The sequence below is a fragment of the Mesorhizobium sp. CNPSo 4688 genome (genome assembly GCF_057784295.1).
In genome coordinates, this window is record NZ_JBWLUY010000001.1 from 447,058 (window position 1) to 501,951 (window position 54,894).

Annotated in this window: 57 protein-coding genes and 2 tRNA genes (2 of these 59 cut by a window edge); 28 read left to right on the top strand and 31 right to left on the bottom strand. The window is 63.2% G+C overall.

All coding sequences use genetic code 11. The features are described from left to right. On the bottom strand, positions 1-198 hold the 5' portion of the coding sequence (gene rpsD, locus AC04SH_RS02320; protein WP_013895883.1) for a 30S ribosomal protein S4. 420 nt of this gene lie to the left of the window's left edge; 198 of the gene's 618 nt are visible here — the first part of the coding sequence; the start codon lies at positions 196-198; the stop codon falls past the left edge of the window. 381 nt (positions 199-579) lie between these two features. Between rpsD and AC04SH_RS02325 the strand changes: the two genes are divergently transcribed. After that, entirely contained in the window at positions 580-789 is a 210-nt protein-coding gene (locus AC04SH_RS02325; RefSeq protein WP_477232759.1) for a hypothetical protein, read from the top strand. A 77-nt stretch (positions 790-866) separates the two neighbouring features. Here the strand turns inward: AC04SH_RS02325 and AC04SH_RS02330 are convergent, their stop codons facing one another. After that, complete coding sequence (locus tag AC04SH_RS02330; protein WP_488573787.1) at positions 867-1,055, bottom strand: DUF3008 family protein; 189 nt, start codon at positions 1,053-1,055, stop codon at positions 867-869. 161 nt (positions 1,056-1,216) lie between these two features. On the opposite strand from AC04SH_RS02330, the gene AC04SH_RS02335 reads away from it, so the two are divergent. Beyond that, positions 1,217-2,599, top strand: coding sequence for an RNB domain-containing ribonuclease (locus AC04SH_RS02335; protein WP_488573788.1), 1,383 nt, complete (start codon positions 1,217-1,219; stop codon positions 2,597-2,599). On the opposite strand, the gene murI is transcribed toward AC04SH_RS02335, so the two are convergent. The 3 genes from murI to AC04SH_RS02350 form a co-directional block, all read right to left on the bottom strand. After that, positions 2,596-3,396, bottom strand: a complete 801-nt coding sequence (gene murI, locus AC04SH_RS02340; RefSeq protein ID WP_488573789.1) for a glutamate racemase — start codon at positions 3,394-3,396, stop codon at positions 2,596-2,598. The genes AC04SH_RS02335 and murI overlap by 4 nt on opposite strands. Positions 3,397-3,543: 147 nt before the next feature. Beyond that, positions 3,544-4,146 (bottom strand): DUF805 domain-containing protein, encoded by a 603-nt coding sequence (locus AC04SH_RS02345; protein WP_488573790.1) that lies wholly within the window; start codon positions 4,144-4,146, stop codon positions 3,544-3,546. A 79-nt stretch (positions 4,147-4,225) separates the two neighbouring features. Further along, positions 4,226-5,074, bottom strand: a complete 849-nt coding sequence (locus AC04SH_RS02350) for an RNA methyltransferase (protein ID WP_352559777.1) — start codon at positions 5,072-5,074, stop codon at positions 4,226-4,228. A 221-nt stretch (positions 5,075-5,295) separates the two neighbouring features. Between AC04SH_RS02350 and AC04SH_RS02355 the strand changes: the two genes are divergently transcribed. Genes AC04SH_RS02355 through AC04SH_RS02365 form a run of 3 tightly spaced genes read left to right on the top strand, consistent with a single transcriptional unit; the run spans position 5,296 to position 7,734 of the window. Then, positions 5,296-6,507 carry an NADP-dependent isocitrate dehydrogenase gene (locus AC04SH_RS02355; protein ID WP_488573791.1) on the top strand — a complete coding sequence of 404 codons (1,212 nt, stop codon included), beginning with the start codon at positions 5,296-5,298 and terminating at the stop codon, positions 6,505-6,507. Positions 6,508-6,517: 10 nt separating this feature from the next. Beyond that, entirely contained in the window at positions 6,518-7,132 is a 615-nt protein-coding gene (locus AC04SH_RS02360; RefSeq protein ID WP_488573792.1) for a glutathione S-transferase family protein, read from the top strand. Positions 7,133-7,152: 20 nt separating this feature from the next. Then, positions 7,153-7,734: a demethoxyubiquinone hydroxylase family protein gene (locus AC04SH_RS02365; protein WP_488573793.1), complete on the top strand. Its 582-nt coding sequence runs from the start codon at positions 7,153-7,155 to the stop codon at positions 7,732-7,734. A 4-nt stretch (positions 7,735-7,738) separates the two neighbouring features. Here AC04SH_RS02365 and AC04SH_RS02370 read toward each other — a convergent pair whose 3' ends face one another. The 5 genes from AC04SH_RS02370 to AC04SH_RS02390 all read right to left on the bottom strand — a co-directional run bounded on the left by AC04SH_RS02370 (position 7,739) and on the right by AC04SH_RS02390 (position 13,949). After that, positions 7,739-8,218, bottom strand: a complete 480-nt coding sequence (locus tag AC04SH_RS02370; RefSeq protein WP_488573794.1) for a DUF2269 family protein — start codon at positions 8,216-8,218, stop codon at positions 7,739-7,741. Continuing rightward, on the bottom strand, positions 8,215-9,528 hold the full coding sequence (locus tag AC04SH_RS02375; protein ID WP_488573795.1) for an SDR family oxidoreductase: 1,314 nt from the start codon (positions 9,526-9,528) through the stop codon (positions 8,215-8,217). The genes AC04SH_RS02370 and AC04SH_RS02375 overlap by 4 nt, the downstream gene beginning before the upstream one ends. Before the next feature lie 10 nt (positions 9,529-9,538). After that, positions 9,539-12,205, bottom strand: coding sequence for an alanine--tRNA ligase (alaS, locus tag AC04SH_RS02380; RefSeq protein WP_488573796.1), 2,667 nt, complete (start codon positions 12,203-12,205; stop codon positions 9,539-9,541). A 271-nt stretch (positions 12,206-12,476) separates the two neighbouring features. Next, positions 12,477-13,577 carry a recombinase RecA gene (recA, locus tag AC04SH_RS02385; protein ID WP_112561417.1) on the bottom strand — a complete coding sequence of 367 codons (1,101 nt, stop codon included), beginning with the start codon at positions 13,575-13,577 and terminating at the stop codon, positions 12,477-12,479. Positions 13,578-13,583: 6 nt separating this feature from the next. Further along, entirely contained in the window at positions 13,584-13,949 is a 366-nt protein-coding gene (locus tag AC04SH_RS02390) for a hypothetical protein (protein WP_488573797.1), read from the bottom strand. 9 nt (positions 13,950-13,958) lie between these two features. Here AC04SH_RS02390 and AC04SH_RS02395 point away from each other — a divergent pair, with 9 nt between their 5' ends. Both AC04SH_RS02395 and AC04SH_RS02400 read left to right on the top strand, forming a co-directional pair. Continuing rightward, a complete protein-coding gene (locus tag AC04SH_RS02395; protein ID WP_488573798.1) occupies positions 13,959-14,903 on the top strand; it encodes a carbohydrate kinase family protein in 945 nt (314 codons plus the stop codon). Positions 14,904-14,973: 70 nt separating this feature from the next. Continuing rightward, complete coding sequence (locus tag AC04SH_RS02400; protein WP_488573799.1) at positions 14,974-15,891, top strand: pseudouridine-5'-phosphate glycosidase; 918 nt, start codon at positions 14,974-14,976, stop codon at positions 15,889-15,891. 238 nt (positions 15,892-16,129) lie between these two features. Here the strand turns inward: AC04SH_RS02400 and AC04SH_RS02405 are convergent, their stop codons facing one another. Next, entirely contained in the window at positions 16,130-16,453 is a 324-nt protein-coding gene (locus tag AC04SH_RS02405) for a TfoX/Sxy family protein (protein ID WP_488573800.1), read from the bottom strand. Positions 16,454-16,542: 89 nt separating this feature from the next. Between AC04SH_RS02405 and AC04SH_RS02410 the strand changes: the two genes are divergently transcribed. Then, complete coding sequence (locus tag AC04SH_RS02410) at positions 16,543-17,040, top strand: GFA family protein (RefSeq protein ID WP_488573801.1); 498 nt, start codon at positions 16,543-16,545, stop codon at positions 17,038-17,040. A gap of 139 nt (positions 17,041-17,179) precedes the next feature. On the opposite strand, the gene sufA is transcribed toward AC04SH_RS02410, so the two are convergent. From sufA to AC04SH_RS02445, 7 genes are all read right to left on the bottom strand, one after another. Beyond that, positions 17,180-17,560, bottom strand: a complete 381-nt coding sequence (gene sufA / locus AC04SH_RS02415; protein ID WP_023694115.1) for a Fe-S cluster assembly scaffold SufA — start codon at positions 17,558-17,560, stop codon at positions 17,180-17,182. Between the two features lie 105 nt (positions 17,561-17,665). Beyond that, complete coding sequence (locus AC04SH_RS02420; protein WP_477232774.1) at positions 17,666-18,061, bottom strand: SUF system Fe-S cluster assembly protein; 396 nt, start codon at positions 18,059-18,061, stop codon at positions 17,666-17,668. 5 nt (positions 18,062-18,066) lie between these two features. Further along, positions 18,067-19,308, bottom strand: coding sequence for a cysteine desulfurase (locus AC04SH_RS02425; RefSeq protein ID WP_488573802.1), 1,242 nt, complete (start codon positions 19,306-19,308; stop codon positions 18,067-18,069). Positions 19,309-19,415: 107 nt separating this feature from the next. Then, positions 19,416-20,684, bottom strand: a complete 1,269-nt coding sequence (gene sufD, locus AC04SH_RS02430; RefSeq protein WP_488573803.1) for a Fe-S cluster assembly protein SufD — start codon at positions 20,682-20,684, stop codon at positions 19,416-19,418. Between the two features lie 19 nt (positions 20,685-20,703). Then, complete coding sequence (sufC, locus tag AC04SH_RS02435; protein ID WP_023694111.1) at positions 20,704-21,459, bottom strand: Fe-S cluster assembly ATPase SufC; 756 nt, start codon at positions 21,457-21,459, stop codon at positions 20,704-20,706. A gap of 31 nt (positions 21,460-21,490) precedes the next feature. Continuing rightward, positions 21,491-23,008, bottom strand: coding sequence for a Fe-S cluster assembly protein SufB (gene sufB / locus AC04SH_RS02440; protein ID WP_023700863.1), 1,518 nt, complete (start codon positions 23,006-23,008; stop codon positions 21,491-21,493). Between the two features lie 244 nt (positions 23,009-23,252). Next, positions 23,253-24,416 carry a cysteine desulfurase family protein gene (locus tag AC04SH_RS02445; protein ID WP_488573804.1) on the bottom strand — a complete coding sequence of 388 codons (1,164 nt, stop codon included), beginning with the start codon at positions 24,414-24,416 and terminating at the stop codon, positions 23,253-23,255. Between the two features lie 239 nt (positions 24,417-24,655). On the opposite strand from AC04SH_RS02445, the gene AC04SH_RS02450 reads away from it, so the two are divergent. Together AC04SH_RS02450 and AC04SH_RS02455 are read left to right on the top strand one after the other, a co-directional pair. Continuing rightward, a complete protein-coding gene (locus tag AC04SH_RS02450; RefSeq protein ID WP_013532163.1) occupies positions 24,656-25,330 on the top strand; it encodes an alpha/beta hydrolase in 675 nt (224 codons plus the stop codon). Positions 25,331-25,499: 169 nt separating this feature from the next. After that, complete coding sequence (locus AC04SH_RS02455) at positions 25,500-26,150, top strand: FMN-binding negative transcriptional regulator (protein ID WP_477232779.1); 651 nt, start codon at positions 25,500-25,502, stop codon at positions 26,148-26,150. A gap of 40 nt (positions 26,151-26,190) precedes the next feature. Here the strand turns inward: AC04SH_RS02455 and AC04SH_RS02460 are convergent, their stop codons facing one another. The 4 genes from AC04SH_RS02460 to AC04SH_RS02475 are packed head-to-tail and all read right to left on the bottom strand — an operon-like array spanning position 26,191 to position 29,793. Continuing rightward, entirely contained in the window at positions 26,191-27,060 is an 870-nt protein-coding gene (locus AC04SH_RS02460; RefSeq protein ID WP_488573805.1) for a phosphatase PAP2 family protein, read from the bottom strand. Then, positions 27,057-28,700 (bottom strand): ArnT family glycosyltransferase, encoded by a 1,644-nt coding sequence (locus tag AC04SH_RS02465; protein WP_488573806.1) that lies wholly within the window; start codon positions 28,698-28,700, stop codon positions 27,057-27,059. The genes AC04SH_RS02460 and AC04SH_RS02465 overlap by 4 nt, the downstream gene beginning before the upstream one ends. Positions 28,701-28,733: 33 nt before the next feature. Beyond that, a complete protein-coding gene (locus AC04SH_RS02470; protein WP_488573807.1) occupies positions 28,734-29,066 on the bottom strand; it encodes a lipid-A-disaccharide synthase N-terminal domain-containing protein in 333 nt (110 codons plus the stop codon). Next, the gene (locus AC04SH_RS02475) at positions 29,059-29,793 is read right to left on the bottom strand and encodes a glycosyltransferase family 2 protein (protein WP_477340405.1); all 735 of its coding nucleotides are present in this window, start codon (positions 29,791-29,793) and stop codon (positions 29,059-29,061) included. Before AC04SH_RS02475 ends, AC04SH_RS02470 begins: the two co-directional genes overlap by 8 nt. 267 nt (positions 29,794-30,060) lie before the next feature. Here AC04SH_RS02475 and tyrS point away from each other — a divergent pair, with 267 nt between their 5' ends. After that, complete coding sequence (gene tyrS, locus AC04SH_RS02480) at positions 30,061-31,314, top strand: tyrosine--tRNA ligase (RefSeq protein WP_488573808.1); 1,254 nt, start codon at positions 30,061-30,063, stop codon at positions 31,312-31,314. A gap of 115 nt (positions 31,315-31,429) precedes the next feature. Further along, positions 31,430-31,966 carry a GNAT family N-acetyltransferase gene (locus AC04SH_RS02485; RefSeq protein WP_488573809.1) on the top strand — a complete coding sequence of 179 codons (537 nt, stop codon included), beginning with the start codon at positions 31,430-31,432 and terminating at the stop codon, positions 31,964-31,966. 36 nt (positions 31,967-32,002) lie between these two features. Here the strand turns inward: AC04SH_RS02485 and AC04SH_RS02490 are convergent, their stop codons facing one another. Beyond that, complete coding sequence (locus AC04SH_RS02490; RefSeq protein ID WP_488573810.1) at positions 32,003-35,386, bottom strand: hypothetical protein; 3,384 nt, start codon at positions 35,384-35,386, stop codon at positions 32,003-32,005. A gap of 95 nt (positions 35,387-35,481) precedes the next feature. Here AC04SH_RS02490 and AC04SH_RS02495 point away from each other — a divergent pair, with 95 nt between their 5' ends. The 8 genes from AC04SH_RS02495 (at position 35,482) to AC04SH_RS02530 (ending at position 42,969) form a co-directional block, all read left to right on the top strand. Beyond that, positions 35,482-35,949, top strand: coding sequence for a peroxiredoxin (locus tag AC04SH_RS02495; RefSeq protein ID WP_192253484.1), 468 nt, complete (start codon positions 35,482-35,484; stop codon positions 35,947-35,949). Between the two features lie 144 nt (positions 35,950-36,093). Next, the gene (locus tag AC04SH_RS02500) at positions 36,094-37,377 is read left to right on the top strand and encodes a M23 family metallopeptidase (RefSeq protein WP_488573811.1); all 1,284 of its coding nucleotides are present in this window, start codon (positions 36,094-36,096) and stop codon (positions 37,375-37,377) included. Positions 37,378-37,621: 244 nt separating this feature from the next. Continuing rightward, positions 37,622-39,058 carry an FAD-binding oxidoreductase gene (locus AC04SH_RS02505; protein WP_488573812.1) on the top strand — a complete coding sequence of 479 codons (1,437 nt, stop codon included), beginning with the start codon at positions 37,622-37,624 and terminating at the stop codon, positions 39,056-39,058. Next, complete coding sequence (locus tag AC04SH_RS02510) at positions 39,055-39,792, top strand: FadR/GntR family transcriptional regulator (RefSeq protein WP_488573813.1); 738 nt, start codon at positions 39,055-39,057, stop codon at positions 39,790-39,792. The genes AC04SH_RS02505 and AC04SH_RS02510 overlap by 4 nt, the downstream gene beginning before the upstream one ends. A 2-nt stretch (positions 39,793-39,794) precedes the next feature. Continuing rightward, positions 39,795-40,232, top strand: a complete 438-nt coding sequence (locus AC04SH_RS02515) for a VOC family protein (RefSeq protein ID WP_488573814.1) — start codon at positions 39,795-39,797, stop codon at positions 40,230-40,232. Between the two features lie 87 nt (positions 40,233-40,319). After that, positions 40,320-41,348, top strand: coding sequence for an ABC transporter substrate-binding protein (locus AC04SH_RS02520; protein ID WP_112561396.1), 1,029 nt, complete (start codon positions 40,320-40,322; stop codon positions 41,346-41,348). Between the two features lie 68 nt (positions 41,349-41,416). Next, entirely contained in the window at positions 41,417-42,217 is an 801-nt protein-coding gene (locus AC04SH_RS02525; protein ID WP_488573815.1) for an ABC transporter ATP-binding protein, read from the top strand. Next, the gene (locus AC04SH_RS02530; protein WP_488573816.1) at positions 42,214-42,969 is read left to right on the top strand and encodes an ABC transporter permease; all 756 of its coding nucleotides are present in this window, start codon (positions 42,214-42,216) and stop codon (positions 42,967-42,969) included. Before AC04SH_RS02525 ends, AC04SH_RS02530 begins: the two co-directional genes overlap by 4 nt. A gap of 41 nt (positions 42,970-43,010) precedes the next feature. Here AC04SH_RS02530 and AC04SH_RS02535 read toward each other — a convergent pair whose 3' ends face one another. Beyond that, a complete protein-coding gene (locus AC04SH_RS02535; RefSeq protein ID WP_488573817.1) occupies positions 43,011-44,192 on the bottom strand; it encodes a M24 family metallopeptidase in 1,182 nt (393 codons plus the stop codon). 209 nt (positions 44,193-44,401) lie between these two features. Between AC04SH_RS02535 and AC04SH_RS02540 the strand changes: the two genes are divergently transcribed. The 6 genes from AC04SH_RS02540 to AC04SH_RS02565 all read left to right on the top strand — a co-directional run bounded on the left by AC04SH_RS02540 (position 44,402) and on the right by AC04SH_RS02565 (position 49,744). After that, on the top strand, positions 44,402-45,568 hold the full coding sequence (locus tag AC04SH_RS02540) for an ROK family transcriptional regulator (protein ID WP_488573818.1): 1,167 nt from the start codon (positions 44,402-44,404) through the stop codon (positions 45,566-45,568). After that, entirely contained in the window at positions 45,565-46,329 is a 765-nt protein-coding gene (locus tag AC04SH_RS02545; protein WP_488573819.1) for an ATP-binding cassette domain-containing protein, read from the top strand. Before AC04SH_RS02540 ends, AC04SH_RS02545 begins: the two co-directional genes overlap by 4 nt. A gap of 41 nt (positions 46,330-46,370) precedes the next feature. Next, positions 46,371-47,411 carry a sugar ABC transporter substrate-binding protein gene (locus AC04SH_RS02550; protein ID WP_488573820.1) on the top strand — a complete coding sequence of 347 codons (1,041 nt, stop codon included), beginning with the start codon at positions 46,371-46,373 and terminating at the stop codon, positions 47,409-47,411. A gap of 151 nt (positions 47,412-47,562) precedes the next feature. Further along, on the top strand, positions 47,563-48,558 hold the full coding sequence (locus AC04SH_RS02555; RefSeq protein ID WP_488573821.1) for an ABC transporter permease: 996 nt from the start codon (positions 47,563-47,565) through the stop codon (positions 48,556-48,558). Between the two features lie 13 nt (positions 48,559-48,571). Further along, positions 48,572-49,342: an SDR family oxidoreductase gene (locus AC04SH_RS02560; protein WP_488573822.1), complete on the top strand. Its 771-nt coding sequence runs from the start codon at positions 48,572-48,574 to the stop codon at positions 49,340-49,342. A 171-nt stretch (positions 49,343-49,513) separates the two neighbouring features. Further along, a complete protein-coding gene (locus AC04SH_RS02565) occupies positions 49,514-49,744 on the top strand; it encodes a hypothetical protein (protein WP_488573823.1) in 231 nt (76 codons plus the stop codon). Between the two features lie 68 nt (positions 49,745-49,812). On the opposite strand, the gene AC04SH_RS02570 is transcribed toward AC04SH_RS02565, so the two are convergent. Continuing rightward, complete coding sequence (locus AC04SH_RS02570) at positions 49,813-50,634, bottom strand: M15 family metallopeptidase (protein ID WP_488573824.1); 822 nt, start codon at positions 50,632-50,634, stop codon at positions 49,813-49,815. Positions 50,635-50,819: 185 nt separating this feature from the next. On the opposite strand from AC04SH_RS02570, the gene AC04SH_RS02575 reads away from it, so the two are divergent. Further along, a complete protein-coding gene (locus tag AC04SH_RS02575) occupies positions 50,820-51,365 on the top strand; it encodes a hypothetical protein (RefSeq protein WP_477232799.1) in 546 nt (181 codons plus the stop codon). 113 nt (positions 51,366-51,478) lie between these two features. Here AC04SH_RS02575 and AC04SH_RS02580 read toward each other — a convergent pair. Continuing rightward, positions 51,479-51,554: transfer RNA gene (locus AC04SH_RS02580), tRNA-Val, on the bottom strand. Between the two features lie 218 nt (positions 51,555-51,772). Between AC04SH_RS02580 and AC04SH_RS02585 the strand changes: the two genes are divergently transcribed. After that, positions 51,773-51,849, top strand: a tRNA-Asp gene (locus AC04SH_RS02585). 126 nt (positions 51,850-51,975) lie between these two features. Here AC04SH_RS02585 and AC04SH_RS02590 read toward each other — a convergent pair. From AC04SH_RS02590 to AC04SH_RS02610, 5 genes are all read right to left on the bottom strand, one after another. Beyond that, the gene (locus AC04SH_RS02590) at positions 51,976-52,224 is read right to left on the bottom strand and encodes an exopolysaccharide production repressor protein (RefSeq protein ID WP_477232800.1); all 249 of its coding nucleotides are present in this window, start codon (positions 52,222-52,224) and stop codon (positions 51,976-51,978) included. Positions 52,225-52,566: 342 nt separating this feature from the next. After that, entirely contained in the window at positions 52,567-53,013 is a 447-nt protein-coding gene (locus AC04SH_RS02595) for a hypothetical protein (protein ID WP_488573825.1), read from the bottom strand. 26 nt (positions 53,014-53,039) lie between these two features. Beyond that, positions 53,040-53,969 carry a ribokinase gene (gene rbsK, locus AC04SH_RS02600; RefSeq protein WP_488573826.1) on the bottom strand — a complete coding sequence of 310 codons (930 nt, stop codon included), beginning with the start codon at positions 53,967-53,969 and terminating at the stop codon, positions 53,040-53,042. A 4-nt stretch (positions 53,970-53,973) separates the two neighbouring features. Beyond that, positions 53,974-54,426, bottom strand: coding sequence for an RbsD/FucU family protein (locus AC04SH_RS02605; RefSeq protein WP_488573827.1), 453 nt, complete (start codon positions 54,424-54,426; stop codon positions 53,974-53,976). 44 nt (positions 54,427-54,470) lie between these two features. Further along, positions 54,471-54,894, bottom strand: partial view of an ABC transporter ATP-binding protein gene (locus AC04SH_RS02610; RefSeq protein WP_488573828.1) — the final stretch only. 629 nt of this gene lie beyond the right edge of the window; 424 of the gene's 1,053 nt are visible here — the last part of the coding sequence; the start codon falls outside the window, past its right edge; the stop codon is at positions 54,471-54,473.

The following is a 54,894-nucleotide window of genomic DNA, read 5'->3' on the forward strand; positions in this document are numbered from 1 at the left end:
CGAAACGTCGCCATAGTGACCCTTCAGCTTCTGCTTGGCGCGCAGCTGCAGGCCGAAGTCGGAAAGCTTGCCCTTGCGGCGCTGGCCGTGCTGGCCGGGGCCGTATTCACGCTTGTTGACCGGAGACTTCGGGCGGCCCCATATGTTTTCGCCGAGACGGCGGTCGATCTTGTACTTCGCGGATTCGCGCTTGCTCATCGCATTCCCTTTCAAAACAAACCACCCGGAACCTCATGGTCCGGGTGAAGGAAACGCGCCCTCCTCTGGCCTCCGTTTTCGAGACCTGACAGGGTTTTCCACGCAATGCGATGGAAAACCCACGGGACACGTCAGTTTAACAAGACCAAGGAAACGATAAACCTGTTTTCCCTGGGTTCTTGCCATGCAAAAGAAACCACCGGGCATTGCGGCCCGGTGTTGGTGGGCTCGTTAAACGGAGATTTAACCTGTGTCAAGCTCGCTGCTGGCGGCGGCTGCGGCAACCCTATAGCTTTTCTGGTGTTAAGTGCGGTGCCGGATGTGGCGGGTGGTTGCCAACGGCATTAGGAAGGGACTGGAGCTAGAGGAGCCAGAAGTCGTATGAAAAAATTCTTCCTTTCGTTGGTAAGTGCAGCCGTCCTGGCAGGATCGATGTCGATTGCCGTCCCCGAGCCGGCGATGGCCAGGCATTGGCACGGTCACAGACATTATCAGGTCTGCCGCATCGTGGTGAAGAAGAAGGTCGTCTGGCGGCACGGCCACAAGAAGGTCATCCGCTACAAGGTGAAGCGCTGCTGGTGGCGCTGGTAGTTTCGGCTCCGGCCTGAAGTGAAGAGCCCGCGGTCTCGGCCGCGGGCCTTTGTTTTTGACGGCACAGTATCCGGGCCTCAGTCCGCCGATTTCTTCTTGGGCAGCCCCTTGCGCTTGGTCTCGGCGAATTCCTCAAGCTGCTTTTCGCTCATCGATTCATACATTTCGCGTGCAGCGCCTATGAGTTCGCCTTTCTTGGTTTCGCCGCGTTTGGCCGAAAGCGCGGCGCCCGCGGCCTTTTGCTGGGCTTGTGATTTTGCAGGCATATCGGTTCCTCCTTTGCTGCCAGAAGAAGAAACGTTGCGCTTCGGCGAGAGTTCCAGCTCTGGCGGCCAACTCCCGGTCCGCGCTCGTTTCTCCCCATGGCCGGCCCGCCTGCCGGCAAATCGGCCTTCCCGTGTCCGAAACGCCAGTGTAGGACGGCGCCATGAAATCGTTGACCGATCCCTCGCAGGCTCTCGCTAACGGCCTGTCAAAAATCCGCACCGAGTTCCATGTGCCGGACGGGTTTCCGCCCAACGTGATGGCCCTGGCACAGAGGGCGGCCAAACGGGTGCCCGGCCAGCATGTCGACCGAACGGCGATGCCTTTCGTGACACTCGATCCGGCGACTTCCACCGATCTCGATCAGGCCTTTTCGATCGAGGCGAGCGGCAGCGACCTTCTGTTGCACTATGCCATTGCCGACGTGGCCTGGTTCGTCGAGGACGGCGACGCGGTGGATGTCGAAGCCTGGGCGCGGGGCGAGACCCTGTATTTGCCGGACGGCAAGGCCGGGCTTTATCCCCCGGTGATCGCCGAGGGTGCGGCGAGCCTGTTGCCCAGCGGGCCGCGTCCGGCTGTTGTCTTCACGGTTCGGATCGCCGGGGACGGTGCGGTAAAGCTGGACGGCGCGGAGCGCGCAATCATTCAGAGCCGCGCCAAACTCGCCTATGACACCGTGCGAGCCTCCGACGTTCCGGCAGGCTTTGCCGAAATTTCCCGGCGCATGGCGGCAAACGAAGAGCGTCGTGGTGCTTCCCGCGTCGACCCGCCCGAGCAGGAGGTGGAACAGCTTGCCAATGGTACATTCCAGCTTGCGTTCAGACCGCTGCTGCAATCCGAGCAAGACAACGCCGCGCTTTCGCTGGCTGCCAACATGGCGATTGCCGACGCCATGCTGGCACACCGGACCGGGCTGTTCCGGGTGATGGCGCCGCCGGATGCTGCCAAGGTGAAAAAACTGCGTTGCGCGGCACAGGCTCTCGGCCTGTCCTGGCCGGCTTCGACCAGTCTGCGCGACTATCAGCGAACCCTTGATCCGGGCGACAGGCAACAGGCGGCGCTGATGCTGGAAATCCGCCGTGCCGGTTCCGGTGCGTCCTACCAACCCTATGAGGAAGGCGTTGTGCCGTGGCACGAGGCCATGACTGCGACCTATGCCCACGCCACCGCGCCGCTGAGGCGGCTTGCAGACCGCTACGTCGTGCGCTGCGCGCTGGCAATCGCCAACGGCCAGCCGGTGCCGCAGGCCGTCACCGAGGCGTTTGCCAGACTGCCCACGGTGATGGGGCGCGCGGATGCCGGCGCCTCGCAGATCAACCACACGGCCATCGACCTTGCCGAGGCGGTGATGCTGAAGGGACGCCAGGGTGAAATGTTCAAGGCCGTCGTCACCGACGTCGCCGACCAGCGTATGCGCGTACAGCTCTCGAACATGCCTGTCGTTGCGAATGTGAAGGCCTCCGGGTTCAGGCAGGGCGACGGCCTGACGCTAAGGCTTGTTTCGGCCGATCCGGATCAACGCAGCATTGTCTTCCAACCTGCCTAGCGTGCGCTCAATCCAAAACCCTGCATCAGCCGGCTGATGGCGAAATCCGGCTTTCCCGAGGTAAAGACGGCGATGTCGGGCTCACCTTGCGGCAACGCCCCGTCGACTGTCGGAAGCAGCGACAAGGCACGGCGGGCAATCGCCTCGGCCGGGTCTATCCAGTCGACCGGCCAGGGTGCTGTCTTGCGCATGCGGTTGGCCAGGAACGGGTAGTGCGTGCAGGCGAGCACGACGATATCGGTGCGCAAATCGTCATGCTGGACGAAGCACGGTGCGATCTCGGCGCGCACGGCCTCTTCGTCGACAAAGCCCTCGCGCATGTAGGCCTCGGCCAGTCCGGCCAGATTGTTGCTGCCGACCAGGCGGACATGGCATTTCTGCGCCCATTTGCCGATCAGGTCGCGCGTGTACTGGCGCTTCACCGTGCCCGGCGTCGCCAGCACCGAGACCAGCCCGGAGCGGGTGCGCTCGGCTGCCGGCTTGATTGCCGGCACGGTGCCGACAAAGGGATGGCCGGGGAATGTTTCGCGCAACGCATCGATCACCAGCGTCGAGGCGGTGTTGCAGGCGATGACCGAAATCGCCGGCTGAAAACGGTCGAGCAGCTTGGCGAAGAGATCGAGTATGTGAGCCTGCAGCGCCGGCTCTTCCCAGGCGCCATATGGAAAGGCCTTGTCATCGGCGACGTAGACGAAGCGGCGGTCGGGCATCAGCACGCGGGCTTCGCGCAGCACGGTCAATCCGCCAACGCCGGAATCGAACATCAGGATCGGGCGGTGGCTTGATCGATCGCTCATTGATGTCGGACCATGGAAAGGGGCTGGAGATCAGAAGGGCTGGCCGGTGATGTGGCCGATGCCGTTCTATCCGCAACGATCATGGTCTTGAAGTGGCGAATTCACCCAAGTTTTGTGCAACCCGGCGAAGACCGCTTTCCGATTGCTCTACAGCCCACGCTTGCCGAAGCCGGCGGGCTTTGGCCGGCCCGTCAGTTGGACAGACGGCACCGAGCGTGTGGCCGGTGCGGCGGCGCGCGCAGTGGATGGCGCAGTGCTGGTGGCCATCCGGCCGCTGGCCGACGGAACAGCGCCCTCGAAATCGAAAACCGATGTCAGCTCATCGATATTGCTGCCCGCCACCGGCTTCGCCACCAGGATCGTGCACCAAAGGCCAAAGATCGACAGCGCAAGCAGGTTCAAACCACTGGGCGTGCTTTCCGGATCGTTGAAATCGATGACCAGCAGTGTGCCTGCCTGCAGAAAGGCGTAGATGGCGCAGAACACGATATAGGACCACAAGATCCAGCCTTTGCCGTTGGCGTCGCGGCTGCGCCGCCAGGCAATATTGCCACGCATGACCACAGCCAGCAGCGAAACGATGAGGACCGCGCCGGCCATTCCTTGCCGCGACGGACCAGGCGCGGAGTTGATGAAGCCCTCAAAGCCGATCGTGCCTACAATGCACACCAGAGCAGCCATGGCTTCGAGGAAAGCCACCCCGAGGGAGTAGAAGAAGAAGCGCATGCGGCCGATATTGGAGGTGAACATGTGCAACCCACCGTTTTCACAACAATAGATCAGCACCAGATAATATTCGGTTACGCCGGACGTTCGAAGCTTACTGATCTTAACCTTCTTGGTCTGTCTTCCGGTTTCGCGCGGCGGCCGGAAGCCGTCTCGGATCGTCTCCCGGCGAGCCGTCGCCGCGCGGCATCGCCGGCGAAAACCGATCCAGCGACGAAATGATGCCGCGCAGCACCTTCAGTTCCGGCTCGGCAAACCCGGCGCGCGTCAGGACAGCGCGCAGGTTGTCGACCATCTTCGGCTTCTTCGGCGCCGGGCGGAAATAGCCGCGCGCTTCGAGCGCGCCTTCGAGATAGGCAAACAGGCCGTGCAACTCTTCCTTGCTCGCCGGCTTCATTTCGGGACTGGAGAAATTGGTCGTCGTCTCGTCCTCCAGACCCGATTTCATCCACTCATAGGACATCAACAGCACGGCCTGGGCGATGTTCAGCGACGAAAAGCCGGGATCGACTGGGAAGGTGACGATCTCGTCGGCGAGCCCGACCTCATCATTGTAGAGGCCGAAGCGTTCTCGTCCGAACAGGATGCCGGTGCGCTGGCCAGCTATCTGACGAGCCCTCAGCGCCCTGCCCGCCTCGACCGGTCCGCGCACCGGCTTGAAGCCGTCGCGCTCGCGCGCCGTGGTGGCGAAGACGAAATTGAGATCCGCGACGGCGGACGCCAGATCGCCAAACACGGTGACGGCATCAATAACATGGTCGGCGCGGCTGGCGGCAGCGCGCGCCTTCTCGCTCGGCCAGCCATCACGCGGGTTGACGAGCCTGAGTTCGGACAGACCGAAATTGGCCATGGCGCGCGCGACCATGCCGATATTCTCGCCGAGTTGCGGCTCGACGAGGATGATCGCCGGACCGGCGGCGGAGACGTTTTCAGGAGGTTGCGCGGCGGACATGATCTCAATGAACTGCTGTTTGCGGCATTTTCAGCGTTCCCTGCCACATCCACCCGCCAAAATGAAGCGTTTGCAAAAACACCAGCTCGCCGCACAGACCACCCATTCAACGCCGATCGGCGTTTGCGCGGCCAAATAGGCTTTGATATACGCTCCGCATCCCCGGCCGAAAGCCATGCGGGCAAGGCCGTTTTGTTCCCCAAAAGCGAGGCATTCTTTCCATGGCGAAGATCAAGGTGGCGAACCCGGTCGTCGAACTCGACGGCGACGAGATGACCCGCATCATCTGGCAGTTCATCAAGGACAAGCTGATCCACCCTTATCTCGACCTCAAGCTTGAATATTACGACCTCGGCATCGAGCACCGCGACGCCACCAACGACCAGGTGACCATCGATTCGGCCAACGCCATCAAGAAATGGGGCGTCGGCGTCAAATGCGCGACGATCACCCCCGACGAGCAGCGCGTCGAGGAATTCAAGCTGAAGAAGATGTGGAAGTCGCCGAACGGCACCATCCGCAACATCCTCGGCGGCACCATTTTCCGCGAGCCGATCATCATGAAGAACGTGCCGCGGCTGGTGCCGGGCTGGACCAAGCCGATCATCGTCGGCCGTCACGCCTTCGGCGACCAGTACCGCGCCACCGATTTCCGCTTCCCCGGTAAGGGCAAGCTGACCATCAAGTTCGTCGGCGAGGACGGCAACGTGATCGAGCATGATGTGTTCGACGCGCCCGGCGCCGGTGTCGCGATGGCCATGTACAATCTCGACGACTCGATCCGCGAATTCGCCCGCGCCTCGCTGAATTACGGCTTGCTGCGCAACTATCCGGTCTATCTCTCGACCAAGAACACCATCCTCAAAGCCTATGACGGCCGCTTCAAGGACATTTTCCAGGAAGTCTACGAGGCCGAATTCGAAGCCGAGTTCAAGGCGAAGAAGCTTTGGTACGAGCACCGCCTGATCGACGACATGGTCGCGTCGAGCCTGAAATGGTCGGGCGGTTATGTCTGGGCCTGCAAGAACTATGATGGCGACGTCCAATCCGACACGGTGGCGCAAGGCTTTGGTTCGCTCGGCCTGATGACCTCGGTGCTGATGACGCCGGACGGCAAGACGGTGGAAGCGGAAGCCGCGCACGGCACCGTGACGCGCCACTATCGCCAGCACCAGAAGGGCGAGGAAACCTCGACCAATTCGATCGCCTCGATCTTCGCCTGGACGCGCGGGCTCGCCCACCGGGCCAAGCTCGACGACAATGCCGAACTGAAGCGCTTTGCCGAGACGCTGGAAAAGGTTTGTATCCAGACGGTCGAGAGCGGCTTCATGACCAAGGATCTGTCGCTGTTGATCGGACCCGACCAGCCCTGGCTGTCGACCACCGGCTTCCTCGACAAGATCGACGAGAATCTGCAGAAGGCGATGGCGTAAGCCGGGAGCCATGGCCAAGCCCATCGTCTACGGGGCGGACTACAGCGTCTATGTGCGCATCGTCCGCCTCGTGCTGGCGGAAAAGGGCATCGACTACGAGCTTGTGCCGGTCGATGTCTTCGCTGCGGAGGGCACTCCCACCTGGTATTTCGAGCATCACCCGTTCGGCCGCATCCCAGCCTTCGAGCATGACGGCTTTCGACTGTTCGAAACCAGCGCAATCGCCCGTTATGTCGACGAGGCGTTCGACGGCCCCGCGCTGCAGCCGAAAGACCCGCACGGCCGCGCGCGGATGAACCAGATCATCGGCATGCTCGACGCTTATGGGTACAGGTCGATGGTTTGGGACGTCGCCGTCGAGCGGCTGGAGAAGGAAGCGCCCGACGAGGCGCTGATCGCCAACGGACTGCGCCAGGCCGAAACGGTGCTCAGGGTGCTTACCTCCCTCAAAGCGCCCGGGCCGTGGCTGCTCGGCGATCAGCTGACGCTGGCCGACCTGCATGCGGCATCCATCATCGCCTATTTCCTCAAGGTCCCCGAGGGGCAAAGGCTGCTTGCCGCGTTCGCCGACATCCACGTCTGGTGGGACGGAATTGCAAAACGTCCGAGCCTGGCGGCGGGCTGACATGAGGTTAGGGCGCGCGCATGGCTCACCTTTCTCGCCAGGACGCGCTCACCATTGCCAGAATAGTCAGGGTCAACCACGCCGGTGAGTTCGGTGCGATCAGGATCTATTCGGCCCAGATTCTGGTCGCCAAACGCTTCTGGCCGGGTTGCGTGCCATCCTTGTCGGAGATGCTCGGGCACGAGCGCACGCATTGCGCAGCGTTCCGCTCCACCATGCCGCAGCGGCAGTCGCGACCGTGCCGGGTGATGCAATTCTGGAACTGGGGCGGCTGGCTGCTGGGCTTTGTGACCGCCCTGCTCGGCCCGCAAGGCATCTGGGCTTGCACGGCAGCTGTCGAAGCGACGGTACATCGCCATCTCGACGACCAGCTTTTCTTTCTGGCCAACCGCGACCCGGACTTGCACGGCATCATCCTGGCCATCCGCGAGGAAGAGCTTGCCCACCTCCATCATGCCGAAGAGCAGTTGAAATCGCCCGGTCCGGCTATGAACCTTCTGCGGTCGCTGATTTCAGTCGCCACCGACGTGCTGATCTGGCTGTCCACCTGGGGCGACTCCAGCAGAATGACGCGCGCGCTGAAGGCGGCGAAGCAGAGCTAAGGTTTTAAAGGCCGATTGCCGGCCTTGTGATCATCAGCCAGAGAATGCCGAGCACGGCGGCGAAGGCCGCAAAGCCGCAGGCAAACCAGATGCGAAACAGGCGCTTTTCCTCAGGCGGCAGCGGCGCGTTTTCGCTGGCCGCCCGCCGCGCCAGGTTGCGGATGCGGATCTGGATCCAGACCACCGGCAGCCAGAACAGGCCGGTCACGACGTAAAGCAGCAGGGACGCCACGATCCAGCCTTCCGACAGCGGCCAGCCCACGGCCTGCGCCAGCAGCACGCCAGTGATCGGCTGGACGATGACGGCCGTCGCCGTGAAGATGGTGTCGGCGATGACGACGGTGTCCGCGACATGGGCGACGAGTTCGGCGCGGCCGGTGCGCTGCGCCATCAGCATGAAGAAGGCGATGCCAGCGCCGGTGCCGAACAACACCGTGGCGCCGATGATATGCGCCCAGCGCAGAAGGTCGACCCAGAGGCTCATCGCTCGTCCAAAATCGCCAGCGCCACCAGGGCGAGGCAAAGTGCTGGAACAGCCTTGACCATTGCTCCCAAAGGATCGAGCCACAGATCGGGCGCAAGCGCGGTTGCGGCGCCAAGATAAGCCAAGGTGATGGCAATCATCCCCATCAGGGCGAGCCGCGCGAAGGACCGCACAAGAACCGCGGCGCCGACGAGAATGTCGGCAACGCTTCCCGCAAGAACCATTCCGAGCGCAAGCGTTGGCGACAGGCCATGCGAGACCAGAATGCCGGCAGCCGCATCGTGCCTGATAAAGCCGACAATGCCGGACACCAACCAGAACAGCGAGAGGACGCCGAACACCAGCGGTTTCAGCAGCCAAAGGCGGGCGAACCAGCGCTCCTGGACATGCGTCGGCATAGCCGCCAGCGTTACTTCCAGCGGCTGCAGCTTGTGATCCGAAATCTCGTTCCAGGATTTGGCATTGCCCGTCACGCCGCGCGCCAGCGCGGTCAGGGCTGCGCTGCGCAGAGGTGATCGCCAGCCGAGCAGGCCGAGGCCATCGGCAACAACAGCCGCGATCCCACCGAGAAAGGCCGGCATCGGCACAAGGCGGGCCGGCGGCAGGCCAAGCCATGCCCGGAAGGCAACCAGCACGTCGGCCAGCGAGCGGGCCTCGGCTTCGACGAGATCGACGGAAAGACGCGGCGGCAGGGATCCGGCAACCGCGCGCGACACCGACTCAGTGACGTCCATGACCGCCACGGTCTGGATGGGCTGGCGCGCCATCACGGCAGGGATGAAACCGGGAAAGGCGGCAAGCGCGCGCAAAAGTGCCGTCCCGCCATAGGCGGCGGGTGCGATCACCAGGCCCGGGCGCAGGATAGTCCATTCCAGCGAAGAACCTGCGACGGCCTTGTCGCCTTCACCTTTGGTGCTGAAGAAAACATCTGAGGAGGCGGGATCGGCACCTATGGCGGAGATCTGCACGAAGCGGGGCACCCCGGCCCGTTCGCAGGCGGCGACCAGCGCCACGACCGCGCCGCGATGGATGGCGTCGAGGCGGTCGCGTGGGCCGTCCTGCAAGGCGCCTGCCGCATTGACCACTGCATCCATCCCGTCGACCAGCAGCAGCCAGTCTTCAGCGGCAAGCAGCCGCGCCATGTCGGCCGCGATCCAGCGCACCGCCGGCCAGCGCCGCGCGGCTTCCCTGATGTCGCGGCCGAGGCCGACCACCTGATGCCCGTCGCCAACCAGGCGGCCGACGACAGCTTCGCCGATCAGTCCGTAGCCGCCGAGGACGAGCACCTTGATGCCAGGGCTATCGGGCATAGGATGGCTTTCAGGCTGCCTCCAGCGCCGCCTTGACCGCGGCGATCGCATCATTTGCCTTCGAGGCATCCGGGCCGCCGGCTTGCGCCATGTCGGGCCGGCCGCCGCCGCCCTGCCCGCCCAAGGCGGCCGAGGCGACGCGCACCAGATCGACGGCGCTGAAGCGGCCGACAAGGTCGTCGGTGACGGCGACGACGACGCTTGCCTTGTTGTCTTCGCCGGCGCCGACAAAGACCACGACGCCGGAGCCGAGCGAGGTCTTGCCGGCATCGGCCAGCGGCTTCAGATCCTTCGGCGAGACACCCGATACCGCCTTGCCGAGGAAGCCGACACCGGCGACGGTCTCGTTCTCTGAGGGCGCGCCGGCCGCGGCGCCGCCGCCCAGCGCCAGCTTCTTGCGCGCTTCGCTCAGCTCCTTCTCGAGCTTCTTGCGCTCTTCAAGCAGCGTCTCGACACGCGCCGGCACGTCGGCCGGTGAGATCTTCAATGTCGAGGCGACGGCCTTCAACCGCCTGTCCTGCTCGTCGAGATGTTTGCGCGCGGCTTCGCCGGTCAGCGCCTCGATGCGGCGCACGCCGGCGGCGACCGCGCTGTCGGAGACGACGCGGACAAGACCGATATCGCCGGTCGCCCGCACGTGGGTACCACCGCACAGCTCGACCGAATAAGGTCGGTTGGCCTTGGCGCCGTGCAGGCCGGTGCCCATCGACACGACGCGCACCTCGTCACCATATTTCTCACCGAACAACGCCATGGCGCCTTCGGCGATAGCGTCGTCGACCGACATCAAGCGGGTCGTCACCGGGCTGTTCTGGACGACGATTTCGTTGGCCATGCGCTCGACCTCTTCGAGCTCCTCAGCCGAGATCGGCTTGTTGTGCGAGATGTCGAAACGCAGCCGCTCGGGCGCGACCAGCGAGCCTTTCTGCGCGACATGGGTGCCCAGCACCTCGCGCAAAGCCTCGTGGATCAGGTGCGTCGCGGAGTGGTTGGCGCGCAGCCTGGTGCGGCGCGCATGATCAACCTTCAGCTCGACGGCGGCACCCGTTTTGACGGTGCCGCTTGCCACCTTGCCCAGATGCACGAACAGACCGTCGGCCTTCTTTTGCGTGTCCGAAACCTCGATCGAGAAACCCTCGCCCGAGATGACGCCGGTGTCGCCCATCTGGCCGCCGGACTCGCCGTAGAACGGCGTCTGGTTGACAACGACCGCCACGGCATCGCCCTTGCCGGCGCTGTCGACGGTCTTGCCGTCCTTGACCAGTGCCTGGATGAGGCCTTCCGCAGCTTCAGTTTCGTAGCCGAGGAATTCGGTGGCGCCGGTCTGTTCGCGCACCGAAAACCACACGGTTTCGGTGGCGGCCTCGCCGGAGCCGGTCCAATGCTTGCGCGCTTCGGCCTTCTGCTGCTCCATCGCATGGGTGAAACCGGCAAGGTCGACTGAGATGCTCCGCTGGCGCAGCGCGTCCTGCGTCAAATCGAGCGGGAAGCCATAGGTGTCATAGAGCTTGAATGCGGTCTCGCCATCCAGCATGTCGCCGGCGTGCAGCGTATCCGTCGCTTCCGAAAGCAGGCCGAGGCCGCGCACCAGCGTCTTGCGGAAGCGCGTCTCCTCGAGCTTCAACGTCTCGGTGATCAGCTGTTCGCCGCGCAGCAGTTCGGGATAGGCCTGGCCCATCTCGCGCACCAGCGCCGGCACCAGCTTCCACATCAGCGGCTCCTTGGCGCCGAGCAGCTGCGCATGGCGCATGGCGCGGCGCATGATGCGGCGCAGCACATAGCCGCGGCCCTCGTTCGACGGCAGCACGCCATCGGCGACCAGGAAGGAGGACGAGCGCAGATGATCGGCGATGACGCGGAAGGAGGCGACCGTCTCTTTGTCAGGCCCCTGTCCGAGCGCGGACGACGCCGCATCGATCAGATGACGGAACAGATCGGTTTCAAAGACGCTTTCCACACCTTGCAGGATCGAGGCCATGCGTTCCAGGCCCATGCCGGTGTCGATCGATGGCCGCGGCAGGTCAATGCGCTCTTCCTTGGTGACCTGCTCATACTGCATGAACACCAGGTTCCAGAATTCGAGGAAGCGGTCGCCATCCTCTTCCGGGCTGCCGGGAGGGCCGCCCCAGATGTGCTCGCCGCGGTCGATGAAGATTTCCGAGCACGGTCCGCACGGTCCCGTGTCACCCATCGCCCAGAAATTGTCCGAGGTCGGGATTCGAATGATGCGGTCGTCAGAAAAACCGGCGATCTTCTTCCAGAAACCAGCCGCCTCATCATCGGTGTGATAGACGGTGACCAGCAGCTTGTCCTTGTTCAGCCCGAACTCCTTGGTGATCAGGTTCCAGGCCAGCTCGATGGCACGCTCCTTGAAATAGTCGCCGAAGGAGAAGTTGCCGAGCATTTCGAAGAAGGTCAAATGGCGCGCGGTGTAGCCGACATTGTCGAGGTCGTTGTGCTTGCCGCCGGCGCGCACGCTCTTCTGCGCGGTGGTGGCGCGCGAATAGGGCCGCTTCTCCAGGCCGGTGAAGACGTTCTTGAACTGCACCATGCCGGCATTGGTGAACATCAATGTCGGGTCGTTGCGTGGCACCAGCGGGCTCGAGGCCACGACCTCGTGGCCCTCCTTGCGGAAATAGTCGAGAAATGTCGACCGGATCTCGTTCACGCCACTCATGACTGCTGCCTTTTCGCGAAAACCGCCGGCACGGCCGGCGGAAACTGGTCTCTGCTTTTAGAAGATCGACTTGGCCTTTTAGCGGGCACGCCCCACCCTGTCCAGAAACACGGAATTGGGCCAATCGAGCAGCTACCAGGCTGGCTCCACGCTTGCCCAAAAACGAAAACCGCCGGCGCAAAGGCCGGCGGTTTGGAACGCGATACTAAAGAACTCAGTACTTAAGCATTGGATAATAGACTGGATTTATGGCCGAACTCTGACCATTGCCCTACATGGCGCCGGATTCTTCCTCGAAACCGTCGTCTTCGCCGCGCTCAGGGCCGCCATTTTCGAGGAACTTTTCGGCGATCAGCCCGGCATTCTGCCTGAGCGCCAGTTCGATCTCGCGCGCCGTGTCGGGATTGTCGCGCAGGAACAGTTTGGCGTTCTCGCGGCCTTGGCCGAGGCGCTGCGAATTGTAGGAGAACCAGGCGCCTGACTTCTCGACCACGCCAGCCTTGACGCCGAGGTCGACCAGTTCGCCGGTCTTGGACACGCCCTCGCCATACATGATGTCGAACTCGACCACCTTGAAGGGCGGCGCCAGCTTGTTCTTGACCACCTTGACGCGGGTCTGGTTGCCGACGACCTCGTCGCGGTCCTTGACCGAACCGATACGGCGGATGTCGAGGCGCACCGAAGCGTAGAATTTCAGCGCATTGCCGCCGGTGGTGGTTTCGGGCGAGCCGAACATGACGCCGATCTTCATGCGGATCTGGTTGATGAAGATGACCATGGTGTTGGAGCGCGAGATCGAGGCGGTCAGCTTGCGCAGCGCCTGGCTCATCAAGCGAGCCTGGAGACCGGGCAGCGAATCGCCCATTTCGCCCTCGATTTCAGCGCGCGGTGTCAGTGCCGCCACCGAATCGACGACCAGGACGTCGATGGCGCCGGAACGCACCAGCGTGTCGCAGATTTCCAGCGCCTGCTCACCGGTGTCGGGCTGCGAGATCAGCAGGTTTTCCAGGTCGACGCCGAGCTTGCGGGCATAGACCGGGTCAAGCGCGTGCTCGGCATCGACGAAGGCGCAGATGCCGCCCTTCTTCTGGGCTTCGGCCACCGTGTGCAGCGCCAGCGTCGTCTTGCCCGAGCTTTCCGGCCCGTAGATCTCGACGATGCGGCCGCGCGGCAGGCCGCCGACGCCAAGCGCGATGTCGAGGCCAAGCGATCCCGTCGGCACGGTTTCGATCTCGACGACCTGCTCATTGGCGCCCAGCCGCATGATCGAGCCCTTGCCGAAGGCGCGCTCGATTTGCGACAGCGCCGCGTCCAGAGCCTTTGATTTGTCCACCGCTTTGTCCTCTACAAGCCGCAAAGAATTCTGAGCCATGATACATCACCCCTTGGTCGTCAATGAAGGCCGGACAATCCGTAATCCCTGCCCAGTTTGTACCTTTTTTGTTCTCGTTTGGCAAGTGGGGTCAAACATCTGAAAATCAATCTTTATCCGGATTTGTTCTTTTTTTGTCTCACGCTTTCGTTTCTGGGCGCATTTCGCATTGGGCCAAGCGGCGGGCTGTTTGGCTCCGCCCGAATCGCTGGCCTGCCTGCGAAGCTCCGCCGCACAGCCTAGAGCAGTTCGCTGTTTCATGGAAACAGCGAATTGCTCTATCTCCTTCTGACGCAATTCCGGACAGAAAACCGTTTCACACTTTTCTTGGAATTGCTCTGGCGCTTGTGCGCCTGGAATAACAAAGGTCATATCGCCGGCATGGTGAAATCTGCAAAAATCCTGGCGGTGGGCGGCGCCCATATCGACCGGCGCGGCCAGGTTTCCGGTGCGTACGTGCCGGCGGCGTCCAACCCCGGCACGATGCGCGAGGATGTCGGCGGCGGCGTCTTCAACGCCCTGCGCAGCCTCGCGCGGCTTGGTGTTTCGGCCGCGCTGATGTCGATGCGCGGCGGCGATGCAGCGGGCGAGACGGTCGCGCGCGCCATCGCTGAAGCCGGCATCGCCGATTTGTCCGCCGTGTTCCTCGACCGCACGACGCCAAGCTACACGGCGCTGATCGACCGCGACGGAGAGCTGATCACCGGCTTTGCCGACATGGCGCTCTACGATCTGGCGTTCCCCAAGCAGATCCGCCGCTCCAAGGTGCGCGAGGTGGTCGCCGCGGCCGATGCGGTACTGTGCGACGCCAATCTGCCGTCTTCAGCACTCGAGCGCCTGATGGGCCTTGCCGCCGGCAAGCCGGTTTATGCCATCGCCATTTCGCCGGCCAAGGTGATGCGGCTGACACCGGTGCTGAAGGAGCTCGCGCAGGTCTTCATGAACCGGCGCGAGGCCATGGTGCTGGCCGGCGTCGGTACTAATGCCACCGGGCGCGAGACCGTCGACGGTTTGCGCTGCAACGGCCTCAGGAGTGGCGTGGTGACGGCGGGCGATGGCCCGGTGCTCGGTTTCGACGAAGCCGGCGCCTTTTCGATCCTGCCGCCAGCGCCCAGGAAGGTTGCCGACGTCACCGGTGCCGGCGACGCGCTGGCCGGTGCTACCATCGCTGCCCTGCTGCGCGGCCTCGCATTGCGGCAGGCCCTGCGTGAAGGCGTTGCCGCGGCGACGCTCGCCATCGAAAGTGCGAATGCCGTGCCGGCCTTCACCGCCGCGACCTTTGCCGAGGCACTGGCTCTTGTGCCGGAGGCGCAGGAAATGGCATGAGGGCGGCCAATTGCCATTGCCGGAGCGCGCCGTCCAAGGGGACGCGCAGCACTTCGGACCGGAGACCGTCATGACCCCGCAAAGCGCTCGCCCCTTCATCGACATCCACCCGCCAGTGGCCGAAGCGCTTACCGCCGGCCGGCCGGTGGTGGCGCTGGAAAGCACCATCATCACCCATGGCATGCCCTACCCCGACAATGGCGCCATGGCCGCCAATGTCGAGAAGATCATTCTGGATAATGGCACGGTGCCGGCGACGATCGCCGTGGTCGCCGGCCGCATCAAGATCGGGCTGTCGGACGGCGAGCGCGAGTCGCTGGCCATGACCGGCGACGCCATGAAGCTGTCGCGCGCCGACCTCGGCTTTGCGGTTGCTGAGGGACGCACCGGGGGCACCACCGTCGCCGCCACCATGATCGCGGCCAATATGGTCGGCATCAAGGTGTTCGCCACCGGCGGCATTGGCGGCGTGCACAAGGGCGCGGAAAAGAGCTTCGACATCTCGGCCGATCTCGACGAATTGGCGCGCACGCCGGTCATCGTCGTTTCGGCCGGCGCCAAGGCGATCCTCGACATCGAAAAGACGCTCGAAGTGCTGGAAACGCGCGGCGTGCCGGTGATCGGCCATGGCTGCGAAACCATGCCGGCCTTCTGGTCGCGCCAGTCGCGCTTCCGCGCGCCGCTGACCCTGCACAGGCCGGAAGAGATCGCGCATTTCTACAAGATCCGGGCTTCGTTGGGCCTCGGCGGCGGCATGCTGATCGCCAACCCGGTGCCGCAGGATGACGAAATCCCGGCCGACGAGATGGCCGGCTATATCGAGGCCGCGCAGAAAGCGGCGGAAGTGCAGAATGTGACAGGCAAGGCGGTGACGCCGTTCCTGTTGGGAAAAATCCTCGAACTGACCGGCGGCCGGAGCTTGAAGACGAATATTGCGCTGGTCGAGAACAATGCGCGGCTGGCGGCGAGGATTGCGAGTGCGCTGTAGAGGGTTGGCGTTTGGCATGTCCTGCTAAACGCAGTCGCCGAGTTCCTTCACACCCCCCTCTGTCCTGCCGGACATCTCCCCCGCAAGGGGGGAGATCAGATGCCACGTCGGCTTTCGCCAATCTCCAACGTTGAATGTGAGAGCCGGCGGTCAAGCTGCCAATCTCCCTCCTTGCGGGGGAGATGGCCGGCAGGCCAGAGGGGGGTGCTGTCCCGCCAACATCTCCAAATATTGCGCGCTACTTCCCCGGTCGCCGCCCGGCCTCATAGGCCCGGCGCGCCCACACCGTCATCTCGTCGGGATCATCAAACGCGTCGTCCGGAATGCTCCAGTACGGCATGGCAACCAGTTTGCCGTGGCGTGACCCGGTGTACGTCCATTGCTTGCAGCCGGCAGCTTCGAAGTCGGGCGCGCTTTGTTCGTCGGCCTTGAGCAGCAATTCGCCGCGCAGCACGATGGCGACGATAACGCCGTCGAAATAGATGCCCTTGCCGCCGAACAGCCGGCGGATCGAGACCGGGCCGAGGCCTTCGAAGAGTTCGGCGATGCGTTCATTGTCCATGCCGCGATCATGTCATCGCGATCTTGCCTTGTCATTGCCGCAACCAAAACCATGCTGACAAGTTGAGAGCCATCCGTCGGAGTTTTGCCATGCCGCTTCTGCTCAAAGGATCCTGCCGCTGCGATGCCGTCCATTTCGAGGTGGAAAGCCACACGCCGGTGCCGTTCATGCTGTGCTACTGCTCGATCTGCCGCAAGCAGCAGGGCGGCGGCGGTTTCGCCATCAATCTCGGCGCCGACTACAAGACGCTGAAGATCAAGGGCAAGCGCAGCCTCAGCGTCTACCAGGCCGAGATCGACGATGACGAGCACCCTAACTGCGAAATTTCGACCGGCGAGCGCAATTTCTGCAAGAAATGCGGCTCGGCGCTGTGGCTCTACGATCCGACCTGGCCGGAGCTGGTGCATCCGTTTGCCTCAGCGATCGACAGCGAGCTGCCGAAGCCGCCGGAAAAGGTGCACCTGATGCTGAAATACAAGGCGAGCTGGGTCGAGCCGGTGATCGGAAAAAAGGACAAGGTGTTCGACGTCTACCCCGAGGAATCGATCGCCGACTGGCACAAGCGGACGAAGATGTGGGTGAAGTAGCGCTCTTCGCCCCATTTACGGGGAGAAGATGCTGGCAGGCAGATGAGGGGCGGCGCTAACTCTGGAGAGGCTGGCGCTCTGCCCCTCATCCGTCACTTCGTGACACCTTCTCCCCGTAAACGGGGCGAAGGAAGAGGTGTCAGGCCGATGCGCGCGCCTCTGCCAGCTTTTTCAGATCAGCTGGCTTCAGTTCAACCGATTCACCGCAGCCGCAGGCCGAGCTCTGGTTCGGGTTGTGGAAGGTGAAGCCGGTGCGCAGCGTCGTCTGCTCGAAATCCATCTCGGTGCCGAACAGGAAAAGGGCAGCCTCAGGCGCGACATAGACGTGCGCGCCGTCGCGCTCGATGTGGTCGTCCTTGGTATTCGGCTCGGTCACCAGGTCGACGGTGTATTCCATGCCGGCGCAGCCGCCCTTTTTGATGCCAAGGCGAATGCCATGCGCATTGTCGCGCGTGGCGACGATCTCGCGCACCCGGTCGGCGGCCTTTTCGGTCATCGTGATGACGGCGAAGCGTCCCATTCTTTTTCCTCTTCCATTCCATGCAGGTTCAAGGCCCGCCGAATGATTCCTCACCTAAAATGGTGAAGTTTTACCACTGGCGCAAGTACGCCAGCCTCTGCCAGCCTAGTACCAACCGACCGCGACCTGCGCCTCTTCCGACATGCGGTCGGGCGACCAGGGCGGGTCGAAGGTCATGTTGACCTCGACGCCGGAGACGCCTTCGACGGCGCCGACGGCGTTCTCCACCCAGCCCGGCATTTCGCCGGCCACCGGGCAGCCCGGCGCGGTCAGCGTCATGTCGATCTTGACCGAGCGGTCGTCCTCGATGTCGATCCTGTAGATCAGGCCGAGCTCGTAAATGTCGGCCGGGATTTCCGGGTCATAGACCGTCTTCAGCGCCGAAACGATGTCGTCCGTCAGCCGCGCCAGTTCATCGGCCGGAATGGTCGAAGCGGAAACCAGCGGATTGTTGACAGCTGCCTCCGGCGCGGTCTCGGTGGTGTGGCTCGCATCATCCATGGTCATCATCCAAAGAACTTGCGCGCTTTCTCAAGCGCTTCGGCCAAAGCGTCGACTTCGGCCCGGGTATTATACATGCCGAACGATGCCCTGCATGTGGAGGTTACGCCAAAGCGTTTCAACAGCGGCTGGGCGCAATGGGTGCCGGCACGGACCGCCACGCCTTGCCTGTCTATCACCATCGACACGTCATGGGCATGAATGCCCTGCAATTCGAACGAGATGATGGCGCCCTTGCCGGGAGCATCGCCGAAGATGCGCAGTGAATTGATCGCGCGCAGCCGTTCATGCGCATAGGTCTTGAGATCGGCCTCGTGGGCGGCGATGCGCTCGCGGCCGATTTTTTCCATGTACTCCAGTGCTGCACCGAGACCGATCGCCTGCACGATCGGCGGCGTGCCGGCCTCGAAACGGTGCGGCGGGTCGTTGTAGGTGACGATGTCTTCCGTCACCTCCTCGATCATCTCACCGCCGCCCATGAAGGGGCGCATGCCCGAGAGAATGTCCTTCTTGCCGTAGAGCACGCCGATGCCGGAGGGCCCGTAGACCTTATGGCCGGTGAAGACGAAGAAATCGCAGTCGAGATCCTGCACGTCGATCGGCATATGCACGGCGCTCTGGCTGCCGTCGACCAGCACCGGAATGCCGCGGGCATGCGCGATGCGCACGATCTCCTTGATCGGCGTCACCGTGCCCAGCGCGTTCGACATATGGGTGATGGCGACGAGCTTGGTGCGGTCGGTCAGGCGCTTTTCGAATTCCTCGATGTGGAAGACGCCGAGATCGTCGACCGGCACCCAGACCAGCTTGGCGCCCTGGCGTTCGCGGATGAAATGCCACGGCACGATGTTGGAGTGGTGCTCCATGATCGACAGCACGATCTCGTCGCCCTCGCCGATATTGGGCATGCCATAGCCGTAAGCGACGGTGTTGATGGCGGCCGTCGTGTTGGAGGTGAAGACGATGTTGTCGGTGCTCGGCGCGTTGAGGAAGCGGCGCACCGTCTCACGCGCCTTCTCATAGGCGTCGGTCGCGGCATTAGACAGGAAATGCAGGCCACGATGGACGTTGGCGTATTCCTGGCTGTAGGCGTGCTGGATTGTATCCAGCACCACCTGAGGCTTCTGTGCCGAGGCGCCGTTGTCGAGATAGACGAGCGGCTTGCCGTAGACTTCGCGCGACAGGATCGGGAAATCGCGGCGGATCGCCTCGACGTCGTAGGGGGTGGTTTCGAGTTTCTGGTCCATTTCGAAGTCCTTGGCGGCTAAGGCCGCGATCCTTCCAACACCCCTCATCCGTCTTGGCGCTTCGCGCCAATCCACCTTCTCCCACAAGGGGAGAAGGGAAGACGCGCTTAGCCGTGTGCCACGAACCAGTCGTCCAGCCTTGTTTCCAGGGCCTCGACGATCGCCTCGTCGTCCAGTTCCTCGATCACTTCGGCCACAAACGCTTTCACCAGGAGGCCGCGGGCGCTTTTCTCGTCGATGCCGCGCGCCATCAGGTAGAACAGATGGTTGTGGTCGATCTCGGTGACGGTCGCGCCGTGGCCGCAGACGACGTCGTCGGCGAAGATTTCCAGCTCCGGCTTGGTCGAGAACTCGCCGTCATCCGACAGGAGCAGCGTGTTGCAGGCCATCTTGGCGTTGGTCTTCTGCGCGTATTGATGGACGTTGATGCGGCCCTGGAAGACGCCGCGCGCCTTGCCGGTCACGACATTGCGGATCACTTCCGTCGAGGTCGTGTGCGGCACGGCATGGTCGAGCACCATGGTCACGTCGGTATGGGTATCGCCGGCCAGAAGGTTGATGCCGCGCAATTTGAAGTCGGCGCCTTCGCCGGTCGTCCTGACGACGATCTCCTGGCGCACAAGCTTGCCGCCGGCATTCATGAAGAACACGGTCAGCTTCGAATTCTTGCCGAGATGCGCTTTGAACTGCGCCAGATGCGTGGCCGTCTCCGGCTGCTCCTGGACGATCAGCCAGGTCACCTCGGCGCCCTCACCCAGCACTAGCTGGCTGACCGAGCTGCCCAGAGCCGCGCCCTCGCCGGCCTGACGCTCGACGATAGCAGCCTTGGCGCCCGCGCCGACACGCACGGGAAAGCGCACATGCACCTGGCCGCCGGCCTGCAGGTTCTGCAATTCGATGGGCTTTTCCAGTTCTGCGCCATCAGCGATGTCGACGAAATAGCCGTCGGCGACAAAGGCGGTGTTCAGTGCACCGATGGCGTCATCGCTGCCGTAGGGGTCGAGGCCCGGTGCGATCGAGCCGTCGGTCAGCTTTTCCGACAGGCGTTGAACGGTCACGCCTTCGATCGCGGGGAATTTCGCGCCGGAGACGCCGTTCAGCACGGCCAGGATGGCGGAGCCTTCGACGATGGGCGGCAACGCTTTGGTGGCGGCTGTAGGATCGAATGCCGGCACCGACGTCAGCAGGCGGCGCAGATCCGTATAGTGCCAGGATTCGATGCGCCGGGTCGGCAGGCCGTGCTTGATCGCCTCGATGGCGTCGTCGCGCTTCAGCGTCACCGCGCCGTCGCCCGGCAGCAGCGACAGCCGCTCGCCGAAAGCGTCGATCAGCGCCGTTTCGGCCTGGGTGCGCTGGGGTATCGAGTGCATGTTCATCAGTCTGGCCTCTGGCATCTCACGCGGCTTCGCCGATCACGCCGGCATAGCCATTGGCTTCGAGATCGAGCGCCAGCGACTTGTCGCCGGACTTGATCACCTGACCTTTGTAGAGGACGTGCACCGAGTCCGGCACGATGTGCTCCAGCAGGCGCTGGTAGTGGGTGATGACGACGATGGCGCGCTCGGGCGAGCGCAGCGCGTTGACGCCGTCCGAGACGATCTTCAGCGCATCGATGTCGAGGCCGGAATCGGTCTCGTCGAGCACGCAGAGTTTCGGCTCCAAGAGCTTCATCTGCAGGATCTCGGCGCGCTTCTTCTCGCCGCCGGAGAAGCCGACATTGAGCGGCCGCTTCAGCATCGCCATGTCCATGTTGAGCGACGCGGCCGCTTCCTTCACCCGCTTCAAAAATTCCGGGATCTTCAGCGGTTCCTCGCCGCGCGCCTTGCGCTGCTCGTTCATCGCCACTTTGAGGAATTCCATGGTCGCGACGCCCGGTATCTCCATAGGATACTGGAAGGCGAGGAAAATGCCCGCCGTGGCGCGCTCGGCCGGGTCCATTTCGAGGATCGACTGGCCGTTGTAGAGGATGTCGCCTTCGGTGACCTCATAGTCCTCGCGGCCAGCGAGAATGTAGGACAGCGTCGACTTGCCCGAGCCATTGGGGCCCATGATGGCGGCGACCTCGCCGGCTTTCACCGTCAGGTTGAGGCCGCGGATGATCTCGGTGCCATCATCGACGATGCGGGCATGCAGGTTCTTGATCTCAAGCATTCTTTCTTTTCTTTCCTGAATATCTCTCCGGTCAGCCGACCGAGCCCTCGAGGCTGATGCCGATCAGCTTCTGCGCTTCAACCGCGAACTCCATCGGCAGCTGCTGGATGACGTCCTTGACGAAGCCGTTGACGATCAGCGCAATCGCCTCTTCTTCCGGAATGCCGCGCTGCATGACGTAGAACTTCTGGTCCTCGGAAATCTTCGACGTCGTCGCTTCGTGCTCGAACTGCGCCGTCGAGTTCTTGGCTTCCATGTAGGGCACGGTGTGTGCGCCGCACTGGTCGCCGATCAACAGCGAGTCACAATTGGTGAAGTTGCGGGCGTTGGTCGCCTTGCGGTGCGCCGAGACCTGGCCGCGATAGGTGTTCTGCGAGAAGCCGGCGGCAATGCCCTTGGAGATGATGCGGCTCGACGTGTTCTTGCCGAGATGGATCATCTTGGTGCCCGAGTCGACCTGCTGGTAGCCGTTCGACACGGCGATCGAATAGAACTCGCCCGAGGAATCGTCGCCGCGCAGGATGCAGCTCGGGTATTTCCAGGTGATGGCCGAGCCGGTCTCGACCTGCGTCCACGAGATCTTCGAACGGTCACCACGGCAGTCGCCGCGCTTGGTGACGAAATTGTAGATGCCGCCCTTGCCCTCGGCGTCGCCGGGGTACCAGTTCTGCACCGTCGAATATTTGATCTCGGCATCGTCGAGCGCCACCAGTTCGACGACGGCGGCATGCAGCTGGTTCTCGTCGCGCTGCGGCGCCGTACAGCCTTCGAGATAGGAGACGTAAGCCCCCTCCTCGGCGATGATCAGCGTGCGCTCGAACTGGCCGGTGTTCTTCTCGTTCATGCGGAAATAGGTCGACAGTTCCATCGGGCAGCGTACGCCCTTGGGCACGAAGACAAACGAGCCGTCGGTGAACACAGCCGAATTCAGCGTGGCGTAGAAATTGTCGGAGGTCGGCACGACCGAGCCCAGATACTTCTGCACCAGCTCGGGATGCTCGCGAATGGCTTCCGAGATCGAGCAGAAGATGACGCCGGCCTGCGCCAGCTCCTTCTTGAAGGTGGTGACGACGGAAACGGAATCGAACACCGCGTCGACGGCGACACGGCCGGATTTGTAGACATTGTCGCTGGGCTCCTCGAGATCGGACGCGTCGGTCTTCTGCACGCCGGCGAGGATTTCCTGTTCCCTGAGCGGAATGCCGAGCTTTTCGTAGACCTTCAGCAATTCGGGATCGACGTCGCTGAGCGATGTCGGGCCGGGCGTGCTCTTGGGCGCCGCGTAGTAATAGAGGTCCTGGAAGTCGATCTTCGGATAGTGGACGCGTGCCCAGGTCGGCTCTTCCAGCGTCAGCCAGCGCCGATAGGCTTCCAGACGCCATTCCAGCATCCAGGACGGTTCATCCTTCTTGGCCGAGATGAAGCGAATAATGTCTTCGCTCAGGCCCTTGGGGGCCTTATCCATCGCGATCTCTGTCTGGAATCCGTATTTGTACTGATCGACGTCGATCTTTCGGACCCGATCGATCGTGTCCTGCACAGCAGGCATAAGCGTTCTCCATCCACGCCGGGGTCAAGGCCCGACAGTTTTCAAACTATGGCATCGCCAACGGCAGCCCCTGGAGGCGCCGGAAGCGGCGTAAGTTCCATATAGTGCGTCTCGACCGGGAATTCACCCGGCCACTTGCAAACGCACGGCTCTACCAGGCCGCGAGGCCTGAATTGGTCTTTCTTTGAGCATCGGATTATCCGAAAACCGCTTGCGCACTTTTCGGTCCGATGCTCCCGCCGCCTCAGGCGGCTTGTTCCCTGCCCGCCCGGCGCTGGGCAATCCCCGCCAGCGCAGTACGGAACAGTTCGATATCCCCGGCGCTCGTTGCGTGGCCGATGGACACGCGCAAAGCGCCAAGGCTGTCGCCATACCCCATGGCTTTCAGCACATGGCTCGGACCGACCTTGCCCGATGAACAGGCCGATCCCGCCGAAAGCGCAACGCCGGCCAGATCGAAGGCGATCTGCGCCGTCTCGGCCTTGATGCCGGGAATAGCGAAGAATGTCGTGTTGGCAAGCCTTGGCGCGCCAGTTCCGAAGATTTCTGCGTCCGGCACCAGTGTTTTGACGATGATCTCGACCTCGTCGCGGCGAACCCGTACCTCGTCCATGGTCTGCAATCCGGCCAGAGCCTGCCGTGCAGCAGCGCCAAAGCCGGCGATGGCCGCCAGGTTTTCGGTGCCGCCGCGATGGCCCTTTTCCTGGCCGCCGCCATTGATCAGCGGCTTCGGCATCATCAGGTCAGCCGCGGCAACCATGGCGCCAACCCCCTTGGGGCCGCCGATCTTGTGCGAGGACAGAATCAAATAGTCGGCGTAAGGCGCTGACATATCAATGGAAACGCGGCCCGCCGCCTGCACCGCGTCGACCACCAGAATGCCGCCAGCCGCCTTGACGATTGCGGCGATGGCCTCGACCGGCTGGATGACGCCGGTCTCGTTGTTGGCGGCATGGATTGCCACCAGCGGCAGACCCTCAGCCTTGTCATGCGTGGCCAGAACGGCTGTCAGTTGAGCGAGATTGGCGATGCCGTCGGCATCGACGCCGATCCTCGTCACCTGCGCGGCCGGAAAACGGCCGCCATTGAGCAGGCAAGGATGATCGGCCTCGCTGACATAGAGCCGGCTCATGCGCACAGTGCCGCGGCCCATCTGCCAATCCGGCGTCAAAAGCATCGAGGCAGCCTCGGTCGCGCCGGAGGTGAACACGACATGTTCGGGTTTCGCATTGACCAGCACCGCCACGTCGCGCCTGGCGTTCTCGATCAGCCGGCGCGCCGCGCGGCCCTCGGCATGCACCGACGACGGATTGGCGACGAGATCGAGCGCCGCAATCATCACCTCACGCGCCTGGGTGACGAGCGGCGCGCTGGCATTGTAGTCGAGATAGGCGCGTGCTGCGGCCATTTTCGCTCATCGATCCCGTCAAACCCCATTCCGCAGGGATAGCGCGTTATTTCCTTGAAATTGCAAGGCAAGACGTCCTATTTACGCGGCTTGCGGCGGGGATGGCCAAGCCGTTACGGCTGGCTATCCAGTTTTGAACAATTCTAAACTAGCTTCTAAGAAGACGCTCGCCCTGCGTCAAGGCCAGAGGAAAGAGTTGTTCCGGGCGCCGCGCATTCTTATGCCACGTGGAGTATTTTATGCCTGAGGTCATTTTCACCGGTCCGGCCGGCCGCCTGGAGGGCCGCTACCAGCCTTCCAAGGAAAAGAGCGCGCCGATTGCCATTGTGTTGCATCCGCACCCGCAGTTCGGCGGCACGATGAACAACAAGATCGTCTATGACCTCTTCTACATGTTCCAGAAGCGCGATTTCACCACGCTTCGATTCAATTTTCGCGGCATCGGCCGCAGCCAGGGCGAATTCGACCACGGCACCGGCGAATTGTCGGATGCTGCCGCGGCGCTCGACTGGGTGCAGTCGCTGCATCCGGATTCCAAGAGCTGCTGGGTCGCCGGCTATTCCTTCGGCTCGTGGATCGGCATGCAGCTTCTGATGCGCCGTCCCGAGATCGAAGGCTTCATCTCGATCGCGCCGCAGCCCAACACCTATGATTTCTCGTTCCTGGCGCCCTGCCCGTCATCTGGCCTGATCATCCATGGCGACGCCGACAAGGTGGCGCCGCCCAAGGATGTGCAGGGCCTGGTCGACAAGCTGCACACGCAAAAGGGCATCACCATCACCCAGAAGACGTTGCCCGGCGCCAACCATTTCTTCTCCAATGATGCCGACCTGCTGCTGGAAGAATGTGCGGATTATCTCGACCGCCGGCTCGCCGGCGAGTTGTCCGATCCGCGGCCGAAGCGGTTGCGCTAGAAGCCTGGCCCCTCCCGGTCGGATGTTGTGCCATGCGCATTCGTGCCCGTGACGGGCGCGAATGCCGTTTTCTGCTGATCCATATGATCTGGCCCGCCTGACATGTGGCGCGGCCTGCCTGAACGGTGCAGAATGCCGGTTCAGGAAGCCGAAGAAGGCGTGACCGATCATGTATCAACCTCCTCATTTCATAGAGACGCGCCAGGACGTCCTGCACGGCCTGCTCCGCGCCCATCCGCTGGGGTTGCTGATTTCAAATGGACAGGACGGCCCCATCGCCAACGCCATTCCGTTCCTGCTCGACGCCGACGTGGGGCCGAACGGCAAGCTGCGCGCACACCTTGCCAAGGCCAACCCGCAATGGCGCCTGCTCGCCGACAATCCGGTATCGCCTGTGCTGGTCGTCTTCCAGGGCCCCGACGCCTATGTGACGCCGTCCTGGTACGAGACCAAGCGCGAAACCGGTAAAGTCGTGCCGACCTGGAACTACGCCATCGTCCAGGTGCGCGGAACGGTCAAAGTGATTGATGATTCCGCCTGGATCGCACAGCAGATTTCCGATCTGACGCTGTCGCAGGAAGGCGCGCGTGAGGCGCCCTGGGCGGTGACCGACGCGCCGCCAAATTTCATCCAGTCGCAGATCAAAGGCATTATCGGGCTGGAGATCGAGATCGCCGAGATCAGCGGCAAGTGGAAGGTCAGCCAGAACCGCCCTGTCGCTGATCGCGTCGGTGTCGCCGAAGGGCTGGAGAAGGAAGCCGCCGGCGCGCCCGACATGGCCCGGCTGGTGCGGAGCTGGGGCGGCATCGACAGCCAATAGCCGCAGCGGCTATATCGCTGGATGCAAGGGCGCAGGCAATTCAAGGGTTTGCCCGGGTTGCCCCAATGCCGGGATTCGTTTGCCGCGGTGCACCGTTGCGGTCTCGTTTGCGAGCCCGCCGGAACAGCCGGAACGTCGTTTTAGGAACCGGCAATCCGTTTGTCGTGTGGCGGAAGATAAACCCCAGCCGTGTAAAGACCAGCGCGGTAGCGATGGCAACGGCACAACCGAGACCGAAGCCAGCGACGGTGTCGCTCGGATAGTGTGCGCCGACAAAAATCCGGGTCGACGCGATGGCCAGGGTCACGGCCAGCAACATCCATTTGCGCTGTGGTAACATCAGCAACGCCAGTCCGAAAATGACGCCCATCGTCGTGGCATGGCCCGACGGGAAACTGGCAAAGCTCGCCTCCATGGCAAAAGGATGCAGCGACAGATCGCCGAGCTTGCTGAAATTCATCGGCCTGGCTCTTCCGACGCCATATTTCAGCACATTGACGACCAGAGCGGACGCTGCGATCGAGCCCACCACTATGAAAGCAAAAGAGGTCCAGTTGTAGAGGGTCATCCGCGCGCGCCTTGAAAGACTGCGCCAATCCGTCAGATTCGCCGCAAGCAGCACCACTGCCGACGGGATGAGATACCAGCCGCCCAGGCCGAAGACGGTGAAAAATTCGGTGAAGCGTTTGAAGTCGGGCGACCACCGCCCCACCATCGCTCCTGCTGCGTCGTCGAAACGAATCGAGACCGTGATCGTCAGCAAAAGCCAGGCCACAGCCCAGACCGACCACAGGATTTTCGGGTAGTGGGCCGGGCGCGTCGCCAGGCGCCGCCGCACGATGCGCATCGTGTCGAGGAGATTGTCGCGCGACCGACGAAACACCACAGATGGCGTCACGGGGGTTTTCACTTGGCCACCCGGTAGAGGCCAAGCGACAGCCTGTCGCCCGAGGAATAATTGAGGCCGTCGATCTCGGCCAGGCGGTTGGCCGTCTTGCCTTGCGCGGCCAGCATGTCGTTCAGCTTCTTCTCGTCGGCGACAGGCGCCAGCCCGAGCGCGCAGGCGGGATCACCGAGCAGGTGTCCGGCAACGCCGTCGACATCGGTCAGGATCGTCTTGGTTCCGACCAGGAAGACAAGGCTCGGTTCGTGATAGGGCGCCGAGGCAAGCACGGTCGTGTCGCAGGGACGGTTCGCGTCGACGGCGGCCTTGATCGCCGGGCTCAGCCAGATCGGCTTCAGCGACGGCGCAATCATCCCGAACAGCAAGCCAAGGGTGATGCCGGCGCCGGCAGCAATCGCGCCGATGCGGGGGAGCGGCACCTGCAACCGGCGGGGAAAGGCGAGATAGCCGGTGACGAGCGCGGCAAGGGCGGCCGGAATGCTCCACCACGAGAATGCCTTGGCGAGATAGATCGGCGCGCCAACCGAGACAACGGCCAGGCCGATGCTGACCAGGCCAAGACCGAAGGCGGTCGACCACCAAAGCCATGACTGCCAGCGCTTGAGCGGCGCATTGGCGTCCTCCGGCTGCAGGGTCAGAAGCCAGCCGACCAGCAGCGCCATGCCGGGATAGGCCGGCAGCACATAATGCGGCAGCTTGGTCGGGATCAGCTCGAACACCAGCCAGAACGGGATGTACCAGGCAAGACAAAAGCGCAGGCGCGGATCGTCGCGCAGGCGGTTGAGCGCCTGCAGCCCGGCACCGACGGCGATCAGTCCGAACGGCCACATGAACAGCGAATAGGTCAGCGCATAGAAACCGGGCGGAATGCCGTGCGATTCCTCGCGTGAGGCGACCTTGCCCAGCATGTCCTTGCCGACCGCTTGCTGCAGGAAGGCGCCATGGCTCTTCCAGGTGATCAGCGCGAGCCAGGGCAGTGCGATCAAGAGCATGATCAAAAGGCCGCGGCCGACTTTCAGGTTTTTCAGCCAGCGCCCATCGCGCTCGAAAGCAAACAGCGCCGCAACTGTCAGCGCCGACAACAGAGGCGCGATCGGTCCCTTGATCAGGATCGCAATGCCCTGCGCCACCCAGAATATCCACCAGAGATGGGCGGCCACCGGTTCGTTGCGGCGCGAGGCGGTGTAGATCCGCGCCAGGGCGCCTTGCGCCGCAACGCAGCTGGCCAAAAGCATGGCGTCCGTCTTGGCGTCGCGGCCTTCGAAGGCGGTGGCGAAGATTGCTGCCATGATCAGTCCGGCCGCGAGGCCGGCATTGGCGCCGAAAAGACTGGTGCCTGTCCAGGCGATCGCCACCACGGCAATGGCGATGCCCAGCGCCGAGACCAGGCGATAGATCCACATCGGCGCCCCGGCCCCCTCGCCGCTCAGCGTCACGGCCGCCGATTGCAGCCAGTAGATGCCGACCGGCTTCTGATAGCGCGACATGTCCTGGAAGCGGATGTCGACATAATCGCCGGTTTCGACCATCTGCTTGGTGGCCTGGACGAAACGCGATTCATCGCGATCGATCGGCGGCAACGAAGCCAGCCCACTGGCCGTCAGCAACAGGCTGAACAGGAAAAGCAGGACGTAGTTCCTGTTCATTGCGACCACCGGATCCCGCCTTGACCAGACTCTTCAGTCGACCTTGGTCATCGCCGCCTTGCGCTCATTGGCGATGAGCCAGAGATTTCTGACATAGATGAACATGCCCATCGCCTGGCCGGCGATGAACACCGGGTCCTGGCGCACGATGGCATAGATCAGCAGCAGGCCGCCGCCGAACAGCGAAAAGAACCAGAAAGCGACCGGCACGACGCTGCGCTTGGCCTTTTCCGACGCGAGCCACTGCACGACGAAGCGCATGGTGAAGAAGAACTGGGCGACAAAGCCGAGCAGGATCCAGGCGTCGAACTGCTTGATGAAAACCTGGTGCAGCCAGGTCGCCAGTTCCTGAAACACGTTAGCCATGCGTGATTTCCTCTACCTTTGGCATTCTGCGGCGCCTGCGCCGAAGCCACCAGACGCCGGCAAGATCGAGCACGCCTTGCAGGCCGCGGTCGAAGATGCCGTAATTCGACTTGCCGTGGCGGCGGGAACGGTCGACGACGTCGCAGTGCACGACGCGGTAGCCTTCCTGGATGACCAGCGCCGGAACAAAGCGATGCGTGCCGTCGAAGAACGGCAGTTTGCGCAGGATATCGGTGTGGATCGCCTTCAGGCCGCAACCGGTGTCGCGGGTGTCGTCATGCAGGATCGCGCCACGCAGCCAGTTGGCGAAACGCGACGCCAACTGCTTGATCTTGCTGTCGCGGCGCTTCAGCCGCTGCCCTTGCGCGGCGCCGAAATCAGGCCCGGCCTTGCGCAGCGCGTCGACCAGCACGGGGATATATTGGGGATCGTTCTGGCCATCGCCATCGATGGTTGCGACGATGGCGCCGCGCGCCGCCCAGGCGCCGGAGCGCACCGAAAGCGACTGGCCGGCGGATTTTTCGTGGCGCAGTTGACGAAGCGGAAACGGGCGTTTGGCCGCCTCGGCGGCAAGCACCGAAGCCGTATCGTCGGTCGAACCGTCATTGACGACGATGATTTCGAAGTCGCGTCCGGTCATCGCGGCCTCGATCTCATCGATCAGAAGCGGCAGGTTCGCCGCCTCGTTGCGGCAAGGAATGACGATGGATATCAATGCGTCCGGCATATGTCGCGTCGGGCTCTGTCACAGGATATGGCATTTTGGCGGATGCCGTGCGGTGCCGTTCCAGCGGATCGAAGGTTGCGTGAACCCGTTGGCGCGGCGCCTCATTACGCCAGCCCGCACGATGAAGCAAGCGCGCGCGGCAGCCCAGCATATGCCGTCTCAGCGGACGCAAACCGGAAACCACTTTTGCTTCGGCCGCTTGGATGCTAAACGCCCGCGTTCGTATCACGCCGGGCAGTTGGGGTCCGGCGCTTTCAGGAAGAAACAATGTCTGCCTTCAAATCCGATTTCCTGCGCGTCATGAGCGAGCGCGGTTTCATCCATCAGATCTCGGACGAAACCGGGCTGGATCAACTTTTCGCGAAGGAAACGGTGACCGCCTATGTCGGTTACGATGCCACGGCGACCAGCCTGCACATCGGCAATCTGATTTCGGCGACCATGCTCTACTGGATGCAGGAGACCGGCCATCGGCCGATCGCGCTGATGGGCGGCGGCACCTCGATGATCGGTGACCCGTCCTTCCGCGACGACCAGCGCAGCCTTCTGACACCGGAGGCGATCGCCACCAACATCGAAGGCATCAAGCGCATTTTTGGCCGCATCCTGCGCTTCGGTGACACCGGCAACGACGCCATCATGGTCAACAATGCCGACTGGCTGATGAAGCTCAACTATGTCGAGTTCCTGCGCGATGTCGGCCGCCACTTCTCGGTCAACCGGATGCTGACCTTCGACAGCGTCAAGCTGCGGCTCGAGCGCGAACAGTCGCTGTCCTTCCTCGAATTCAACTACATGATCCTGCAGGGCTACGATTTCGTCGAACTCAGCCGCCGCCATGACTGCCGGCTGCAGATGGGCGGTTCGGACCAGTGGGGCAACATCATCAACGGCGTCGATCTCGGCCACCGCATGGGCACGCCGCAGCTTTACGCGCTGACCACGCCGCTTCTGACGACGTCGTCGGGCGCCAAGATGGGCAAATCGGCCAAGGGCGCGGTGTGGCTGAATGGCGACCTCTTCTCGCCCTATGATTTCTGGCAGTACTGGCGCAACACCGAGGACGCTGACGTCGAGCGCTTCCTGAAGATCTTCACCCGCTTGCCGCTGCCCGAGATCGCGCGGCTGGCCGCCCTTGGTGGCTCCGAGATCAACGAGGCCAAGAAGGTGCTGGCGACGGAAACCACGGCGATCGTGCACGGCCGCGAAGCGGCACAAGCGGCGGAGGAGACCGCGCGCAAGACGTTCGAGGAAGGCGTGACCGCCGAAACCCTGCCGACCGTCGAGGTCGACGGCGCAGCGCTCGAAGCCGGCATCGGCATCCTGTCGCTGCTGGTCACCGCGGGCCTTGCCGGATCCAATGGCGAGGCGCGGCGACACATCCAGGGCGGCGCCGTGCGCCTCAACGACCAGCCGGTGGCGGACGACCGGCGGATGGTGACGCCTCAGGATCTCAGTCCGGCAAACGTCGTAAAGCTTTCAGTGGGCAAGAAAAAACACGTGCTTGTGCGACCGGTGTGACCGGACAGCATCAGGAGGAAACACAAGCGCGGCCGTAACGACATTCGGTTGAAACACCCCTCTTGCTACTTCCTGCCGCCGAGCGCGACCGGAGCGCGGTACAGGAGGCGAATCCATGGATCAATTGGCTGTTGTCGTTCGTCGCGCGACGGAGCGGGACCACCAGGCAATTCGCGCATTGGTGCGTTCTGAGCGTCTGAACCCAACGGGCATCAATTGGCCCAACTTTATGGTTGCGGTAGCCAAGGGCCGCGTCATCGGTGCGGTGCAAATCCGCAAACATAGTGATGGCTCGCGCGAACTCGGCTCGCTCGTCGTCACCAAGGAAGCGCGAAGCCGTGGAATCGCTTCGAGGCTGATCGATACGCTGCTTGCCGACGATCAAGAGCCCATTTGGCTGATCACGGCCGTGCCCAACGCCAACGCCTATTCACGATGGGGCTTCGAGCAAATCCAGCTACGAGAGGCCCCAGCGAAGGTACGGCGCAACCATCTGATGGGAAGCATGGCGCGCATCATCTCCTTCTTCAAGCGGCGACCGATGCAACAACTGGTGATCCTGGAACGTCGCCCGATAGGACGGATGACTGCACGAAAATCCCCACCAGGCCTTGAGCGTGAACGTGGTCAGGGCGAACGTGCACCCGCCTAGAATCGAATCGGCCTTTCGGCGACTGTTCGTGCTAGACTAGCGATATTCGAAGATCGACCGGAAAATGCCCGGCGCGATCACCGATAGCGGGTTGACGTCCAGCACCGGCTTGTTGGCGTTGCCCTTGAGCCGGTAGGTGACGCCAATCAGGCCGCGGTCGCGGCCATTGCCGAGCAGCGCGCCGACCAGCGGCAATTCGCCGAAGATGCGGTTGAGGCCATAGGCCGGCATGAACGTGCCGGTCATGTCCATATTGTTGTTCTGGTCGTAGAGCGTGCCCTGGAACGTGGTGCCGATGCGTGGGCCGCGCAGGACGCCGTTGGCCAGCTTCAGGTAACCGCTTCCCTTGTCGATCTCGGTAAAGCCGCGCTCGAACTTTACCCGCGAAGTGTCGATCTTGCCTTTGACCGCTTCGTTCAGGCTGCGGCTGTCGCCCACCGGCGTGGTCGATACGATCGAAGCGAGCTTCGGTTCGTCAACGATGAAGAAGTTGCTTGAGTCGACCTGACCCCGCATCGGCCCGTCGGCCGCGCCGCTGAGCGCCAGCGTGATCGAGCCGCCTTCCATGTGTTCGTAGATGTTGAGGAAGCGCAATATCGCGCCGGCGTCGGCCGACTTCATGTTGAGCGCGCGCACGCCGTTGCCTGCCGTGTTGCTGATGGTGATGGCAGCACCCGAACTTGCCGTGGCGCTGACCTTGAGCCCGTTCACCTTGGAGCCGGCGGCGCTGTAGTCGAGCTTCAGATTGGACAGGACCTCGTCGTGGAACCCGGTCAGCGAAGTGACATCGGCGCTGACCGAAACCGCATCCGTGCCTGTGGTCTTGGTGGCGGTATCGACGTCGGAGGTGAACTGCTTGATCAGCGAGCGGGCGTCGAGCGCATTGCCGCTGACATCGACCGCAAAGCCCTTGCCCGACCGCTTCACCGTCACCGCAACGTCGTCGCCCCTGTTCAAAGCGACTTTGCTGAAGCGCGCCGAAGACAGCGCACCCTTGACCAGGACGACATCGCCTTCGACGGAAAAGCTCTTTCCGTCGAGGTCGAAGTCGGACAGCGTTGTCGTATCGCCCGACTTCGCCATAGTGAAAGTGGCATTGGCCGGAATCCCCGGCCCCTTGCTCCAGCCTGCCCAGGGAATGTCCAGCCTGGCGCTGGTCAGGTCGACCGCGACGTTCTGGCTGCCGTCGCCGCTCTTGTCGATCGCCACCTTGATGGTTCCCGAAATCAGCGGCGACAGGCCAGGCATGGCGGTGGCGCGTGTCTTGTCGTCGAGCACAAGCGCCACCTTGCGGCTGCGCGGCGGTCCGTCATCCCCGAGCGGCTCGACCAGATCGAGTTCAGCCGGAATGCCGTTCAGCTTCGCGTCGGCCGAGATCACCGCCTTGTCGGGTCCGACTTCGATCGAACCATCGGCCTCGGTTATCGTCTGGTCTTCGAATGGCTTGGCGAGCGACAGGTCCTTGTAGTCGAGCGTCACCAGCCAATCGAGCTTCGAGGTGTCGACACCGGACTGCAGCGGAATGTCGGCCTTGACGTGACCGGTCACTGTGCCGGACAGGTCGTCCGGCGCAATACCGACATGGCGCATGGCGTTGATCGGTTCGTAGGAGGCGAGCTCGGCGATGGCCGGCGCCTCGCCGGCGACGTCGATGTCGAGCGCGCCGATCACCGGCGGGTGGTTCGCCGCCTTGACTGACAGCGTGCCATTGCTTGCCGCCACGGTGCGGCCGCTTGGCATGTAGACGCTGCCCGAGGACAGCGCGATGTCGACATTATTGCCATGGAAGGAAACCTCGCCGACGGCGTCGCGGATCGGCGGGATGCGGCCGGCCGTGTCGAAGCGCGAGCCTTCGACCTGAAACCGGCCGAACACCTCGTCAGCAGAAAGCGGCACGCCATTGCCGAGCCGCCCCGGCACGACCTGGAACTGCAGGCTGGCGTCGACGACACGGCCGCCAAACAGGTTCTGCAGCACCCACAGCCGGGCATTCTTGGCGGAAAACCAGGGCCACAATTGCTTGACGTGTGAGACCGGCATGTCGTGGACGTTGAGCGACAGCGAAATGCCTGGCGGCCCGTTGTCGATGAAGGCAAGTGCGGCTGTGCCCAGCACCTCGCTGCCAGATCCCGACCTGATGCCGATCTGCTCGGCGACGAGCTTATGGCTCCTCGTCTGATAGACGCCGGCGATGCGGGCGAAGAAATTCAGCGCCGGCTCGGGCGATTCCGCCGGCGCCAGCGTCGAGCCGTCGCTGGTCAGGTCGTAGCGATAGGAAGGCTCCTCACCGGCGGCGCCGGTCGCCGGCTTGGGCCCGATCGAGCCGGCGAAATTGAACGTCGAACGGCCGGTCTTCAAAACCAGCCTGCCGACATCGATCTTGTTGGATCCGGAGACAAGCGTGGCGTCGACATCGACATCGGCCGGCAACAGCCCGCGTGTGCCGAGGTCGAGCACCGAGCCGGTTAGCGACAGCGAGGCCGTCAGCCGGGAATCGCTTTCGCCCGAGCCTTCGGTCCCCGTCAGCTTCAAAGCGATCGCGCCGGTTTTCCCACCGGCCTCTGGCGTTGTCTCTGGAATGGCCGCCATGTCGACGGCCGCATTCAACGCAGTGACCCGCAGGGAGGTCGTATCGCGGGTGGCGGCAGCGGTGACCGTGAGCGCCCGGCCATCGATATCCGCCTCGGAGGAGAACTCCATGCTGCCCGGGCCCGACTGCAGCACGGTGGCATTGGTGATGTTGACCAGCTTGACCGAGCCGGCCTCGGGCAGTTCGAACTCGACATTCTTGAGATCGATCCGGCGCATCGAATCCTCGCGCACGGCATCGAGCGCATGGTTGACGTGACCGAAGACAGCGGCGGCCAGCTTTTCCGGATCGATGAGGCCGTCTTGATTGCGCAGCTCGGCTGTCCAGTCGCCGCCCGACGGCATTGCCGCGGTGACAATGTGGGCGTCGGAAATCCTGGCGCTGGTCAGCCGCACCTCGCCCGAGAACAGCGGTATCAGCCGGATACCGAAACGCACACGCCCGGCGTCGGCCATCGGCTTGCCGTCGGCGGTCTTGACGCTGACGTCCTTGACCTGCAGCGCAATGAAGCTCGATCCGTCCAGTGTCAGCCGGGCCGGGCCGACGGCTACATTGACGTCGAAACCGGCGAGTTTCTCGATCGCCGCTTCGGCTTCCGCCCGCAGCCGCTCGCTGCCGATTCCGGTGGCGCCGATGACATAGACAGCGGTGGCGGCCAGCAGCACCAGGGCCGCGACGCCGGCAAACAGGCGGGCAAGGATGCGAAAGCCACGGCCGATCCGCGCCTTGCCGAGCGGCGGCACACTGCAGGCAGACGGAAAAGTCCCCAGGTCGGTGATCTCGTCACGCCTGAACCGGATTTTCTCGTGCTGCGGTTCTTCCTGATCCACGCAATTTTCCGTTGTACGAATTCGATCGTGGACGAATCCCCGCTCGACACTATAACGATGCAGCCTGGCGCGTAACCTCAAACAAGGGCATCGATATGGCTGATCTCGACATTGGCGACGCTGCTCCGCAATTCGACCTGCCGCGCGATGGCGGCGGCTCGCTCAGCCTTGCCGCGTTGCGGGGAAAACCCGTCGTACTTTACTTCTATCCGCAGGACGACACCACAAGTTGCACCAACGAGGCGATCAGCTTTTCCCAGCTGAAGCCGGAGTTCGAAAAGGCCGGCGCCGTCGTGATCGGCCTATCGCCTGACAGCGTGAAGAAGCACGACAAATTCAAAACCAAATACGACCTCACCGTCGACCTGGTTGCCGACGAGGAGCGCAAAGTGATCGAGGCCTACAATCTGTGGGTCGAAAAGACGATGTATGGCCGCAACTATATGGGCGTCGAACGAGCGACGTTCCTGATCGGCAAGGATGGCCGGATCGCCGGCATCTGGCGCAAGGTCCGGGTAAAAGGTCATGCCGAAGCGGTGCTGGAGGCGGTGCGCGCGCTCTGACACGCCGCCGATCTCACCACCCTGCCCGCAACCCGCCACTCGTTTCGCGCGCAATCCTTACCGGCCGGCACCCACGGCAAAGCTTTGTTAACCCTAATAATGTGTAATCAGGCTTCGTTGGTGTCGTAATGAAAGCTTGGTCCCGTGAACCCAACCGGTCAGTCAGCGGTCTTCGGCAGACGCAAGGAGCCCCATACGGTCATCATTGCGCGGGGCAATGAAATCCGACATTTCACCATCCGTCCGTGGCTCGTCGCCTTTCTTGGTTCGGCACTGGCGGCAATCGCCATCGGCTATCTGCTGGCAACCTCCTACCTGGTGCTGCGCGACGATCTGATCGGCGCCACCACGGCGCGGCAGGCGCGCATGCAGCAGGCCTATGAGGATCGCATCTCGGCATTGCGCGCCCAGGTCGACCGCATCACCAGCCGCCAGCTTCTCGACCAGAAACTGATGGAAACCAAGGTCAGCGAACTGCTCGAGCGGCAGAGCCAGCTCAGCCAACGCCATGGCCGCCTCGGGCCGATCCTCGAACGGGCGGAAAATGAAGTCGGAACGCCGCCAACCGCTGATGCGGCAGCGGCAGCAAAGCCCGACGAGCATGCCGAACTGACCGGCAACGCGCCCCTGGCCTATTCGGTCGCCAGCCTCGGTTCGGCCGATACCAGGCCGTTCTCTTTGTGGTCGACCCGCTCCGATCCGCTGCCCAGCGAAACGGCGGCGGACCGTGCCGACAAACTGTTCGTCTCGATCAACGATTCGCTGAAGGCCATCGAAAGCCAGCAGCTCACCCGTATCGCCACGCTTGCCGACAATGCCTACAAGAGCGCGGATGCCATCACCCAGGCGCTGGAAGCAGCCGGCCTGCCGGTCGACAGCGATTTCGGCAAAGACGAAAGCGATGTCGGCGGACCGTTGATCCCGCTGGACTCCTCGATGATGTTCGACAGCAAGGTCAAGGAACTCGACGAGGCGCTGGATACGCTCGACCAGTTGAAGAAAGAGGCGCGGCGGCTGCCGCTCGCCAACCCCGCCCCTGGCCACTCCGTCACCAGCCCGTTTGGCGTGCGCACCGACCCGATCCTTGGCACCGCGGCCCTGCATTCGGGCATGGATTTCCGCGCACCGATCGGCATGGCGGCCAAGGTCACGGCGGCCGGCGTCGTCACCAAGGCAGGCTGGAACGGCGGCTATGGCCGCATGGTCGAGGTCGACCATGGTAATGGCTTTGCCACCCGCTATGGCCATTTGAGCGAAATCGATGTGGCCGTCGGGCAGAAGCTCGCCGCCGGCGACACTATCGGCAAGACCGGCAGCAGCGGCCGCTCCACCGGCCCGCATCTGCACTATGAAGTCCGCCATAATGGCGAGGCCATCGACCCGCTCCGCTTCCTGACCGTGGGCAAGAAGGTCGAGCAGTACCTCTGAGGATCAAAGCGACCCGGTTGGTGCCAGCTCTTCGTCAGGCACCCTGCACCACTGAATTTCGCGTTCGGACGTCGCGCTATCCTGGCGCCGTGACAGTCCGCCACGCCTCTCCGGCGTGAATGCAGACAATCAACCAAGCCCCATTGTGACTTGTCCACCATTCGCGTCACAGCCTCATTGACTCGATGCCAGTTGTAGGATGATATGTATCACCCTATAGCCCAACATCATCTGACGGCCATTTATGACCATCCATGCTCTCTCGCCAGACGCTCTCGGCGCCCTATGGGACGCTGTCGGGCCAAATGGCATGACCGTCGATGCCGCCGGCATGGCGAAATATCTCGGCGACTGGTCGGGCGATCACCATGGCGCGGCGCTGGCCGTGCTGCGGCCAGCTTCGGTGGCCGAGGTCCAGGCGGTGGTGCGGGTCTGCGCCTCGCTCGGGCTCGGCATCATCCCACAAGGCGGCAATACCGGCCTGGTGGCGGGCGCGATCGACATCGAGACCGCCGGCTCAGTGGTCGTCAGCCTGGAGCGGCTCAACACCATCCGCCGCGTCGACGCCGACAATTTCGTGCTGCAGGCCGATGCCGGCTGCATCCTGCAGACCGTGAAGGATGCCGCCGACGCGCAAGACTGCCTGTTTCCGCTGGCGCTGGGCGCCCAGGGCAGTTGCCAGATCGGCGGCAATGCGGCCAGCAACGCCGGCGGCATCAATGTGCTGCGCTACGGCATGGCGCGCGATCTCATCCTCGGCCTTGAAGTGGTGCTGCCGGACGGCGAGTTGTGGAACGGCTTTTCCGGCCTGCGCAAGAACAACACCGGCTATGATCTGAAGCAGCTGTTCATCGGTTCGGAAGGGACGCTCGGCATCATCACCGGCGTCGAGCTGAAACTGTTTCCAAAGCCGGTCCGGACCGAGACCGCCTATCTCGGTCTTGCCTCGTTCGAAGCGGCGATCGCGCTGTTTCGGCAGGCCCGCCGCGCCTCGGCCGATTTGATGTTAGCCTTCGAGATCATCGGTTCGGAATGCATCGCGCTGACGCGCCTGATCGACGTCAACATGGTGTCGCCGGTCGAAGCGCCCGTCCATGTATTGATCGAACTGTCGGCCAGTGCTGCGATCGACCTGCGCACGCTGCTGGTCGATTTCCTCGCCGAGACCATGGAAAGCGGCCAGGTCATCGATGCCGTGCTTGCCGAAAGCAGCGCCCAGGCAAAATCCTTCTGGGCCATCCGCGAAGGGCTGGTCGAGGGGCAGGCCAAGCGCGGTTATCATGTGCGCACCGATCTTTCGGTGAAGATCTCGGACATCCCTGCCCTCATCGATCAGGCGCGCGGCTTCGTGGCGCAGAATCATCGGGGATGGCTACCGCTGGCGTACGGTCATGCCGGTGACGGCAACATCCATTTCAACGTGCTGCCGCCGGAAGGCCTCGACGAGCGCGCGGCCCGCGCCCGAGGCACTGACATCACCGCCGGGCTCTACCGGATCGCCAATTCGCTCGGCGGCTCGATCAGCGCCGAGCATGGCATCGGCCGCACCCGCCATCGTACCTTCATGGCCGGCCTGGCGCCGGTCCATCGCCGACTCATCGGCACGTTGAAGAACGCGCTCGACCCGCACGGGCTGATGAATCCCGGCTGCCTTCTGCCTAAAACGGAGACCGCTCCATGAAGCAAAGACTCGCCGCCATCGGCACTGTCGAAACGCTGCCGCACCGCGTCGCGACCTTCCTCGGCCGCGAGATCGAATCGGGCGACCTCAGCCCAGGCACGCGGTTGCCGACGGAACAGGAGCTTTCGGAGAAATTCGGTGTCAGCCGCAATGTTGTGCGCGAGGCGATCGCGCAGCTCAGGGCCGACGGCATGATCGAGGCGCGGCAAGGCATCGGCGCCTTCGTGCTGGCGCCGGAGCAGCGGGCGTCGATCCGCATCGACGGCGAGGCGCTCAAAGAAGGCCAGAACATGGAGCGGCTGTTCGAGCTGCGCTGCATCCTCGAAGCCGAATCCGCCGCGCTTGCCGCCGAACGGCGCGGCCAGGAGCATCTCGACGCCATCAAGGCCGCGCTCGACCGCATGAGCGGCGAGGAACGCTGGGAAGAAGGCAGCATCGACGCCGATCTTCTGTTCCACCGCGAGATCGCGCGCGCCACCGGCAATAGCTACATCCACACCTTCATTTCCTTCGTCTGCGAACAAATCCGCCGCTCGATCTATTACGCGCGGCAGACCAATCCGCTGCACGATCTGGTCGAGATCAATGTCGGCGAGCATGTGCGCATCTACGATGCGCTGGTTGCCGGCGATCCCGCAGCCGCCGAGGCAGCGATGCGCGCCCACATCATCGGCGCGGCGGAGCGCGTCGGCGTCAAGCTGCCGGCCGCGCGGCGCGTCAACAAGGGGATTTAGCCATGCCGCTCGGAGGCGCTTACGCGATTTCGGATGTCTGCCTGCTGGTCGAGGACATCGGCCGGACCGTGGATTTCTATGTCGACAAACTCGGCTTCCGGCTGCGCCGCCGCGCCGAAGGCTTTGCCGATTTCCATGGCGAGGGCGTGACGCTCGCGGCGTGGGAGATCGACCACATCAGCCAGCATACCGGCGTGTCGAAGCTCAGATCGCCGCGCCATGCGCACAAGGTCTGCGTGGCGGTCAGGCTCGACACGCCTGCCGACATCGACCGTCTGCATGGCGAGCTCAGCGCCAAGGGCGTGCCCTTTTACGGCCCGCCGGAAGACTATGTCTGGAACGCGCGCTGCGCCTATTTCACCGACCCGGACGATACGCTCTGGGAACTATACGCCTGGCTCGACGGCGGCCCCGGCGACTACCACGACGAACAGCCGTAGACGACAGCGCGCCGTGGGAGCGGTGCGCAATGAACAGAGCAACGCTTGCAACAGGAGCGAAAAATGAGTGGGAACAAGCGATACAACATGAACCGCCGCAGCTTCGTGACATCCGGCATCGCCGCCGTGGCAGCCGCATCCGCCGGGATGCAGCTGGTGCTGACGCCCGGCGCCAAGGCGGCCGGCAAGGTCGTCATCCAGTATGACTGGCTGGTGTCGAACGGACAGATCGGCGACATCGCCGCCGTCGCCAACGGCTACTTCAAGGATGCCGGCCTGGATGTTGAGTTCAGCCCCGGCGGACCGAACTCCGCGACCGTGCCGCCGGTCGTCTCGGGTTCGGCCCAGCTCGGCCAGTTCTCCGAAACGCCGCAACTGTTTGCGGCGCGGGCCAGCGGCGTGCCGGTCAAGATCATCGCCTGCGGCTTCCGCACCGGCCCCTATGCCTTCACCTCGAAGCCGGCCAAGCCGATCCGTGGCGTTGCCGACCTCAAGGGCAAGAAGATCGGCATCCAGCCGACGGCGCGCTTCGTCATCGACGAGATCCTGGCCAAGAACGGCATCGACCCGGCTGACGTCACGGTAGTCAATGTCGGCTTCGACAAGGCGCCGCTGGTGCGCGGCGATGTCGACGCCATTGGCGGCTGGATCACCAACACGCAGGCACTGAGCGTCGTCGGCGACGACCGCATCGACCTTCTGGTTCGCGATCTCGGGCTCTCCTCCTACGCCGACGTCTATTTCGCCACCGACGCGGCGATCGAGAAGGATCCCGAGACGCTGGCCAAGTTCATCGGCGCCGTCGGCAAAGGCTGGGGCTGGGTGCATGCCAATCCGCAGGAAGCGGTGAAGAAAATGGTCGCCGCCTATCCGGAAATGGATCTCGGCTGGGAAGAAAAGACCGTCAATCTGGTGCTGAAGCTTTCCTTCGATGGCGCGACGGCCAAGGATGGCTGGGGAACTTTCGACCCGGCCTCGATCGAGGAACAGCTGGCACTGCTGGACAAGGTCGGGCAGTACCCGAATGGTCGGCCGGCCGCGGCTGACGTCTACACCACCAAGATCCTCGAACTGTCGGCCGCCGACCGGCCAAAGCTCGACGCGCCCGCGGCCTAGAGCATGATCCCAAAAAGTGGGAACCGGTTTTTGGAAAAGATCATGCTCCAGCAAAGCGTTAGATCAGCATGACGATCAAACGTCATGCTGATCTAACGGCGAACGCGATCGAGGCAGAGAAGCTGGATGTCGGCTATGGCGGCCGGCCGTCGGCCCTCAAAGTGCTCTCCGGCCTCGACCTGACCGTCGCGGCCGGCTCGTTCCTGTCGATCCTCGGGCCGTCGGGCTGCGGCAAGTCGACCTTGCTCAGGGTCGTTGCCGATTTGCTCGACCCACTTGGCGGCACGATCAGCGTGCTTGGCGACACGCCGCATGCGGTGCGCTCGCGCCGGGATGTCGGCTTCGTCTTCCAGGATTCGACACTGCTGCCCTGGCGCAGTGTGCGCGACAATGTACGTTTGCCGCTCGTTGTTGGGCAAGGCAGCCTGACGCGCCAGATCGAAGACCGCTCCGAGGAGTTGCTGGAGCTGATGGGGCTTGGCGGTTTTGGCGAGCGCCTGCCGCACCAGCTTTCCGGCGGCCAGCGGCAGCGCGTGGCGATCGCCCGTGCGCTGCTCGGGCAACCAAAGCTGCTGTTGATGGACGAGCCGTTCGGCGCGCTCGACGAAATCACCCGCGACCGCCTCAATGACGAGCTGCTGGCGCTGTGGCGGCGCAGCGGCACGACCATCCTGTTCGTCACCCATTCGATTGCCGAGGCCGCCTATCTCGGCGAGCGGGTGATCGTGCTGGCCGCCAATCCCGGACGTCTGGTCAAGGATCTCGACATGCGGCCGTTCAAGCAAGACGGCAACCGCTGCTCGCGCGAGGATCCGGCAATCGTTGCCGCCATGGCGGACGTGCGCAAAGCCCTGGAACTGGCCTCATGAGACAGGAGCCCTTGCTACCCGCGCTGGCGATTGCGCTGCCCGTCCTGGGCGCCGCATCCATCCTGCTCACCTGGCAGTTCCTGCTGCCCTGGCTCGGCGTTCCGGCCTATATCGTACCGACGCCGACAGCCATACTCGGCGTCTTCCAGAAGAGCTTTTCCCTGCTGCTCGGCAATCTCTGGCCGACGCTGATCGAGGCGCTGGCCGGCTTTGCCATCGGCAATCTCGCCGGCGTGCTGCTGGCGGTGCTGTTCGTACACAACCGCGTGCTGCAGGCGGCCTATTTCCCGATCGTGCTGTTCTTCAACACCATTCCGATCCTGGCGCTGTCGCCGATCATCATGCTGATCTTCGGGCTGGGCATGACGCCGAAGATCGTCATTGCGGCGGTGATCTGTTTCTTCCCGACGCTGGTCAACATGATCCGCGGCCTGGATTCGGCCAGCAGCAACGAGCACGAGCTGTTCCGCGTGCTGTCGGCGACACGCTGGGAGGTGTTCTGGAGCCTGCGCCTGCCCCGCGCGCTGCCGATGCTGTTCTCATCGCTCAGAATCGCTTCGGCCACCGCCGTCATCGGCGCCATCGTCGGCGAATGGATCGGCTCCGACAAAGGGCTTGGCGCACTGATCATCCAGGCGTCCTTCAACTACCAGTCGGACCGCCTCTACGCGGCGATCGTGTTGTCCTCGGGCCTGTCGATCGTGCTGTTCTGCCTCGTGGTGCTGATCGAGCGCCGGGCGATCAAATACTGATCGCCGTCAGGCGGGAGCGCGGCGCCGCCTAGTACTGCCGGTCAGGATTTGACATGGACGTCCCGCGGAAATTTCGTCAGCGTCTCGTTGCCGGTCTCGGTCACCAGGATGGTTTCGCTGACCTCGATGCCCCAGCCATCCATCCACATGCCGAGAATGGAGTGCACGACATTGCCGGGTTGCAGCACCGTCTTGTCGCCAGGCCGAAGGCTGATCGTATGCTCGCCCCAGTCCGGCGGATAGGCGACGCCGATGGAATAGCCGATGCGCGATTCCTTCTTCAGCCCGTAGCGCTGGATGACCTTGCGCCATGCGGCTTCGACCGCTTCGGCTGATGTGCCCGGCCTGGCCGCGCCGAGCACCGCATCCATGCCTTCGATCACCGCCTTTGCGGTGTCGGCGACACGCGTCGGCGTCTTGCCGAGCTGCATCGTCCTGGCGAGCCCGGCGGCGTAACGGCGGCAGACGCCGGCCAGTTCGAGCGCAATCGTATCGTCCTTTCCGAACCGCCTGTCGCTCCACATGATGTGCGGTGCGGAGGCGTTCTCGCCGCCGAGGATTGTCGGCGGCAGTGCCGTGATGTCGCCGGCAAAGTCCGGGCTGCCGGCAATCTGCGCCGCCTGGATGGCGGCGATCGCATCGCATTCGCGCACTCCTGGCGCGATGACTTCGAAGGCCCGTGCGACCGCCGCTTCGGCCAAGGTCGACGCTTTGCGCAGATAAGCGATCTCGGGCGCCGATTTGACCGCACGGATCCAGTTCACCAGAAGATCGGCGTCCTGCCATTTCGCATTGGGCAGGCCGGCCACCAGCCGCGCATGTGCCTTTGGCGAGAAATAGTAAGCTTCGAGCTCGATGCCAATGTGTCTGGCGCCCCAGCCCTTGGCGACGATCCAGGCAGCGATCCAGTCCATCGGATGACGATCGGCTCGCTGGACATGGTCTTCGGGAAAGCCAACCACATTCTCAGGCTTCATCCAGGCCGTCAGCAGGCCGCCGGCCGCATCCATGGCGCGGCCGATCCAGACCGGCTCGGCCTCCTCTTCGATCGGAACCAGAACCACCTGCGGCGTGTAGAACGACCAGCCGTCATAGGCGGTGATGTAATGCTGGTTGGCGACGTCGTTGACGATAAGCAGTTCGATCCTGCGCGTGGCCATCTCGGCGCGGATTTTTTTGAGCCGCTGCTGGTACTCGTCGCGCGCAAAAGGCAATTCGATCATCGGTTTTCCCTGCTGGATCATCGGCCGGGCGAACCCCGCGCCCGCCTGACGTCATTCACCATTGCGGTGGTTTTAGCCCGGCTACAATCGGCCAGCTCAGCGCATGGGACAGGTCCTGCACCCCTGCGAATCTGTCACAAATTATTTTTGAATTCCATTTGACTGAATAAATTGCCTGTGCAAGTCTCGCCTCTCCCAAGGAGAGGGAAATGGCACTGCGGGGAACCAATCAGGAGTTCGGACGGCCCTACAACCGGCGCATTGTGCTGGAGTCCATCCGCCTTCACGGCCCCATTGCCCGCGGCGACATTGCCAGCCGCGTCGGCCTCACCGTCCAGACCGTTTCGACCATCGTTCGCGAGCTCGAAGAGCACGGCTACGTGCTGTCGCTGCGCGAAGAGCCGCGCGGGCGCGGACTGCCGCCGGCGACGTTGCGTATCAACCCTGAAGGCGGCTATGCCGTCGGCATCCACCTCACCCCGCTCGGCATCGACGCTGCGCTGATCAATCTCAGCGGCGACGTCATCGAAAGCACGCATCGCGAGGCGCCGCATGCAACGCCTGACCATGCCTTCGAGCTGATCGGCGCCATGGTGCCCGAACTGACCGCATTGCGGCCCGGCGGCCGCGTGCTTGGCATCGGCATGGCGCTGCCCGGGCCTTTCGGCGTGGAATCGATGAGCTTCGTCGGCCCCACGACCATGGCCGGCTGGAAGGATGTCGCGCTGCCGGAGCGGTTGGCGGCATCGACCGGGCTGCCGGCCTTCTTCGAGACCGACATGGCGGCAGCTGCCATGGGCGAGCGCCTCTATGGCCTTGGGGCTGGCTATTCCGAATATTACTACCTCTATTTCGGCGTCGGCCTTGGCGGCGTCATCGTCCATGACGGCGCGGTGATGCGCGGCGCCTGGGGCAATGCGGGCGAAATCGGACACATCCCCGCCGTTCCCGGCGGCGAACTCTGTCCTTGCGGCAACCATGGCTGCCTCGAACGGTATCTCTCGCTCGAAGCACGTCGCCGCCGCAACATCAGTGACGCGGCATGGGTGGCCGAAGTTGCGCCGATCTTCCGCAACACGATCGTCACCATCGAGAATGTGTTCGATCCCGAAACCGTCATCCTCGGCGGGCTTGCGCCCACCGACCTGCTCGAAAAGCTGGTTGGCGCGGCAGGACAGCTTCCCAACTCGGTCTCGGCGCGGCGCGACCGCAAGACCCCGCGCGTGACGGTGGCGACCGGCGGCCAGCATTCGGTACTGCGTGGAGCCGCGGCTCTTGCCGTCTCCGGTGTGTTGTCGCCGCGGTTTGGCCAGATGTTCATCGCCGAGCGCGAGCGCCGGTCCGACCTCATGCACAGCAAGGGAGTGGCGGCATGACCGAACCGCTGCTGGTACTCGAAAACGTCACCAAGAATTACGGCGCCATCCAGGCGCTGAGAGGCATCAGCTTCTCGATCGGCAAGGGCGAGGTCGTGGCGCTGCTCGGCGACAATGGCGCCGGCAAGTCGACGCTGGTCAAGATCATCGCCGGCGGCCTCGAGCCGAGCTCCGGCCGCATGCTGTTCGAGGGCAAGGAATTTCTGGCGAAAACGCCGGCCGAGGCCAAGGCTGCCGGCATCGAGACCGTCTACCAGGACCTTTCGCTGTGCACCAATGTCGATGTCGTCGCCAACTTCTTCATGGGCCGCGAGATCACGCGCAAGGTGCTCGGCATTCCGATCCTCGACGAGCGCGCCATGGAGGCTGTCGTCGGCAAGGCGCTTGCCAGTGCGGGAACCCGCATTCCGTCGCTGCGCACCAATGTCGAGCACCTCTCGGGCGGCCAGCGCCAGGCGATCGAGCTCAACCGCTTCGTGCATTGGGGCGGCAAGCTCGTGCTGCTCGACGAGCCGTTCGCGGCCCTCGGCGTAGAACAGACCAGGCGCGGCCTCGACATGATCCGCCAGGTGGCCAACCAGGGCATCGGCGTCGTCATCATCACCCACATCATGCAACAGGCCTTCCAGGTCGCCGACCGGATCGTGGTGATCCGGCAAGGCGTCGTGGCCGGCGATGTCGCACGCAACAAAACAAGTCCCGATGCGGTGATCAACATGATCACCGGTGAGACGCTTGCCGGTGCCGGACCGGCAGGTTGAGGGACAAAAGAGGGGTCCGGTATAAAAGAGGAGCGAACGACATGAAGCGAATACTGGTTCTTGTCTTCGGTATCCTGGCACTGGCTCTTGCCTCGCTCACGCCGGCAATGTCCCAGACCAAGGGCACCGTCTACTATATGGTTCCGACCCTGCTCGATGAATTCCAGACCGGCTCGGTGAGCGCGCTGGAGCTGTTCCTCAAGCAGGTCGGCTATGAGGTGAAAACACTCAACGCCGACAACAAGACCGACGCGCAGCAATCGCAGATGAACGACGTCATCGCGCTGAAGCCGGCGGCGATCATCCTGGCCGCCGTCGATTTCAACGCGCTGAAGCCGTCCATCGAAGCAGCCCGCGCGGCCGGCATCCCGGTGGTCGAGTTCGACCGCCAGATCACCTCGACCCCGTCCGACTTCACCTCGGTGGCTGGCACCGTGGAGATCGGTTACGTCGCAGCCGAGCAGGCTGAAAAGCTTCTGAAAGCCAAGAACGGTGCGGTGAAGGGCAAGGTGTTGCAGGTGCTCGGCGATCCCGGCGACCCCTACACGCTCGACATCCAGAAAGGCTTTGAGGAGAAGATGAAGGCGTTCCCGGACGTCAAGATCATCTCGCTGCCCGCCATGCAGTGGGAAGCCAGCAACGCCGGCACCATCGTTGCCGACCAGATGCTCGCTAACCCCGACATCGACCTGATCTTCAGCCACGCCGCGCACCTGTCGGTCGCTGCCGTTGCCTCGCTCGAGGCCGCCGGCAAGAAGCCGGGCGACGTCATGCTGATGAGCTCGAACGGCGCTCCCGTCGGCCTCGACCTGATCCGCAAGGGTTGGCTCAATGTCGAAGTCGAGCAGCCGCTCTACGCGCAGGCTGCTGCCGTCGCCATGTTCATGGACAAGATCGCCGGCAAGCAGGAAATCAAGCCCGGCGAGTATGACGTGCTCGGCTTGAAGTCGACCGTGACCAAGGAAGCCTGGGGCCCGAACATCAAGATCCCGGGCGCCGCCATCACCAAGGAAAACGTCGACAATCCCGCCTTCTGGGGCAACCAGAAGCCGCCGACGGAAACCATCAAGCCGGTCGAATAGCCGCTTGCCAAGCGCTCCGGGCCGCCCAGGCCGCCCGGAGCCTGCTCTTTCACAACGCCGCGTCTGACAAGGACGCTGTGGCGAACTTGAAGCCGCGCCTTAGCCTGACGAAATCAATTTGATTTCGCGGGGGCGCCAACCGGATCAGCCCATGAACCCGCGCACCCGCAAAGCCCTGGAGTTCGTCCTCGACAACCTCGTCTGGTTCATGCTGGTCTTTGTGTTGATCGTCTTTTCCATCTTCGTCCCGAACTATTTCCAGCTCGGCATCTTCGCCAACATCATCGAGGCCTCGAGCGTGCTCGGCGTGATGTCGATCGGCCTGTCGCTTGTCATCATTGCCGGCCACATGGACTTGTCGGTGGAATCGGTGGCGGCGCTCAGCGCCATGACGGTCGGCATCCTGTTCTGCTCGTCGGGCATCGGCATGGACATACAGCTCAGTCCGCAATGGCTGATGGTTCCGGTTTCGCTGCTCATTGCACTGGTCGTCGGCGGCATCATCGGCGCCTTCAACGGCTATCTCGTGGTCAAGGTGAAGATGAGCGCCTTCATCATCACGCTTGCATCCTACATCTGGGTGCGCGGCCTAGTGCTCGTCATCTCCGGCGGCCGCTCGGCACAGGATCTGGCGCCGGCCATCCGATGGTTCGGCATCCAGCGCCTGGCCGGCCTGCCGCTGACCGCCTGGATCGCCGTCGCCTGTTTCGTTCTCTTCTCATTGATCATGGCCAAGACGCCGTTCGGCCGCCACCTGGTGATGATCGGCGGCAACGAGACCGCGACCTTCCGTGCCGGCATCCGCGTCAACCGCAATCTGGTCATCGCCTTCGTGCTTGCCGGCGCCATTGCCGGGCTGGCCGGCTGGCTGCTCGCCATCCGCACCTCCGGCGCCACCGCCAATCTCGGCACCGGGCTGTTGTTCAACGCCTTTGCCGCTGTCGTCATCGGCGGCGTCAGCCTGAAGGGCGGTGTCGGCACTCTGCCCGGTGTCTATGCCGGCGTGCTTTTGCTGTCCTCGATCAACACAGCGATCAACCTGATGGGCCTGCCGGCCAATTTCACCCAGGTGATCCACGGCCTGCTGGTGCTCGCCGCCGTGCTGCTCGACGCCTTCAAGCAAACCATTCGCCAAAGACTCGCATGAAAGGACGGCTCGCATGAGCGGACGGCTGCAAGACAAGGTCGCGCTGGTCATCGGAAGCGCGCGCGGCATCGGCAAGGGCATCGCGCAACGCTTTGCCGAAGAAGGCGCAAGGCTGGTCCTGGCCGACAGCGAGGCCGAGGCGGGCCAAGCGACCGCGGACGAGCTCGGCGCTGCCTTCATCCGCACCGACATCTCGCTGATGGCCGATGCAGAAGCCGCAGTGGCGCTGGCGTTGAGCCGCCACGACCGCCTCGACATCGTTGTGCAGAATGCCGGCATCTATCCTTGGCAGTTGATCGAAAACACCAGCCCGGACGACTGGGACCGGGTCATGGCGGTCAATCTGCGCGGCACCTTCAACACCACGCTGGCGGCACTGGCGCCGATGAAGGCGCAAGGTTACGGGCGCATGCTCTACACCTCGTCGATCACCGGCCCGCATGTCACCAGCCCCGGCCACGGCCACTATGCCGCCAGCAAGGCCGGGATCAACGGCTTCATCCGCTCGGCGGCCCTGGAATTCTCCGGCTACGGCATCACGGTCAACGGCGTCGAGCCCGGCAACATCCTGACCGAGGCGATCGAGCTGCATCGCGGCGCCGCCTACATCAAGAACATGGAAGACTCGATCCCGCTCGGCCGCCTCGGCAGCCCGCGCGACGTGGCCAATGCCTTCCTGTTCCTCGCCTCCGACGACGCCAGCTACATCACCGGCACGACCATTATCGTCGACGGCGGCCAGTTGCTGCCCGAAGGCAAGGATTTCCGGCTGCTGCCGCCTTGATCTTTGCATTGACGCACAACGGACCGGGCAGCGCTCGTGACGACAAGAGGTCATTTCAGCGAAGATACGCGTTGCCTGCGTCGACGATGCAAATTCCCTTCTAAGTTGTATGGAACCCGAAAACTTCTCGAAAGTTGTTCATGACGTGCCGATCAAGGGAGGTACTTGTGAATGGCAGACAACATCAGAGCCAGCCATATCTACCAGCGGGCGCATGCTTTGGCAGAAGATGGTTTCCACCAGTCGCCAGCCGAGATTGTTGCCGCGTTGCTGGCCGAAGGCTTTCCAGAAGCCGCTGAGTTGCTGAACTCCGAAAACATCCGTGCCGACCTTCGCCGGGTTTGTAGTGCAGCGACCGCCAATCGCCGGCAAGTCGCCAAGAACCTAGGGCTTCGTTATTGAGGCGCATCGAGGCGGCATCGGCAGGTTTCGACCCGACGCATGCGCCTCACGGCTGACTGCCAGCGCGATCAGCCGGGTTTCTTGTACAGCAGCAGTTCGGGCCGGTATTCGAAATGCATGGTGTCGTAGTGATACCAGCGCCCGCCCCATATGAAGCCGTTTTCCTCAAACAATTCCACGATTTCCAGCGGAATCCGGTTCCTGAACGGAATGTGCGCCTTCGGGTCGGCTTTGTTTCTGTTGTTGTACCAATAGTCGGAGAAGCCGACATTGATATCGAAGGCTGCGCCGAAAGAGTGGACGCTCGGGCGGTTTGTGCCGGCGATGGGCCGCCAGACGAAGCCGCCGCCGGGCTTGAGCCCGTAACGGCTGAGCTCCGCGGGCATCGCTTCAAGCGCATCGGAGACTTTGCCCAGCCGGTCGTTGATGCCGAAAACCCTGGTGACCTGCACGGTTTTCTTGCCAAGTTTCGGCAGCCATTTGACGTTGGCGATGTGCTTGCCCACTTCCGCGGCACTTGCCCCATAAAGCTTCTCGAAGAAGGCTTCGTTGCGGATACGGCCGGGATCGAAATCCTCCGCCGGGACCAGCGCGCCCTCCGCTGCCGTCGGATAGACGTAGCGGAACATGTCTTCGATGTCGGGGCTCTCCAGCAGCGCTTCGGCGTCGCGCGCCTTGCCGTCGTCCCACACCATCGTGGTGCCGTCGGCCCAGGTCAGGATATTGCCCGAGATGGTGAAAAGTCCGGGATAGGCCTTGAGCAAGGCTGCTTTGGCCGCGGTCTGGTCGACACCGTCGCCCGCCTCTGTCGCATGGGCGAGGCGCCCTGTGCCACAAATTGCCAACACGATCAGGAGCTGAAGCAGCAGGCGCCCGGGATGGTCGATCATTGTCCTGCCTCTCCGAACAGCCAATCGATTGCTGACCAGGACCCTTATCAAATCCGGAATGATGGCGGCAGCTCCCTGGCCAGAAAACGGGAATTCAGCTCATCCCGTTGGCAATGGCTTTCGTTCATCTTGCGTTTGGCAAGGCTGCTGTAAGATGGCGCGTGAATCAAAAAGGGAGACAAGTCGTGTCAAAAACCTCCAGCGCCCTGATCCGGACGGCGTTCACATTCATTTGCCTGGTCGGCCTTGTCTCGGCCGCTTCTGTTCTTTTCCCGGCCACCGCGTCGGCCCAGCGCATGCAGCGATGTGCTGACGAGGGTGGCATCTGCCGCCTGCCCTATCCAGCCGAAGTGGTCTATGGCGCGCGCGGCCAGACCACCTCCCGCTTTTTCGACCGCCGCGCCGTGCCCTGTTCAAACCGCGTCTTTGGCGATCCCGCGCCCGGCCGCGACAAGGCCTGCTACATCGTGAGGCGCGGCGGCGGTAACGATTATGGCGACAATGACGACGACAATTACGGTGACGACGACTACGGCCAGGGTCGCGGCAGGTGGGTGGCCTGCGCCAGGGAGAATCAGTACTGCGATTTCCGTGGCCGCAAACTGGTGAGATACGGCGCGCGCGGTCAGTTCACGCAAGGCGTTTTCAGGAACGGCGTTACATGCAGCCTCGACGCCTTTGGCGAGGACCCTATCCCCCGCGTGAAGAAGACCTGCTACATCAGGCAGTAGGGTAGCACACCGGCAGAAAGGCGGGCGCGGCCGAATGTGGCCGCGTCCTCGCACGCACTAGTTGCGAACATGAAAGGCAATGGACGTCGAGGAATGGGCCGGCGTGCGGGATATGGTGGGCGATGACGGGCTCGAACCGCCGACATCTTCGGTGTAAACGAAGCGCTCTACCAACTGAGCTAATCGCCCGCTCCGGGCCGGACCTTTAAGCGGTCGGAACCGGCTTCGCAAGGCCAAATGAGCAGGCGCGAGCTTAGCCGCATAGCGGTTTTCCCGGACAAAGTGCCGCCTGTCAAAAAACCTTCTCCTGTTTGCTGTTATGCTGTCCAGGTGCGCTTGACACCCGGTGGCGAACCCCTTATCCACCGCCCCAACGACGAACACGGCTGACACGTGCTCGTCCATGCGCGGGTGTAGCTCAGTTGGTTAGAGTGCCGGCCTGTCACGCCGGAGGTCGCGGGTTCGAGCCCCGTCACTCGCGCCATTTCTCTTCAAGGGTCACGATCCTTGGTGCCGGAGAAATGTCGACATTGATGTCAAAAATGTCTCCTTGAACACATTAATTCAGATGGATCGCCTTGCAGCGATCAATGGCAGCGCCCGGTGTAGCTCAGAGTGCTGGCCTGTCACGCCGGAGGTCGCGGGCTCGAGCCCCGCTCGCACCATTTCCCTCGACGCCTTCCGATTCCCGCCTGTAGACCAGGCGGACGACGAGGCCGAGGTATCCAAACTGAAGAATAACCATTGCAAGAAAAGCCCAGCCGAGCGCCTTCCAGACGGAGCCAGTTGCCATGTCGGCCCAGATCGCAACGATGAACGACGTTGCGAACATGCCCACCAGAAATTGCGGAAAATACATAATGGCCCAGCACCCAATGTTTCGGCGATTCAGGCGGCTTTTAAATCGGCACCTAAGAGCCCGCCGCTTCATTTTGAGAAGCAGCGGGCCCCAATCGCCCCCCGGCTTGCCAGGAGCGATGGATGCCCCCGGCGTTGCTGACAGTGCAATTGCGGTGCCAGACACGGTGACCCATTACAGGACACCCATGCCAGTGGCGCAAGACCGGATTGCCGATTAACATTATCTGTGGCTAATATGACACCCTATCGGAAGGGACCAGGTCTTGTTGGCCGCGATGCTGGTAGGGTCGGCAGGCCGAGCGCCTCGGCAGTCTGAATGCCGGCCTGGCAATCAGGTTTTTCATAGGTATCGCGCAATCTCGGGCCGGACTGAAATCAGCCGCCTGATCATCTCCCTTCTCGCCAAGGCGTCCTTGGAATCACCGTTTTTTGCCAGGTCGATGGACTGGCTCGCCAGCGTGAATGCAGCGCTGCGCAGATAAACGATCGATCCAGAAAGCGGCGGCACGGCGACGTTGAAAATCGCAGGGAGGGCGATCGCAGCAGTCAGCGCGACGAGGCCAAGGATCCATCCCTCATAATACCAGATGCCGCAAACCGCCCCGACCAGCTCGATGAAGCAGATGCCCATCAGGCTCATCAGCCAAGACGGGGTCATGTCGGCTTGATAGGAATTGGGCTCGGGAGCAGAGCCGGCCATTTTCGTCGCCGCGTCGGCAAGCGTCGAGACGAATGACAGGCACTTTCCCGCAAGCAGGGCGCCGATGACCAGTGCAACCCAGAGCATCGAACACCTCCTTGCGCTGTCCGCAGTCACCCTTTGGCCAGCAGCGCCTCGACCTCCTGCAGCGTCGGCATGGATGGCGCGGTGCCCGGCCGCGTCACCGAAATGCCGGCGACGGCGCAGGCGAAGCGCACCGCTTGCAGCGGCTCCACGCCTTTGGCGAGCGCTGCGGCCAGTCCGCCATTGAAGGCATCGCCCGCACCTGTGGTTTCGACCACGGGGCCGGCGCTGACCACGGGGATATGGTCGGAACGATCCGCGGTGTGCAGCAGCGCGCCTTTTTCGCCGAGCGTGATGATGACCGAGCCGACGCCCTTTTGGAGCAGGCTGTCAGCGGCGCGGCGGGCGTCGTCGATGGAGGCGACCTTGATGCCGGTCAGCTCCTCGGCCTCGGTTTCGTTGGGGGTGACATAGTCGCAAAGCGTATAGATGCGCTCCGGCAGTTTTGCCGCCGGCGCCGGGTTGAGGATGGTGGTCACCCCTGCCCCGCGCGCGATCTCCAGGGCCTTCAGTGCCGCGTCGATCGGCTGTTCGAGCTGGGTGACGAAGACACCGGCCCCGCCAATCAGGCCGGCATTGGCCTCGATGTCATCAGGCGAGATCAGCATCGCCGCACCGGGACTGACGATGATGGCGTTGTTGCCGGTCGTTTCCTCGATGAAGATGTAGGCTGCACCGGTATAGCTCTGCGGCGTGTCGATGACGGCGGATTTCACCCCGGCCTGCGCCCAAGTCTGCCGCGCCATCTCGGCAAACGGATCCACGCCGAGCCGGGTCAGGAAGGTGACGTCGGCGCCGAGCTTGCCTGCCGCCACCGCCTGGTTCGAGCCCTTGCCGCCGGGTCCCAGCTTGAAGGAATTGCCAAGAATGGTCTCTCCCATGCGCGGCTGGCGATCGGCGCGATAGGCGGTGTCGGCGACGAAGACGCCCAGTATGACGACAGGCTTGCCGGACGCCATTGTGCTACTCCGCATCCGGCGGCACGACGCCTTTGCGGAAGGCAAAGCAGCCATAGAAGCGGCGCTCGCCGGTCTGGATGACGCAATAGGCCTTCTTGGCGCGTTCGTAGAAGGCGTAGCGCTCGACCGAGATCATCGGCCAGGCCTTGCCTTCCGCCGCATCGATCTCTTTTTGCACCTCTTTTTGCACCGGAGGGATCTCGTTGGGGTTGCCGACGATCTCCATGCGGGCGGCCGCATCGTCGACGAACGTATCCAGCGGATAGAGCGACAGCACTGCCTTGACCACATCGGCCGCCAGCGCATCGATGTGCAGCAGCTTGCCGAGCACAGTCTGGCGCGCCACCGAATCGGCGGGGAAGTTGGTGTCGGCGATGATCAGATCGTCGCCGTGCCCCATTGCCCTCAGCGCCTGGAGCACATCGGCGTTCAGCAATGGGTTGATCCCTTTGAGCATGGCAGTCCTCGTCAATCAGGTTTGGTCAGAAGTCGGTTGGAAAATCAGAGCCGGTTGCCGGTCTCAGCGTCGAAGAGATGGACCTGGTCGAGGCGCGGCTTGAGATTGAGCGTATCACCGGGCTTGAAGTCGTGGCGCTCGCGAAACAGCGCCACCATCTCGCCGTCGCCGAAGCGCACGAAGACCAGCGTTTCGGAGCCGGTCGGCTCCACCACCGAGATCTTCGCCGGCACGCCGTCGGCGTGGATTTCGAGATGTTCGGGCCGCACGCCATAGACCACGGCCTGGCCCTCCTTGGCGGCGCTGCCAGCAGCGATCGGGAACAGCATGCCCGCTATCTCGACCTTGTCGCCCTTCCTCACCACGCCCTTGAGCAGGTTCATCGATGGCGAGCCGATGAAGCCGGCGACAAACAGATTGGCCGGCCGGTCGAACAATTCCAGCGGTGCGCCGACCTGCTCGATGCGG

What these genes read in the sequence shown, in the direction of transcription:
- AC04SH_RS02325 (WP_477232759.1), top strand. Translation starts at nt 580, where the DNA reads ATGAAAAAATTCTTCCTTTCGTTGGTAAGTGCAGCCGTCCTGGCAGGA.
- AC04SH_RS02330 (WP_488573787.1), bottom strand. Translation starts at nt 1,055, where the DNA reads ATGCCTGCAAAATCACAAGCCCAGCAAAAGGCCGCGGGCGCCGCGCTT.
- AC04SH_RS02335 (WP_488573788.1), top strand. Translation starts at nt 1,217, where the DNA reads ATGAAATCGTTGACCGATCCCTCGCAGGCTCTCGCTAACGGCCTGTCA.
- murI (WP_488573789.1), bottom strand. Translation starts at nt 3,396, where the DNA reads ATGAGCGATCGATCAAGCCACCGCCCGATCCTGATGTTCGATTCCGGC.
- AC04SH_RS02345 (WP_488573790.1), bottom strand. Translation starts at nt 4,146, where the DNA reads ATGTTCACCTCCAATATCGGCCGCATGCGCTTCTTCTTCTACTCCCTC.
- AC04SH_RS02350 (WP_352559777.1), bottom strand. Translation starts at nt 5,074, where the DNA reads ATGTCCGCCGCGCAACCTCCTGAAAACGTCTCCGCCGCCGGTCCGGCG.
- AC04SH_RS02355 (WP_488573791.1), top strand. Translation starts at nt 5,296, where the DNA reads ATGGCGAAGATCAAGGTGGCGAACCCGGTCGTCGAACTCGACGGCGAC.
- AC04SH_RS02360 (WP_488573792.1), top strand. Translation starts at nt 6,518, where the DNA reads ATGGCCAAGCCCATCGTCTACGGGGCGGACTACAGCGTCTATGTGCGC.
- AC04SH_RS02365 (WP_488573793.1), top strand. Translation starts at nt 7,153, where the DNA reads ATGGCTCACCTTTCTCGCCAGGACGCGCTCACCATTGCCAGAATAGTC.
- AC04SH_RS02370 (WP_488573794.1), bottom strand. Translation starts at nt 8,218, where the DNA reads ATGAGCCTCTGGGTCGACCTTCTGCGCTGGGCGCATATCATCGGCGCC.
- AC04SH_RS02375 (WP_488573795.1), bottom strand. Translation starts at nt 9,528, where the DNA reads ATGCCCGATAGCCCTGGCATCAAGGTGCTCGTCCTCGGCGGCTACGGA.
- alaS (WP_488573796.1), bottom strand. Translation starts at nt 12,205, where the DNA reads ATGAGTGGCGTGAACGAGATCCGGTCGACATTTCTCGACTATTTCCGC.
- recA (WP_112561417.1), bottom strand. Translation starts at nt 13,577, where the DNA reads ATGGCTCAGAATTCTTTGCGGCTTGTAGAGGACAAAGCGGTGGACAAA.
- AC04SH_RS02390 (WP_488573797.1), bottom strand. Translation starts at nt 13,949, where the DNA reads ATGACCTTTGTTATTCCAGGCGCACAAGCGCCAGAGCAATTCCAAGAA.
- AC04SH_RS02395 (WP_488573798.1), top strand. Translation starts at nt 13,959, where the DNA reads ATGGTGAAATCTGCAAAAATCCTGGCGGTGGGCGGCGCCCATATCGAC.
- AC04SH_RS02400 (WP_488573799.1), top strand. Translation starts at nt 14,974, where the DNA reads ATGACCCCGCAAAGCGCTCGCCCCTTCATCGACATCCACCCGCCAGTG.
- AC04SH_RS02405 (WP_488573800.1), bottom strand. Translation starts at nt 16,453, where the DNA reads ATGGACAATGAACGCATCGCCGAACTCTTCGAAGGCCTCGGCCCGGTC.
- AC04SH_RS02410 (WP_488573801.1), top strand. Translation starts at nt 16,543, where the DNA reads ATGCCGCTTCTGCTCAAAGGATCCTGCCGCTGCGATGCCGTCCATTTC.
- sufA (WP_023694115.1), bottom strand. Translation starts at nt 17,560, where the DNA reads ATGGGACGCTTCGCCGTCATCACGATGACCGAAAAGGCCGCCGACCGG.
- AC04SH_RS02420 (WP_477232774.1), bottom strand. Translation starts at nt 18,061, where the DNA reads ATGGATGATGCGAGCCACACCACCGAGACCGCGCCGGAGGCAGCTGTC.
- AC04SH_RS02425 (WP_488573802.1), bottom strand. Translation starts at nt 19,308, where the DNA reads ATGGACCAGAAACTCGAAACCACCCCCTACGACGTCGAGGCGATCCGC.
- sufD (WP_488573803.1), bottom strand. Translation starts at nt 20,684, where the DNA reads ATGAACATGCACTCGATACCCCAGCGCACCCAGGCCGAAACGGCGCTG.
- sufC (WP_023694111.1), bottom strand. Translation starts at nt 21,459, where the DNA reads ATGCTTGAGATCAAGAACCTGCATGCCCGCATCGTCGATGATGGCACC.
- sufB (WP_023700863.1), bottom strand. Translation starts at nt 23,008, where the DNA reads ATGCCTGCTGTGCAGGACACGATCGATCGGGTCCGAAAGATCGACGTC.
- AC04SH_RS02445 (WP_488573804.1), bottom strand. Translation starts at nt 24,416, where the DNA reads ATGGCCGCAGCACGCGCCTATCTCGACTACAATGCCAGCGCGCCGCTC.
- AC04SH_RS02450 (WP_013532163.1), top strand. Translation starts at nt 24,656, where the DNA reads ATGCCTGAGGTCATTTTCACCGGTCCGGCCGGCCGCCTGGAGGGCCGC.
- AC04SH_RS02455 (WP_477232779.1), top strand. Translation starts at nt 25,500, where the DNA reads ATGTATCAACCTCCTCATTTCATAGAGACGCGCCAGGACGTCCTGCAC.
- AC04SH_RS02465 (WP_488573806.1), bottom strand. Translation starts at nt 28,700, where the DNA reads ATGAACAGGAACTACGTCCTGCTTTTCCTGTTCAGCCTGTTGCTGACG.
- AC04SH_RS02470 (WP_488573807.1), bottom strand. Translation starts at nt 29,066, where the DNA reads ATGGCTAACGTGTTTCAGGAACTGGCGACCTGGCTGCACCAGGTTTTC.
- AC04SH_RS02475 (WP_477340405.1), bottom strand. Translation starts at nt 29,793, where the DNA reads ATGCCGGACGCATTGATATCCATCGTCATTCCTTGCCGCAACGAGGCG.
- tyrS (WP_488573808.1), top strand. Translation starts at nt 30,061, where the DNA reads ATGTCTGCCTTCAAATCCGATTTCCTGCGCGTCATGAGCGAGCGCGGT.
- AC04SH_RS02485 (WP_488573809.1), top strand. Translation starts at nt 31,430, where the DNA reads ATGGATCAATTGGCTGTTGTCGTTCGTCGCGCGACGGAGCGGGACCAC.
- AC04SH_RS02495 (WP_192253484.1), top strand. Translation starts at nt 35,482, where the DNA reads ATGGCTGATCTCGACATTGGCGACGCTGCTCCGCAATTCGACCTGCCG.
- AC04SH_RS02505 (WP_488573812.1), top strand. Translation starts at nt 37,622, where the DNA reads ATGACCATCCATGCTCTCTCGCCAGACGCTCTCGGCGCCCTATGGGAC.
- AC04SH_RS02510 (WP_488573813.1), top strand. Translation starts at nt 39,055, where the DNA reads ATGAAGCAAAGACTCGCCGCCATCGGCACTGTCGAAACGCTGCCGCAC.
- AC04SH_RS02515 (WP_488573814.1), top strand. Translation starts at nt 39,795, where the DNA reads ATGCCGCTCGGAGGCGCTTACGCGATTTCGGATGTCTGCCTGCTGGTC.
- AC04SH_RS02520 (WP_112561396.1), top strand. Translation starts at nt 40,320, where the DNA reads ATGAACCGCCGCAGCTTCGTGACATCCGGCATCGCCGCCGTGGCAGCC.
- AC04SH_RS02525 (WP_488573815.1), top strand. Translation starts at nt 41,417, where the DNA reads ATGACGATCAAACGTCATGCTGATCTAACGGCGAACGCGATCGAGGCA.
- AC04SH_RS02530 (WP_488573816.1), top strand. Translation starts at nt 42,214, where the DNA reads ATGAGACAGGAGCCCTTGCTACCCGCGCTGGCGATTGCGCTGCCCGTC.
- AC04SH_RS02535 (WP_488573817.1), bottom strand. Translation starts at nt 44,192, where the DNA reads ATGATCGAATTGCCTTTTGCGCGCGACGAGTACCAGCAGCGGCTCAAA.
- AC04SH_RS02540 (WP_488573818.1), top strand. Translation starts at nt 44,402, where the DNA reads ATGGCACTGCGGGGAACCAATCAGGAGTTCGGACGGCCCTACAACCGG.
- AC04SH_RS02545 (WP_488573819.1), top strand. Translation starts at nt 45,565, where the DNA reads ATGACCGAACCGCTGCTGGTACTCGAAAACGTCACCAAGAATTACGGC.
- AC04SH_RS02550 (WP_488573820.1), top strand. Translation starts at nt 46,371, where the DNA reads ATGAAGCGAATACTGGTTCTTGTCTTCGGTATCCTGGCACTGGCTCTT.
- AC04SH_RS02555 (WP_488573821.1), top strand. Translation starts at nt 47,563, where the DNA reads ATGAACCCGCGCACCCGCAAAGCCCTGGAGTTCGTCCTCGACAACCTC.
- AC04SH_RS02560 (WP_488573822.1), top strand. Translation starts at nt 48,572, where the DNA reads ATGAGCGGACGGCTGCAAGACAAGGTCGCGCTGGTCATCGGAAGCGCG.
- AC04SH_RS02565 (WP_488573823.1), top strand. Translation starts at nt 49,514, where the DNA reads ATGGCAGACAACATCAGAGCCAGCCATATCTACCAGCGGGCGCATGCT.
- AC04SH_RS02570 (WP_488573824.1), bottom strand. Translation starts at nt 50,634, where the DNA reads ATGATCGACCATCCCGGGCGCCTGCTGCTTCAGCTCCTGATCGTGTTG.
- AC04SH_RS02590 (WP_477232800.1), bottom strand. Translation starts at nt 52,224, where the DNA reads ATGTATTTTCCGCAATTTCTGGTGGGCATGTTCGCAACGTCGTTCATC.
- AC04SH_RS02595 (WP_488573825.1), bottom strand. Translation starts at nt 53,013, where the DNA reads ATGCTCTGGGTTGCACTGGTCATCGGCGCCCTGCTTGCGGGAAAGTGC.
- rbsK (WP_488573826.1), bottom strand. Translation starts at nt 53,969, where the DNA reads ATGGCGTCCGGCAAGCCTGTCGTCATACTGGGCGTCTTCGTCGCCGAC.
- AC04SH_RS02605 (WP_488573827.1), bottom strand. Translation starts at nt 54,426, where the DNA reads ATGCTCAAAGGGATCAACCCATTGCTGAACGCCGATGTGCTCCAGGCG.